We start from the raw sequence: 42,167 nt of genomic DNA, 5'->3' as shown, positions 1-42,167 counted from the left end.
CCCCCCCCCCCCCCCCCCCCCCCCCCCCCCCCCCCCCCCCCCCCCCCCCCCCGGGGACGCCGGCGCTCAGCCGCTGAAGGCGTCGACGATGTCCATGACGGCCGGTCCGAGCAGCACGATGAACAGGACCGGCAGGATGCACAGCATCAGCGGGAAGATGACCTTCACCGGGATCTGCATGGCCTTCTCCTCGGCCCGCTGCCGGCGCTTGAGCCGCATCTCGGCGGCCTGGGTGCGCAGCACGTCGGCGATGGAGACGCCGTACACGTCGGCCTGCACGACCGCCCGGATGAACCGCCGCAGGTCCTCCACCCCCGTCCGCTCGGCGAGCGCGAGGTAGGCCTCCCGGCGGGGCTGCCCCACGCCGATGTCCTGCAGCGTGCGCACCAGCTCCTCGGCCAGCGGTCCCCGCCCGGTGCGCCCGGCCCGGGCCATGGCCGCCTCGAAGCCGAGGCCGGCCTCCACCGCGATGGTCATCTGGTCGAGGGTGTCGGCCAGCTCCAGCCCGATGGCCTGCTGGCGCTCCTGGCCGCGGCTGTGCAGCAGCAGCTCCGGCACGACGTAGGCGACGACCGTCACGCCGACCGCCATGAGCACCGACAGCGGCCCGGGGCTGCGGACGACCACCAGCAGCCCGAGGACGGCCGCGACGGCGGCCAGCACCAGCTTGGCGGCGACCAGCCGCTGCACCGGCCAGGCGGCGGGTCGCCCCGCCGCGCCGGCCAGCCGGTCGAGCCGGGCCACGGTGCCCGCGGGGGTGAGCAGGGAGACCAGGCGCCCGAGCACCCCCGGACGGGCCCGGGCGGCCCGGGCACCGGCCCCGGCCACGTCGAGCCCGCGGGTCAGGTTGGCCCGGGACCGGGCGGCGGCGTCCTGCGGGCGGGCCACCAGCGCCCACCCGAGCAGCGGGACGCCGACGGCCACCGCGAGCGTCGCGGCGAGGACGGGTGCGGGGACGGTGCCCATCAGAACCGGATCCGCACGGTCTTGCGGAGCCACAGCCCGCCGACGAGCAGCAGGCCCAGCGACACGGCCACCATGACCCAGCCGGACAGGGACTCGGTGAACGTGGCGACGTAGGCGGGGTTGGTCACCGACAGGAAGGCGACGATGCCGCCCGGCAGGGCCATGAGCACCCAGGCCGACAGCCGCCCCTCCGCCGACAGGGCCTTCACCTGACGGCGGATGGCGTTGCGCTCCCGGATGGTGGTGGCCACGGTGTCGAGCACCTCGGCCAGGTTGCCGCCCACCTCCCGCTGGATGGCGATGGCCTGGGCGATCCAGCGGAAGTCGTCGCTGTCGACGCGCTCGCCCACCTCGTCGAGGGCGGCGCCGAGGTCGCGGCCCACCCGGGTCTCGTTCACGATCCGGGCGAACTCCTCGCCGATGGGTGCCGGGGCCTGCTCGGCCACGGCGTCGATCGCGCGCAGCAGGCTGTGACCGGCGCGGAGGCTGCTGGCCATCAGCTGCAGGGCGTCGTCGAGCTGGTCGGCGAAGCGGGCCTGCCGGCGGCCGGTCCGCAGCCGGACCAGCACCCGCGCGCCCACCGGTGCGAGCACGGCGAGCAGCAGCCCGGCGGCGACCCCGCCGAGCAGCCAGCCGGCCGCGCCGAGCACGAGCGCCGCGAGCCCGGTCAGGAGCACGACCTCGGCCAGCGGCAGGCCGATGCCGGCCCGCTCGAGGGCCGCCGCGCCGGCCGCCACGCCCCCGCGCCGGGCGATGACCTGCTCGACGCCGCCGGAGGCCTGCGCGGTCACCTTCGACAGCAGGGTCGGCGGTGGGGCGATCGAGGGGTCCAGCCGGGCCAGCGGGACGCGCCGCGGGCCGGGCGGCACCGCGCCCAGGGTCAGCAGCGCCAGCCCGCCGCCGACCAGCAGCAGCCCGAGGAGCAGCACCCCCGGGGACGCCAGCGCCGGGGAGATCGATGCCGGCGACATCAGCCCCACCCCCGCGCCCTCGCCGGCACGCCGAACACCGACGGGGAGACCCGGATGCCGAGCTCCTCGAAGCGGTCGGTGAAGCGCGGCCGCACCCCGGTCGCGACCGGCGCGCCCAGGAAGCGACCGCCGGCGTCGACGCCGGCGGAGTAGTCGAAGAGGAAGGCGTCCTGCAGCGTGACGGTCTCCCCCTCCATGCCCTGCACCTCGGTCACGTGGGTGACCCGCCGGGTGCCGTCGCGCAGCCGGGTCAGCTGGACGACGACGTCGACGGCGGAGGCGATCTGCTCGCGGATGGCCCGCAGCGGCAGGTCCATGCCGGCCATGAGCACCAGCGTCTCCAGGCGGGCGATCGCGTCGCGCGGTGAGTTGGCGTGCACCGTCGACAGCGAGCCGTCGTGGCCGGTGTTCATCGCCTGCAGCATGTCCAGCGACTCACCGCCGCGGCACTCCCCCACCACGATGCGGTCGGGGCGCATCCGCAGGCTGTTGCGCACCAGGTCGCGGATGGTGACCGCGCCCCGGCCCTCGATGTTGGGCGGGCGGGACTCCAGGCGGACCACGTGCGCCTGCTGCAGCTGCAGCTCGACGGCGTCCTCGATGGTGACGATGCGCTCGCCCTCGGGGATGAACGAGGACAGGACGTTGAGCAGCGTCGTCTTCCCGGTGCCCGTGCCGCCGGAGACGATGATGTTGAGCCGGGCCTCCACGCAGGCGTGCAGCAGCTCGGCCATCTCCGGCGAGAGGGTGCCGAAGCCGATGAGGTCCTCGACGCCGAAGGGGTCCTTGGCGAACTTGCGGATGGTCAGCGTCGAGCCGCTGAAGGCCAGCGGCGGGATGATCGCGTTGACGCGGGACCCGTCGGCGAGGCGGGCGTCCACCATCGGCGAGGACTCGTCGACGCGGCGTCCCACCCGCGACACGATGCGGTCGATCACCCGGCGCAGGTGCTCCTCGGAGGTGAAGCGTGCGCCCGAGCGGACCAGCTTGCCGCCCTGCTCGACGTAGACCGCGTCGGGGCCGTTGCACATGATCTCGGTGACGCTCGGGTCGTCGAGCAGCCGCTGCAGCGGGCCGAAGCCGAGCACGTCGTCGGCCAGCTCGGCGGTCAGCCGGGCACGCTCGTCGGCCGACAGCGGCACCTTCTCCTCGTCGACGACGACGTCGAGCTCGCCGAGGACGATCCCGCGCAGCTGCTCCTCCGACAGCGACGGGTCGTTGAGCCGCGCGCCCATCCGCTCGAACAGCGCCTTGGCGACCCGGTCCTTGAGCCGGGTCAGCGCGTCAGTGGGCGGGGCGGGGACGGCCGCGGGGACGGGGCGGGGAGCAGTGGTCACCGGTGGTGCCGCCGGCACGGGCTTCTGCAGGGTGGTGGACTCGGCCGGGCGGCCCTTGGCGGCGGCCAGGCGGGAGGCGAGGTTCACGACACCGCCCGGTGCTTGGCGCGGTAGCGGCCGGGCTTGACCAGCGGGGTGGCCGAGAAGCGGGACACCAGCGCGCGCAGCTCCCTGGCCGCCGGGTCCTTGCGGCCGCTGGCCAGGATGGGCACGCCCTGGTTGGTGGAGGCCGGGACGGCCGCCGACCGCGGGACGACGACGTCGACCCCGGTGCCGATCGCGGACTCGACGTCGCGCTGCGAGAGCCCGCCCTTCGGGTCGGCCATGTTCATGACCACGTGCCGCCCGGCCGGGATCATGCCGAGCTCGCCGAGCACCTGCACCTCCTTGCGCAGGCCCCGGACGCCGGGGACGTCCATGCTGCTGAGCAGGACGACGTCGGTGGCGCCGTCGATGGCCGCCAGCGTCTGCTCCGACAGCCCCGGGGCGGTGTCGACGACGACGTAGCGGAACTCGCGCGCCAGCGCAGTGAGCAGGCGGGCGACGTCGCCGGCGGTCACCGTGTCCCCGGCGGCCGGGGAGTCGGAGCCGCAGACGGCGAGCAGCCCGCTCGGGTGCTGGGTGAGGAAGGTCTTGAGGACCATCGTGTCCTGGCTGGCCGGGCCGTGGACGGCGTCGGGCAGCGTGTACTCGGGCACCAGGCCGAGCGCGGAGGCGACGTCGCCGAACTGCACGTCGAGGTCGACCAGCACGGTCCCCTGCGGGGCGGTGGCGGCCAGGCCGACGGCGAGGTTGGTGGCCACCGTCGTCTTGCCGACCCCGCCCTTGGGCGAGGCGACGGTGATGACGCGGCCGGTGAACCGGGCGGTCTCCTCCAGGGGGCGCAGCACCCGTCGCCGGTCGGCGGCGGCCGCGCCGGCCCGCTCCACGGCCGCCGCGACGTCGGCCGGCTCGGCCTGCGGGGGCAGCAGGTCGCGGATCCCGGCGCGCATCGCCGCCTGCCACAGCTCCGGCGTCGGCTCGGCGACCAGCACGACGCTGGTCCCGGGGCACTGCACGTCCAGCCGCGCGGCGAGCGTGAGCACCTCCTGCAGCGGCGCCAGCGGGCCGACGAGCAGCACGTCGGGCAGCTCGCCGTCGGCGAGCAGCTCGAACAGCCGGCCCGGGTCGGCGGGCAGCCGGCCCGGCGGCAGCACCTGCAGGTCGCCGTCGACGGCGACCTCGACGCGGGCGCGGAGGTCGTCGGCGGCCCCGGCGAGGACGACGCGGCTCACTCCGCCGCCTCCGCCGCGACGCTGCCCAGGGCGGCCAGCAGGTCGCCGTAGACGTTCCCCTGGGTGACGACGCGGGTGCCGGAGGTGTCGGTGCCCTCGCGCTCCAGGGACAGCCACACGCTCGCGTGCTCCATGCCGAACACGACCTGCTCGGCCTCCCGGGCCGGCAGGGCCACGGTGACCATCACGTTCTCGGTCGGGGCCGCGCTGGTGGCCGAGGCGGTCTCCACGTCCCCGCCGTCGGCGGCGGCGGGCGCGGGGCCGCCCTGGACCTGGGTGACCAGGACGCCGTGCAGGGTGGCGTGCGTGGTCCCGATCTGCTCGTCGTCGGGGTCGGCGTCGATGTTGCCCTGCAGCTCCATGGAGACGTAGACGCCGATCTCGTCGCCGGCGGTCAGCCGGCCGCCGACCGCGCGCTGCGGCTCGAGCACCAGGCTCACCTCCGACAGGCCCTCGGGCACCGGCACGGTGCCGGGCGCCTGCAGGTCGTCGGGCGCGGCGAACCGGGCGGCGAGCAGCTGCTCCCCCGGGGCGAGGTCGGCGGTGGCGACCTGGCCGGCGAGCTCCTCGAGCCCGGTGACCCGCCCGTCGACGGCCGCCTTGACCGGCAGCAGCTCGGTGCGGACCAGGCCGGCCACCTCCTCGGCGGGGGTGCCCTCGGGGATCGGCTGGTCGACCACGAGCACCTGCACGGTGCGCACCCCGGCGAGCGCGCGGGCGTCGGCACCGCGCACGTAGGCCAGCAGCACCACGGTGCCGGCGGCCACGAGGACCAGCGCCGCGACGGCGGCGAGCAGTCGGCGTCTCACGTCGGAGCCCCTATCGGATCAGTCGGAGGATGGCCGCGCCCAGGTCGGGGGCGTCGGTGCTGGTGTCGAAGGCGCCGGAGGCGTCGACGAAGCGGGTGAAGTAGCCGCGGATGCAGCGCTGTTCGCCGTTGCAGGGCTGGCCGACGTCGAACTGGCCGCCGAAGTGGTAGCCGGTGATCCGGAAGGCGGCGTAGCCGTAGACCTCGTACCAGGCGTGGCTGCCGGTGTCTCCGGCCTGGTCGAAGATCGGGAGGAGCACCGTGCGGCCGACCAGGGCCCCGACGTCGCCGACGGAACAGCCCTGGGAGGGGTTGTTGCCGGGCTCGGAGTCGTAGCGCCGGTCGATGCGGGTGGTCGCCTTGCAGGAGCTGCCGCCCGTGTCCAGCCAGCCGAAGCCGCCGGGCACGAACATGCGGGAGGGCCCGGTGCAGCCGGTGTCGGACTTCTTGGGCAGCACGATGGTGCGCTCGGTGGTGCCCGAGGGCGCGCCGCCGCCGGTCTGGGCCTGCCACTCGCACCACGAGAAGATCAGCGGCAGCACGGCCGTCCCGCCGCTGGGCGCGCCCCAGGTGACCGTCGCCGTCGCCGACACCGAGCTGGCGTCGTGGCCGATGAGCGGGGCCAACCAGTGCTCGCGGGGCGCGCTGCCGGTGACCGTGACGCGGGTGGGGGCGCTCTGCAGCACCGGCGGTGCGGCGGTGGGCGCCCCGGCGCCGGCGTCGGCGACGCTGTTGGCGTCGACCAGTTCCTGGGCGGTGGCCTGCATGTTCCCGCAGGCGCCGCGGGCGCAGTCGCGGGCCACGGCGAGGGCGGCGGCGTCGGCGGCCACCTGCAGCCGGGCCCGGTCGGCGTAGAGGGCGCCGACGTCGACGGCGATGGCGGTGAAGCCGAGCAGCGGGACGAGCAGGACCGACAGGAGCACGGCGGCCGCGCCGTGCTCGCCGGCCAGCCGCCGCCGGAGGCGAGGTGAGCTGCTGGAACGGCCCCTCCGCAGGGCCCCGCCGCGAGCCTGCGAGTGGCGGGGGGCAGGTGAGGTGCTGGAACGGCCCCTCCGCAGGGCCCCGCCGCGAGCCTGCGAGTGGCGGGGGGCGGAGGGGTCCTTCATCAGCCGTTGCACCGCATGACCCCCGTCCCGGTCAGGTCGACGCCGCTGCCGAAGAAGCCGGTCAGGAAGGGCATCGGGTAGCGGATGGTCACGCGCACGTTGGCGGTGGTCGTCGGAGTGGTCGGGCACGCGGCGGGCGTGATGACGATCTGGGCGTCGGTGATCCCCGGGTCCAGCGTGGGGGCGGCGTCGCGGACGGCGGTGCGGGCGGCGGCCGGGTTGCTCTGCAGGGCCATGACCCGGGCGCCCTCGCGGGCCGCCGCGGACAGCGTCCCCTGCACCTGGAAGGCGTGGCCGAACTCGATGATCCCGAGGACCAGGACGATCAGCAGCGGCACGACCAGCGCGAACTCCACGGCGCTGGCGCCGCGCTCGGCACGCAGTCGCTCCCTCATCCCGTTCCTCCTCCCTCGACGACACGGCCGGGCGTCGTGGCGACCTGTCGTCGCCACGACGCCCGGAGCCCGGTGCGTGTGCTTCAGCTGGCGGCGTTGGCCTTCGTGAGGCCGTCCACCACCGACTGGAAGAGCTCCTTGAGCTGCGGGCCGACCAGCAGCAGGGTCGCGATGATCGCGACGGCGATCAGGCCGACCAGCAGGCCGTACTCGACGGCGGTGGCGCCCTTCTCCTCCCGCTTCACGCGGTCCTCGACGAAGGAGTAGAGGGTGACGACGGCGGCCAGCGGGTTGGTGAACGGGTTCAGCACGGGGACTCCCTGGGACGGTGCCGTCCGGCCGGGGTCGGTCGACCCGGCGTCGCGGCGCACGCCAGGGGTGTCGGGCGGTGCATTCGCCGGCTTGAGGGTCTTCCACCGGATCGCGCGACACCGGTCCACCGGCCGGGGCAACCGATCGGGGACGGGGTGACGCGGCGTCACCGCCCGCGGGCGCTCAGGACAGCAGGACGGGGGCCGCGGCGACGAGTGCGGCCCCGGCGAGCATCGCGGGACCGAAGGGCAGCTCCCCGCGCAGCCCGATCCGCCGGGTGGCCAGCAGCGCCAGCGCCACGACCGCCTGCAGCACGAACCCGGCCAGCGCCCCGAGGACCACCGCCGGCCACCCGAGCCACCCGAGGTAGAGGCCGAGCAGGGCGGCGAGCTTGACGTCGCCCATGCCCAGGCCCGGCGAGACGAGCGCCATGGTCAGGTAGACGGCGAACAGGGCCGCCGCCGCCAGGACGGCCCGCAGCAGCGCGTCCCACGCGCCGCCGGCCACGGCCGCCAGGCACAGCAGCGCCGCGCCCCCGGCGAGCGCGGGCAGCACCACGCGGTTGGGCAGCAGCCGCTCGCGCAGGTCGACGACGGCGAGCAGGACGCCGGCGGTCGCCAGCCACAGCCACGCCGGCAGCTCCGCCGTCGGCCCGAAGCGCAGCGCGGCCAGCGCGAACAGCGCCGCCGTCGCCGCTTCCAGCACGCCCCGGGGGGCCGCTCCCCCGCGCCCGCCGAGGACGGCGCCCACCGTCGCCGGGCGGGGCCACGGGAAGCGGGCCGCCGCCCGGTCGACCAGGTGGCCGACCCCCGCGCCGGCCAGGGCCACGGCGACGAGCCCGAGGGCGGTCACCGGGCGGTCCGGGAGCGGGGGACGGGCACGGGCAGGACGGTGGCACAGCCGCGGCGGCGACCCGGGCCCACCCCGCGGGGACGCCGCCCCGCGCACCACGGCAGGCCCACCCGTCCCGCCCGCCCCGGGCTGCGACGATCACCGGCGTGGAGGAGCACGTCGCCGGCACCCCTCGTGCGATCCGGCTGCCCGACGGCCGCGACCTCGCCTGGTCGGAGTGGGGCCCGCCGGACGGGCGGCCGGTGCTGTTCGTCCCCGGTGCCGGGATGAGCGGCGTCCTCGGGTTCGGCACCGACCTCCTGGGCGGCCTGGGCCTGCGGCTGCTGGCCCTCGACCGCCCCGGCCTGGGCCGGTCCTCGCCCGACCCGCACAAGAGCCACGCCACCTGGGTCGCGGACGTGCGCCACCTGGTCGGCGCCCTGCATCCGGGCCGGGTGCTCGGGGTCGGCTTCTCCCAGGGTGCCCCGTTCGCGGCGGCACTGGCCGGCGCCGGCCTCGTCGACGCCGTCGCCCTCGTCGCGGGGCAGGACGACCTGCGGGCCCAGCGGCACCTGCTGGTGCCCGAGGTGGCCGGCCTGCTCGACGCCGTCGAGGCCGACCCCGCCGGCGTCGAGCGGGAGGTCGCCGGCGTCGCGGACGCCGACTGGCTGTGGCAGGTGATCGTCTCCACGGCCGCGCCCGTCGACCGGGCGCGCTACGAGGGCACCCGCCTGGGCGCCGCGGTGCGCGCGGCACTGGCCGACGGCTTCGCGCAGGGCCCGGCCGGCTACGCGCGCGACCTGGTCACCGCGCTGGGGCCCTGGCCGGTGCGCCCCGAGGAGGTCGCCGTCCCGGTGCACCTCTGGTACGGCGCGCTCGACACGAGCACCGTCCACTCCCCCGACCTCGGCGCGGCGCTGGCCGCACGCTTCCCGCACAGCCGGCGCACGGTGCTCGACGACGAGGGCGGTGCGCTGCTCTGGACGCGGGCGCGCGAGGTGCTCACCGCGCTCGCGCGGGCCTGACCGGGCACCCCCGACGGGGGAGGCCGCCGTGTGCGTGCCCTCAAGGGCGGGCAGGATCGACCGATCCCCTCCCCGTGACCAGAGACGTCGCGCGCCGACTGCCGGGGACCTCCCGCCGGCCCCTCGCCGTGAGCGCCGGCGCCCTCGCCGTCTTCGCGACGGGCGTCGGCCCGCGGCCGGCCGGGGCCCCGTGGGCCCCGCTGTACGACGTCGTCCTCTACAACCTCGTCTTCGTCGGGGCCGCGGTGGCGTGCCTGCAGGCCGCCCGCCGCCGGCCGCGCGAGGCGACGGCGTGGCGCGCGATCACGATCTCCCTGCTGTGCACCGTCACCGGCAACCTCGTCTACACCCTGGTGATCGCGCGGCTGCCGGAAGAGCCCTACCCGTCCTGGGCCGACGCCTGCTGGCTGGCCGCCTACCCCGCGCTCTACGTCGGGCTCCTCGCCCTGATCCGGGCATCGGTCCCGCGGTTCCACCCGAGCATGTGGCTCGACGGCGTCATCGGCGCGCTGGGTGCCACGGCGGTCGCCGTCAGCGTCCTGCTCGGCCCGTCGCTGGCCCTGACCGACGGCGACCCCGCGGCCGTGGCGGTGAACCTCGCCTACCCGATCGCCGACGTCCTGCTGCTGGCCCTACTGGTCGCGGTGGGCGCCATCCTCGGCCTGCGCGGCGAGCCGGTCCTGCTGCTGCTCGGCGCGGGCATCGCGGCCAACCTCGTCGGCGACATCGTCCACCTCGACCTGGCCGCGGCCGGCGTCTACGTCGAGGGCGGCCCCCTGGACCTGACCTGGCTGGCCGGCGCCCTGTTGCTCGCGCTGGCCGCCGAGCGCACCCGGGCGCCGGCCCGGCCGGTGCTGCGCTCCGCCGGGTCCCGCGTGGGCTGGCGGGTGCTCGCCGTCCCGGCGGCGTGCAACGTCGCGAGCCTGGCCCTGCTGGCCGCCGGCTGGGGCGGCCGCTACCCCGACGCCGCGATGTGGACGGCCGTCGGCTGCATCGTCACCGGCATCGCCCGGACCGCGATGACCTTCCACGAGGTGCGCAGCTTCCACGAGGTGCACGCCCAGGCCCGCACCGACGAGCTCACCGGCCTGCCCAACCGCCGCGCGCTGCTGGAGCACACCGCCGAGGTCCTCGCCACCGCGACCGCAGGGCGGCCGGCCGCCTTCCTGCTGCTCGACCTCGACGGCTTCAAGGAGGTCAACGACAGCCTGGGCCACAACGCCGGCGACGCGCTGCTGCGGCTGATCGCGCCGCGGCTGCACGAGGCCGCCGGTCCCGGTGCGCTGGCCGCGCGGCTGGGCGGCGACGAGTTCGCCGTCCTGCTGCCCGAGGCCACCCTGAGCGACGCGCTGGGGACGGCGCGGCGGGTGCAGGAGTGCCTGGCCGAGCCCTTCCCGCTGGAGTCCATCCGGGTCCACGTGGGCGCGAGCATCGGGGTGGCCACCGCACCCGTGCCCGCCGCCGACGTCACCGACCTGCTGCGCTGCGCCGACGTCGCCATGTACGCCGCCAAGACCTCGCGCGAGGGCGTTCGGGTCTACCTGCCCGAGCCCGGCACCGAGACCGGCGACCGGCTGCACACCATGGAGGAGCTGCGCGACGCGCTGGCCACCGACCAGCTGCTGGTGCACCTGCAGGCCCAGGTCGACGCGGCCGACCACCGCGTCGTCGGCGTCGAGGCGCTGGTCCGGTGGCAGCACCCGACCCGCGGCCTGATCAGGCCCGGCGACCTCCTCCCGGCGGCCGAGCAGGCCGGGCTGCTGCGCCCGCTGGCCGCCGCGGTGCTGGAGCTCGCGCTGACCGCCGCGGCCGGCTGGTGGCACGAGCACCCGGTGCCGGTGTCGGTGAACCTGTCCGCCGCCGACGTCACCGACCTGGACCTGCCCGACAAGGTCGCCGCCGCACTCGCCCGGCACGGCCTGCCGGCCGCCGCGCTGACCGTGGAGCTGGTCGAGGACACCCTCGTGACCGACGCCGAGCGCGGCCGGGAGGTCCTGCAGCAGCTGCGCGACCTCGGGGTGCGCACCTCGATCGACGACTACGGCAGCGGCTACAGCTCGCTCGGGTACCTGCGCCGGCTGCCCGCCGACGAGCTGAAGCTCGACCGGTCCCTCACCCAGGACCTCGGCGCCGACCCGGCGGCCGCGCTGATCGTGCAGCACACCGTGGCCCTCGCCCACGGCCTCGGGTTGACCGTGGTGGCCGAGGGCGTGGAGGACCTTTCGACCGCCGGCGTCCTCGCGGACCTGGAGTGCGACGTCGTCCAGGGGTACGTCTTCGCCCGGCCGGTGGCGGTGGCCGACTTCGTCGCCCTGCTGCGCGCGGGCGCCCCCCTCGGCACGCCGGACTGGACGGCGGCCCTGGCCTGAGTAGCGTCGAGCCGTGGTGGTCCTCCGCGGGCTCGGGCAGGCCCTGGTGCTCGTGCTCGCCGGCGTCGTCCTCGGTCTCGCCGCGGCCGGGGTCTGGGTCGCGGTCGGGGGCGGCGGGTTCGGGTCGCGGCTGGGGATCTCGCTGCTCGTCCTCGCCGGGCTCTCCACGGTGACCGGCGGGACGCTGCTCTCGCGCGCCGACACGGCAGCGGAGCGCGCCTTCCTGGGCCTCGGTCCGGAGCGCGACACCGAGCAGCCACCGGGACCCTCCGCCCTCGGCCCCGTCGGCGTCTTCCTCTTCGTGGCCCTGCCGCTCGCCGCGCTCGGGCTGTTCCTCCTGGGCTGAACCGTCCCACCCCCCGGGCAGACTGCGCCCGTGCCCTTCGACGCGACGCTCGTGCGCTGGCCCGGTGCGGCGAGCTGGGTCTTCGCGCCCGTGCCGGCCGAGCACGCGCCCGACTCCGCCGGCGCCTTCGGCCGGGTGCCGGTGACCGCCACCGTCGACGGGCGGACCTGGTCGACGAGCGTCTGGCGCGACCGGCGCGCCGGCTGGCTGCTGCCCGTCCCGGCCCGTGTCCGCCGCGGCAAGGACGACGGCGACGTCGTGACCGTCGACGTCGAGGTCGACCCCTCCCGGATGTGAGTGTCCGGCGACCAGGCTCCTGACCTGCGGGAACTGTCGTACCTCGTGCGTAGGTTGGGGTCGTGGAGGAGGTCGCTGAGTACGTGTCGCCGGTGGAGCGGGCGCTCGCCGGGTGGCTCGTCGAGCGGCCCGTACAGGTGCCGCGGCTGCCGGTGGCGGTGCTCTCCGATGAGCAGGCCGCCGTCGAGCTGCAGCGGCTGCAGGCCCGCAAGGCGATGGAGGCGGCCTACGAAGCCGAGCTGGTGCTGCGGCTGGCGGAGGCCCGCCCCTCCGATGCCGACCCCGCACCCGGCACGCCAGGTGCGCGGTCGTGGAAGCCCGATGGTGAGTTGCCCGGGGTGTCGGAGTTCTTCACCGCCGAGCTGGCGGTGGTGCTCAACTGCGGGCGGGGTACGGCCAACCACCTGGTCACCCGCGCCTGGACCTACCGCGAACGGCTGCCGGCCACCTGGGCCGCGCTGGCCGCCGGGGAGCTGGACGAGGCCCGCGCGCGGGCGCTGGTCGACGTGCTGCAGCACACCGCCCCGGCTCTTGCCCGCCGCATCGAGGCCGCCGTGTTGCCCGAGGCGGCCGGCCTGACCGTCGGCAAGGTCAAGAAGCGGGCGCTGGAGCTGCTGCTGGAGGCCGACTCCGACGCGGTCGACCAGCAGCGGAAGACCGCCGAACGCCGGTCCGACGTGCGCGTCTACCCGTCGGCGTCTGACGGGATGAGCACCCTCGCCGCCGACCTCCCGGCCGACGTGGCCGCCGCCTGCCACGCGACCGTCGACGCACTGGCGCGGATGCTGAAGGCCGACGGCGACCCGCGCCCGATCGGGCAGCTGCGCACCGCCGTGTTCGCCGACCTGCTGCAGCGCCCCTGGCAGGCCGGGATGGCGGTGACCGCCCATCTGCAGATCATCGCCACGCTGGCGTCGCTGGCCGGGCGGTCGACGCAGGCCGGGGAGGTGAACGGGCTGCCGATCACCGCCGCCCACCTGCGCGAGCTACTGCACCAGTTGGACGCCCTCGGCGTGCAGGCCCCCGACGGTGGCACGGTGACGGTGGCGCTCACGGACGAGGACGGCACGCTGCGGGCCACCGCGACGCTGAACCGGCTGCGGAGGCTGGCGCGGCGAGGTTGCCCTCACCACCCCGACGGCGCCTGCAACTGTCCCGTTCTGGACCGGCCCGACCCGGTCGACCGCTACACGCCCTCCGCCGAGCAGCAGGCCTTCGTGCGCACTCGCGACCGCACCTGCCGGATGCCGACCTGCGGGCAACGGGTCGGCTGGGCCGACGCCGACCACGTCCTCCCCCACGCCCACGGCGGGCCCACCGACTGCGCCAACCTGTGCTGCCTGTGCCGCTCGCATCACCGGGTGAAGACCTTCGCCCGCGACTGGCGCTTCCAGATGGGTCCCGACGGCACGCTGACCGTCACCACCCCGTCCGGCATCACCCGCACCACCCGACCACCGGGCCTGCGACCACCACCGCCACCGAAGGCACCCGACCCGCCACCGGAAGCCGACGAACCGCCTGACCCGGACGACGACCCGCCGCCCTTCTGACCGGCCCCGGGGGGCCGCGTCAGCGGTCGTAGCGGACGACCAGCAGACCGTCGTCGGAGTCGGTCAGCCGCCCACCCGCCGCGGCCATCGCCCCGGCCACCCGGGCCAGCCGCTCGTAGGCCGCGGCGGCGTCGGCCAGCGTGACCGCCCGGTCCGTGGCGTGCCGGAAGGAGAGCGCCTCGACGGTGCGCACCAGCGCACCGTCGGTCACGGCGTGCACCCGCAGCGCGCTCCCCTCCGCCACGACGTCGCGGGCCGGACCGACCCGGGCCGGCACCAGGGCCCACCTCCGCGACCCGGCCTGGGCGGCCGGCACCTGGCGGGCCAGCTCGGTCAGCACGGCCGGCTCGACCGGCGGCCCGGCCACGTGGCGTGGTCCCCCGCCGGCCCAGCCGAGCACCGGCGTCCGCGGCACCGCAGCGAGGTCGAGCACCGCGTCCCCGGGGAGCGGGAGCTCGTCGACGACCCGCACCCGCCAGCCCCGGAGCGACGGGGCCCGCCCGGGCCCGGGGACGACGGCGACGGCACCGCGGGCGCGCTCGCGGCGGGACGGCCGGGTCGCCAGCAGGTGGCCGTCACGCATCGGTCGCACCGGCGTCCAGCCGGCCGCGTGCGCCGCCCGCAGCTCGGCGGCCAGCGCGCCCAGCCGCGCGACGACGTCGGCCAGCGCGACGACGTCGTCGAGCTGCCAGCGGTGCACGGTCTCGTGGCGGGAGCCCGGCCAGGGCGACGGCGGGCGGGTGGTGGGAGCGGTCACGGCGTCCTCGCGCGGGCACCTGCGGGGCCCCGCGGGGTGCCGGTGCTGGATCGCCGGGCCGGCGCGGGGCGCTCCGCGGGTGCGCCGCGGGTCGGGGCCGGCGGGTGTCCCCGGACGGGGGCCGGCGCCGACCGCACCGATCATGGCACGGACGGGTCAGTCGTCCAGTGCGTAGGTGGCCTCGACGACGGCGGACACGGTCACGTCCCGCGGGTCGAGGGTCAACCCCGGCCCGCCGTCCGGGGAGCCGCGCGCCATGACGGCCATCGACTCCGGGGCCGCGGCCGACGACAGGCCGGCGTCGGCCAGTTCGAGGAGCGGCCCCAGGTCACGGCCGGCCGCGTCGGCCAGGTCGGCGGCGGCCTCGCGGGCGGCCTCGACGGCGGCGCGGCGCACCGCCCGGCGCGCGGCGGCGGGGTCGTCGAGCTCCCACGCCACCCCGCCGATCCCCGCACCCGCGGCGGCGACGACCTCGGCCAGGTTCTCCGCGGCGCCGGCGTCGGCACGGACCGAGCCGCCCACGGTCGCCTCCCACCCGGCGGGCTCGTGCCGGCCGGCAGCAGGGTCCCAGGCGGACCGCTCGTGCACCGACACCCGGGACAGCACCACCCGGCGCACGCCGTCGGCGCCCTCGAGCGCCGCGCGCAGCCGCGCGGTCACCTCCGAGGCCTCGGTGAGGGCTCGCTCGCGGCTGTCCGGCGACGTCGCGCTCGCCGACACCGACAGCACCGCGACGTCGGGCGGGTGCTCGGCCGTCGACTCCCCGCGCACGCGGACGACGGCGCGCGGGCCGCTCACCCCCGCGGTCCGGCCCCCACCGGGGCCGCGAGCACCGCCTCGTAGCAGCCGTGCAGCAGGTCCAGCCGTTCCAGCAGCCGCGCCACCCACGCCGCCGACGTGCTCACCGGCGCCGGCTCCAGCATCAGCGACCAGAACAGCCGGTCCACCGCGCCGGTGGCCACCCACCGCCGCTCCTCGGGCGACGGCGGGCTACCGACCGCCGCGGCCAGCCGCCCGGCGACGTCGCGCCGCAGCCGGACGGCGTCGTCGGCGACCAACCCGATGGCGCGCCCGAGCAGCGGGAGCAGGCGCGGCCGGTCGGCGGTGGACAGCACGTCGTTGGCGTGCCGCAGCACCGCGGCGAGCTGCCCGTCGACGCACCGCGGGGCGTCGCCGAACGGCTCACCGGCCAGCAGCGAGGTGTACTCGAGGAAGCAGGCGCCGTGCGCGGGGCTGCGGTGCCGGCCGCGGCTCAGCACCGGCAGCGAGTCCGGGATCCGGTCCATGTCTGCGCCCCCTCCGCCGCGTCCGGCCGCCCGAGCGTAGGTCCCGCGGACGCCATCCGCAGCCGCCGCGGACCCGGCGTTCGGCAAGCGGATCGAGAACGTCCCCGCCAGGAGCTTGTGAGGGCAGCCTTGCCTCACTATGACTACCGGGTGCCGTTCCTCCGTACCCGTACCGCCACCCGTGCCACCGGTCTGCTCGTCCTGCTCGGCAGCACCACCGCCTGCGGCTCCGGCGCCGACGCCGCGACCGACTCCGCCGGCGGCTCGCCCGCCGAGGACCGGGTCGTCCTCGCGCTCGACGACTTCGCCGCGGTCCACGCGCTGACCCTCGGCGTCGAGCCGGACCTCGTGCTCGAGGTGTTCGAGTACGAGTCGACGTCGGCGGTGTTCGACGACCTGGGCGTGGCCACGCAGCCGTACGGGTCCGAGCTCGACCTCGAGGCGGTGGCCGCCGCCGACCCGGACGTCGTCATCGGCGTCTCCATCCCGACGACGGTCTCAGCCCGGGAGCAGCTCGAGGCCGTCGCCCCCACCACGGTCGTCGACTACACCGCCGGCTGGGAGGAGCAGCTGTCCACCGTGGCCGCGGCGCTCGGCCGCGAGGACGAGGCCGCCGGGCTGCGGGAGCGGCTGGCGGAGGAGACCGCCGCCCTCGCCGCGGACCTCGACGCCGCCGGGCTGGCGGGCGCGGTGACCTCCGTCGTCGGCGACAACGGCGGCTTCTTCTCCCCGCCCACCGCCACCGCCGTCGGCTCGCTGCTCACCGAGGCCGGCCTCGCGCGCCCTCCCGCGCAGCAGCAGCCGGGCGACCCGGCCAGCCCGTTCGCCCTCTTCACCGCCGAGACGCTGCCCGACCACGACGGCGACGAGCTGTTCCTGCTCTCCGGCGGCCCCTACCGGACCGAGGGCCTCACCGGCTCGCCGCTGTGGCCCGGCCTGCGGGCCGTCCAGGGTGGGGCGGTGCACGAGGTCAGCGGCGAGGTCTGGCTGTCGGCGTCGGCCTTCTCGGTGGACTGGGTGCTCGGCGACCTGCGCGCCGCGCTGCTCGGCGAGGGCGAGCCGGCCACCAGCGGGGAGGCCGCGGCCCGCTTCGCGGAGTTCACCGGTGCCTGAGCCGGTGACCTCGACCGCGCGGTGGGACGACGGCGTGCTGCACGTGGCCCTGGTCGGCCGGCTGACGGCGGCCGACGTCGAGCTGGTCGCGACCGCGGTGGGCTCGGCGGGCGACCGCTTCGGGGTGGTCCTCGACCGCCGCCGGCTCGGCGCCCCGACCGCCGAGGGCCGGGCGGCGCTGGAGCGCTGGGCCGCGGAGGACCTGCCCGCGCGCGTACCCGCGATCGCCGCCTGGGCCGACGTCTTCGACGAGCGCCGGTACCGCTCGCTCACCCGGGACGGCGAGGCGGCGGGCCACGGGCCGGGGTACCCGCAGCGCACCTTCGCCGACCCCGAGGCCGCCCTCACCTGGGTGCGCGCCGCGCTCTCCGCCGCCCGCAGCGGCTGAGCGCCCTCCCGGCGGCCCGCACGCCGTCAGGGGACGACGTCGGGCACGAACCGCTGGCTGTCCATCGGCGGGCGCACGTAGTGCTCGTCCACGGGCGGGCGCGGCGGCAGCTCCGGTGGTTCGGGGGTGAGGTCCTCGTAGGGCACCTGGCCGAGCAGGTGGGCGATGACGTTGATCCGCGCCCGCTTCTTCACGTCGGCCTCGACCACCCACCACGGCGCCTCGGGGATGTCCGTGGCGGCGAACATCGCGTCCTTCGCCTTCGAGAACTCGACCCAGCGGTTGCGGGCCTCGAGGTCCATCGGGCTGAGCTTCCAGCGCTTGGTCGGGTCGTGCAGCCGCGCCTGGAACCGCTTCTCCTGCTCGGTGTCGCTGACCGAGAACCAGTACTTGAGCACGGTGATCCCGCTGCGGACGAGCATCCGCTCGAACTCGGGACAGGACCGGAGGAACTCCTCGTACTCCTCGTCGGTGCAGAAGCCCATGACCCGCTCGACGCCGGCGCGGTTGTACCAGGACCGGTCGAACAGGACCATCTCGCCGCGGGTGGGCAGGTGCTCGACGTAGCGCTGGAAGTACCACTGCCCGCGCTCGCGCTCGGTCGGCGCCGGCAGCGCCACCACCCGGGTGGCCCGCGGGTTGACCGTCTCGGTGATCCGCTGGATGGCGCCGCCCTTGCCGGCGGCGTCGCGGCCCTCGAACACGACGACGACGCGCAGGCCCTTCGCGCGGACGTACTCCTGCTGCTTGACCAGTTCCACCTGCAGCCGGGCGATCTCCTTCTCGTAGAACGCGCTGTCGACCTTGCGGGTCGCCTGGGGGGCCTCCTCGACCGAGGCCTTGGGCTTGGCCATGCCGCAGCATCGACCCGCCGCCCCGGCGGGGCAACCGCAGCGGGCGGTCAGGTGCCGCAGGAGGCCGTGTACGGGCCGGCCGGCCGCACCGTCAGCCGAGCCCGGAGGCGAACGCCAGGCCGCGCCGCACCCACCGCTCGAGGTCGGCGTCGTCGGCGAAACCGGCGGGCCCGACGAGGACGAACGCCCGCACCCGACGACCGCCGAGCACCATCGGCTCGACGTGCGGCTCGGCCAGCGCGGCCGGGACGGCGTCGGCGCCGACCCGGACCACCAGCGCGGTCGCCGTGACGCCGCAGACCAGGTGACCGCCGACGTTGAACGACAGGCCGCCGACCATCCGCTTCTCCACGGCGCCGGGCAGCAGCCGGCGGACCCGCTCGGCGGTCACGGCGTCGTGGGGCACGGCTGGGGTCCCGACCGCGCGTCGGTCAGGTGCCGCAGAAGGTCACGTACGGGCCGGCCGGGCCGGGCTCGGCGTAGCGCTCCCGCCCGGGGCGCTCCTCGAACGGGCGGCTGACCACCTCGACCAGCCGCTCGAACGGCCCGGTGTCCCCGGCGGTCGCCGCGGCGAGCGCCTCCTCGACGAGGTGGTTGCGCGGGACGTAGACCGGGTTGACCCGGTCCATCGCGTCGGCGTCGGGACCCAGCGCCCGCCACCGCTGCAGCCAGGCGTCGGCGGCGGCGAGGTCGAGCACCAGGCCGCGCGCGGGCTCGGCGTCGCCCCGCGCGGCCGCCGACAGCCGCCGCGCGAAGCCGGTCAGATCGACCTCGTTGGCCCGCAGCAGCGCCAGCAGGTCGTCGACCAGGCCGCGGGCGACGTCGTCGTCGAGACCCGCGGGCAGGCCGAGCTTGGCCCGCCAGCCGGCCAGCAGGGCGGCGTCGTAGGCCGGGCGGAACCGGTGCAGCGCCTCGACGGCGAGCTCGACCGCCGGCTCCTGCTCGTCGGCCAGCAGCGGCAGCAGCGCCTCGGCCAGCCGGGCGAGGTCCCACTCGGCCACCAGCGGCTGGTTGCCGTAGCGGTAGCGCCCGCCCTGGTCGACCGAGCTGTACCAGGTGTCCTCGTCGTAGCGCTCCAGGAACGCGCAGGGCCCGAAGTCGATCGTCTCGCCGGAGATCGTCACGTTGTCGGTGTTCATGACGCCGTGCACGAAGCCCACGAGCATCCACCGCGCCACCAGCGACGCCTGTGCGGCGACGACGGCCTCGAACAGTGCGAGGTACCGGTTGCCGGCGTCGGCCGCGGCGGGGTGGTGCCGGGCGATGGCGTGGTCGGCCAGCCGGCGCAGCAGGCCGTCGTCCCCGGTGGCCCGCGCGTACTGGAAGCTGCCGACCCGCAGGTGGCTGGCGGCGACCCGGGCCAGGACGGCGCCGGGCAGCAGCATCTCCCGCCGGACGGGCCGGCCGGTGGCCACGACGGCGAGCGAGCGGGTGGTCGGGATCCCGAGGGCGTGCATCGCGCGGCTGACCACGTGCTCGCGCAGCATCGGCCCGACCGCGGCCAGCCCGTCGCCGCCCCGGGAGAACGGGGTGCGGCCGGAGCCCTTGAGGTGCAGGTCGCGCAGCCGGCCGGCGGTGTCGACGAGCTCGCCGAGCAGCAGCGCCCGCCCGTCGCCCAGGCGCGGGTTGTAGTAGCCGAACTGGTGGCCGGAGTAGGCCTGCGCCACCGGGCGCGCGCCCTCGGGGACGACGGTGCCGGTGAGCAGGCCGATGCCCTCGGGGCCGCGCAGCGCGGCGGGGTCGAGGCCCAGCTCGGCGGCGAGCTCCTCGTCGAGGGCGAGCAGCCGCGGGGCGGGCGTCTCGGCCGCCTGCCAGGGGACCGCCATCTCCGGCAGCTCGCGGGCGAAGCGGTCGCCGAGGGCGACGGTCAGGGCGGGGGCGACACTCACCCTCGTCAGCGTACGAGCGGGGCGGGGCGGCTGCGTCAGCCGCGGAGCAGCCCCGAGATCCGCTGCTGCGCCTGCCCGGCCAGGGAGCGCACGAGCCGGCCGACGGGGAGCCGGTCGGTGGCCAGCCGGGACTCGACGGCGGCCAGCCGGGTCTCCAGCGCGACGACGTCGGCGACGACATCGGCGTCGCGCCCCGAGGGCACCGGCGGCGCGGGCGGGGCGGCGAGCCGGGCCAGCCCGTCCGACAGCGCCGCCACCAGCCCGGACACCTCGTCCGGGCGCAGCTTGACGGTGCCCACGCAGACGTCGTCGCGCCACAGGCTCAGGTTGAGCAGGCCCTGCTCCGGGTGCGGGGAGACGCGCAGCGCGCGCGTGCGGTCGCGGGCGTCCCACACCCACCGGCCCGGCTTCGGCAGTGCGATCACCGTCATCCCGGGATGATCGACGACCGGGGCCCGGACCGCCAGCAGGTGCGGCGCCGCGTCGGCCGCGCGTCACTGCGCGCCGGCCACCTCCGGCCGCGACCCCGTCGCGTGCGCCAGCGCCCAGTCCAGCACCTCGTCGGCGATGCGCTCCCACCCCTCCTGCGCGGGCAGCAGGTGGGCGTAGCCCGGGTACTCGCGGATCTCGGTCACGGCGGTGCCGTGGTAGTGCGCGGCGTTCGAGCGCTGGATCGACGGCGGCATGATGTGGTCCTCCCCGCCGGAGACGAACAGCAGCGGCGGCCGGGCCGGGTTACCGTAGTCGACGTGCGCGTCCTGCGGGCCGGGCATCAGGTTGGCCAGCACCGAGTTCCACAGGATCCGGCCCGAGGCGGGGACGTGGTACCGCCGGTACAGCGCGCGCGACTCCTCCTCGCTGAAGGTGTTGGTGAACGCGTAGTGCCACTGCTCCTCGGTCAGCCCGACGGCGCGGTGCCGGTTGGCCGGGTTCTTGAACACCGTCCAGGTCGAGCGCAGCTGCGACAGCGGCAGCAGCTTGACCCCCTCGGTCGGCGCCGAGTTGAGCGCCACCCCCACGGCGCCCAGGCCGCGGTCGAGCACCAGCTGGGTGATGGTGCCGCCGGCGGAGTGGCCGATGAGCACCGGCGGCCGGTCCAGCCCGCGGACGACGTCGGAGACGGAGTCGACGATGGCCGGCAGCGTGACCTCGGCGATCGGCGTCGGGTCGGCGTTGAGCGCCTCGACCTCGACCTCGAAGCCGGGGTAGGTCGGGGTGAGCACGCGGAAGCCGCGCTGCTCGTAGTGCGCCTTCCAGTTCTCCCAGCTGCGCGGGGTCACCCAGAAGCCGTGGATCAGGACGATGGTGTCCGGTGCGGTCGGAGTGGTCACGTCGCTCCCTCGGTGGTGGCCGGTCAGCCGGAGCCTGGCAGCGGGCCGGTCCGCCGGGGCGGCCCTGCGTGCACGACTGCGGCTCCTGCCTGCACACCGGCGGGTTCCGGTGGCGGCCCGGCTCTGCCAGGCTCGGCGGCGTCCGCGGGGGACGTCAGCCGGTCGAGGCCCAGGACGGCGCGATGCTGCTCAGCGACACTGCCCGGCTCGCCGGCGCCGACGCCGACGGGACCTTCCCCTACGGGACGGCGGTGCTGCTGGCCACCGACGCGGCGCAGTCCCGCGCGGGCCGGTCCCGGCGGCCGGGGGCGCGGGACGGGGCGCCGCTGGTCGCGCTGGCCTTCCCGCACCGCGGCGGCGCCTCCAGGGCGCTGCTGGTCCCCCTCGACCGGCTCGGCCTGCCCGCCGACGTCGTGCGCCGCGCGGCGCCCCGGCTGCGGGCCAGCCCGCTGCACGGGCTGGTGCGGGCGCACCTGCAGCGGATCGCCGACGACGCCGCCGGGCTGTCGGCCGACCCGGGCGCGGCGGCTCTGGGCGCGGCCACCGTCGAGCTCGTCCGCGCGCTGCTCGTGTCCGCGGCCGGCGGGAGCGGGTCCGGCCCCCCCGTGCGGCCGGACACGCTCGTGGTCCGGGTGCGGGCGCACGTCGCCCGGCACCTGACCGACCCGGGCCTCACCCCGGCCGCCGTCGCGCGGGCGCACGGCGTCTCGGTCCGCCAGCTCTACAAGGCCTTCGCCGCGGCCGGCGCGAGCCTCGAGCAGGAGGTGATCGCCCAGCGGCTGGAGGCCGCGCGGGCCCGGCTGGCCTCCCCCGCCGGGCGGCAGCGGTCCATCGCCGCCACCGCCCGCGCCTGCGGGTTCGCCGACCCCAGCCACTTCGCCCGGCGGTTCCGCGCCGCCTACGGGACGAGCCCGCGCGAATGGCGGCGCGCGGCCGCGCCCCGCTGACGGCTCCCGTCACGGCACCGGGCGCGCCTCCAGCGACCGGTACAGCGCCGTCTCGAACTCCAGGTAGCCGCCGAAGGACGTCGCGTCCCCGAACGGGAGCACCTGGGTGGCCCAGAAGCCGCCGTACCCGTTGTCCCGGTCGATCCAGTAGAAGAGGTTGCCCAGTCCCGCCCAGCCGAGCCCGCCGGCGGGCCGGCCGGTGGGGGCCGGCTCGTCGTTGACCATGAACGGCAGCGACCACGACTTGGACACCCCGGGGAAGAACTCCGCGTCGTTGGACAGCGACGGGATGACACCCGGGAGCGCGGTCACCTTGAGGTCGCCGCAGTGGTTCTGCACCGCCATCCGCACCGTCTCCGGCTGCAGGACGACGCCGTGCTCGCCGCGGCCGTCGTTGAGCCACATGCGCATGAACCGCGTGTAGTCGCCGACCGTGCCGTAGAGGCCGTGGCCGCCCATGTGCACCTCCGGCGACGAGGGCAGCTCGAACTCGATCGGGGTGAGCGACCCGTCCTCGCCTCGGGTGTGCATGCCGGCCAGCCGGGTCCGCAGCGCGTCGGTCAGCTCGAAGGTCGTGTCGTGCATGCCCAGGGGCGCGAAGACGCGGGAGGCGAAGACGTCCCCGAGGCGCTCCCCGGTGATGCCCTCCACCACCTGCCCCACCCAGTCGATGTTGCTGCCGTACTCCCACCGCTCCCCCGGGTCGGCCAGCAGCGGGGTGGCCAGCGCCGCCTTGGAGGCGGTGATGACGCTGGGCTGGCCGTGCTCCTCGGCCATGCGCCGGTAGTGCTCGTTGAAGAAGTCGTAGCCGAACCCGGCGGTGTGGGTCAGCAGCATCCGGGTGGTCACCTCGCGCCGGGGGTCGCGCAGCCGCGGCGAGCCGTCGGCGTCGAACCCGTCGAGGACCTTCACCTCGCCGAGGGCCGGGGCGTACGTGCGCGCCGGGGCGTCGAGGTCGAGCCGGCCGTCCTCGACCAGTTGCAGCGCGGCGGTCGCGGTGACGGCCTTGGTCGTGGAGAAGAGCGCGAAGACCGTGTCGGGGGTCATCGCCACGCCGGACCCGAGGCTGCGCTCGCCGGCCACCCCCTCGTAGACGTCGCCGTCGCGGTCGGTGACGAAGGCCACCACCCCGGCGACGGGCGCCTCGGCGTGCACGGTGCGGTCGAGGACCCCGTCGGCGTCGGCGGCGAAGCGCGGGTCGAGCCGCTGGTCCCCGGTGGTGGTGTGGGTCATGACTGTCCTCCCTCTGGGACGGGACACCGGCGCCGGTGACGCCGGCGGTCGTGCGGGGTCAGCGGTCGCGCCGGTAGCCGAAGAAGCCGCGCTGCTTGATCAGCTCGCAGACCTCCGGCGGGACCATCGACTCCCAGCTCCGGTCGTCGGTGGGGATACGCTTGAGCACGTCCCGGCTCAGGATCGGCAGGTGCTCGGGCTTGTAGCGGTCCAGGTGGACGAAGCTCCCCCGCCGCGCCAGGTAGTCGTAGAGCGGCTGCAGCTGCTCCCCCACCGAGACGGTGTCGACGGTGGTCACCTCGCCGTCGCGCAGCATCGGGTGCACGAACAGCCGCAGGTCGTTCTTGAACAGCCGGCCGAAGCTCTCGAGGATGCCGCCGGGCAGGTCGGCGTGGCTGGACTCGTCGAAGAGGTCCAGCAGGCTCGGGACGCCCATGACCATGCCGATCCGCCCGTCGGTGCGCCAGGCCAGGTAGGCGGCGAGCCGGTGGTAGGCCACGTAGTCGGAGATGAGCACGGTCATCCCGCAGGCGGCCAGCAGATCGGCGCGGGCGAGGAAGTCCCGGCGGTCGACGACGTCCCCGCCGGCGCGCAGGTTGGCCATCGTCAGCTCGGTGAGCACCAGGACGTCGCGGCCGGCGACGGCGGGGTCGCACTCGAACTCGGCCCGCGCGGCCTCGAGCATGTCGATGTTGACCACCGTCGGCGGGCGGAAGCTGCCCCGCTCGACCAGGATCGCCTTCTTGCGCAGCACCTCGCTGGGCTGCAGGACCCGCCGGTCGGGGCCGAACATCGCCGCCCCGCTCAGGCCCAGCTGGACCAGCGTGAGCGCCATGACCCGGTTGTCGACCGTGCGGAACTCGATGCCGCTCATCTCGACCATGTCGATCTCGATGCGGCCGGTGCCGAGCTGGTCGAGCAGGCTCGCGAGCAGCTTCTCGGGCTCGTGGTGCTGGAAGAAGGCCGCGTGCAGCAGGTTCACGCCCACCACGCCCAGCGCCTCCTGCTGCTGCGGCGCCTCGTCGTCGAGCATCCGCACGTGGACGACGACCTGGCTGGGCTCGTCGCGCGGGTGGGACTGGAACTTCACGCCCATCCAGCCGTGGCACTCGTTGCCGCCGCGGTAGCTGCGGGCCACCACCGTGTCGGCGAAGGCGAAGAAGGCGGTGTCGTCGCCGCGCTGGTCACCCAGCCGGTCGATGTTGAGCTGGTACTCGTGGTCCAGCATCGCCTGCAGCCGGCCCTTGGAGACGTAGCGGTCGCTCTTGCCGTAGACGGCGTCGCTGACCGCCATGTCGTAGGCCGACATCGTCTTGGCCACGGTGCCGGCCGCGCCGCCGGCCCGGAAGAACCACCGGGCGACCTCCTGGCCGGCACCGATCTCGGCGATGGTGCCGTACCAGCGGGGGTCGAGGTTGATCCGCAGGGCCTTCTGCAGGGTGTCCACGCCGGCGTCCATCGCGGGCTCCGTCCTCGCCAGGGTGGCGGCGAGCGTAGTCGCTGGTCCACGGCGCGGCACCCGCGCGCGGACGGCCCGCGCCCGGTCCCTCGTTTTGCGCACCGCCCGGGAGTGTGGGGAACCTGGGCGGCCACCTGCGTCACCCGCGCGCCCGGGACCCGGCGACGACGAGGAGCCCCATGAGCACTCCGGCCAGGCAGTCCACGAGTCGGTCGGTCTGGCGGCGCATGCCGGTGGACCGCATGGAGGAGATCGAGGCGGAGGGCGGCGGCGGGGCGCTCGCGAAGAGCCTGGGCCTGTGGCAGCTGACCGCGATCGGCGTCGGCGGCATCATCGGCGTCGGGATCTTCTCCCTCGCCGGGCTGGTGGCCCACGGCGACGCCGACAACCCCGGCGTCGGCCCGGCGGTGCTCGTCGCCTTCCTGATCGCCGGACTGGCGTCCGCGGCGGCCGCGCTGTCGTACGCGGAGTTCGCCGGCATGATCCCGCGGGCCGGATCGGCCTACACCTACGGGTACGTGGCCCTCGGCGAGCTCATCGGGTGGTTCATCGGCTGGGACCTGCTGCTGGAGTACATCGCCATCGTCGCGGTCGTGGCGATCGGCATCTCCGGCTACCTGGAGGCGCTGCTCGACGGCCTCGGGCTCAGCCTGCCGACGGCGGTGACCGCGTCGGCCGAGGAGGGCGGCGTCGTCAACGTCCCCGCCGTCCTGATCTGCCTGCTCGTCACGTTCATCCTCAGCCGCGGCACGCGGGCCTTCGGCCGGTTCGAGCTCATCGCCGTCGGGATCAAGATCCTGCTGATCCTGTTCATCATCGGGCTGGGCGTGTTCTACATCGACGTCGGCAACTACGACCCGTTCATGCCCTCGGGCTTCGGCCCGGTGCTCACCGGCGCGGCCACCGTGTTCTTCGCGGTGTTCGGCTACGACGCGATGAGCACCGCCGCCGAGGAGGCCGAGGACGGCAAGAAGCACATGCCCAAGGCGATCATCCTGTCCCTGGTGATCGCGATGCTGCTCTACGTGGCCGCCACCCTGGTGCTCACCGGCATGCAGGACTACCGGGACATCGATCCCACCGCCGGGTTCGCCTCGGCGTTCGAGGGCGTGGGCCTGCCGGTGATCGCCAGCATCATCTCCGTGTTCGCCGTGCTGTCGATCATGACCGTGATGCTCACGTTCCTGCTCGGTGTCACCCGCGTCTGGTTCTCCATGAGCCGCGACGGGCTGCTGCCGCGGTGGTTCGCGCGGGTCGACCGCAGCGGCACCCCGCAGCGGGTGACCTGGATCGCCGGGATCGCGGCGGCCGTGCTCGCCGGCGTCTTCCCCATCCGTGCCGTGGCGGACCTGACCAACATCGGCATCCTGTCCGCGTTCGTCGTCGTGTGCGTGGCCGTGATCGTCTTCCGCTACACCCGGCCCGACGCCCCCCGCACGTTCCGGCTGCCGCTCATGCCGCTGGTGCCGGCGTTCGGGGTGGTGGCCTCGGTGTTCCTCATCGCCCAGCTGCACTGGGAGACGTGGCTGCGCTTCGGGGTCTGGCTGCTGATCGGCCTGGTCATCTACGTCGGCTACGGCCGCCGGCACTCGCTGCTGGACCCCGACAGCCCGCACCACCGGCGGCAGGCCGACGTCTGAGGCGGCCCGGGCCGCCCCTCCCCACGCGGGGACCGCTTGTCCGCCCCCGCGGACGTGCCCATCATCGGACCGCGGGGTCGCGCCCCGTACCCGGTGCTGAGGGGAGGACCGATGCGCGCTCGTCGAACGGCACGGCTGGGACTGGTGGTCGGCGTGGCCTCGGTCGCCGTGCTCGGGACCGCACCACCCGCCTCCGCCGAGCCGGCGGAGGTCCTCCGGCCGGAGTGCGGCTGGGCGCCGGACCCGGAGAGCGGGGAGACGGAGAGCATCCCGGGTACGGGCATCACCCAACCGATCACCGCTGACACCTGCGTGGTGGTGCTCACCCCGTCCGGCCAGGTGCGCTACGTGATCCAGGGCCAGGCCCCGGCCGGGTACTCCGCCGAGCGGACCCTCGTGCTCCGCGGTGCATCGAGCACCCTCGTCGTGACGCCGTCGGGCCGGATCACCGAGCGCGGCACCCTCGGCTGACGTCACCACGACGCGGGTCCGCGTCCGGAGTGCGGCCTCCGGGAGTCGGACCCGGGCCGGGCGCCGACCTCAGCGGCGCAGCGCCTGGCTCTCCCGGTAGGACAGGTCGCGCACGGCGCGGAAGAGCGCGACCGGCTGCAGGTCGTCGGCGCCCAGGGTCGGGACGAACCGGAGCTCCTCGGACGCCGGGGCGGGCACCGCCGGGCCGAGCCGCAGGTGTCCCCACCGGGTCCAGCCGCCGGCCAGCGTGGCGGCGAGCAGCTCCCACCCCTGCCCGCTGCCGTCGTCGCGCGCCCCGAGCAGGACCAGCCGGCCGCTCCCGGTGCGGTAGGGCAGCACGGAGGAGAAGGTGCGCCCCAGGGGCTGGGGCAGGAAGAGGTGCCGCAGCACCGGCGGGCCGCCGGCGGTGTTGACCAGCACGTCGAGCGGGCCGCCGCCCCTCCCCTGCCCGTCGAAGCGGACGGCGAGGCCGATGACGTCGGGCAGCGGCTCGGGCAGCCCGGCCCCGCGGGAGAGGCGGACGACGACGTCGTGGCGGGCCGCCTCGTCGAGCAGCCGCGCGCCCCAGGTGCCGCCGCCGTCGGTCTCGACGGTGCCGGTGGAGGCCTGCCCCCGGGGGTGGAAGACCCGTGCGCCGCGCACTGCGGTCCCCAGCGCGAGAGCGGAGGCGGTGACGGCACGGGGCAGGGCGAGCAGGTCCATGCCCCGCGGCTACCCGGCGGGGCCGGGGGTGACCCCCTCGGGTCCCTCCTGTGGCGCGTCGAACAGCGCGAGGAGCATGGGCACCAGCCAGTCGAGGCGGTCCAGCACGCCGCTGCCCGGGGGCATGAAGTGGGTGGTCCCCGGCAGGATCGCCAGCCGCGCCCGCGGGAGGCCGGACAGGTCGCCCATCGCGCCCCCGCCGAGGAGGCGGAAGAGCTCGACGACGTGCTCGAGGCGGATCGCGTCGGCGTCCCCGGCGACGAGGAGGGTCGGCGCGGTGATGCGCCCGACGTCCTCGGCCGGCCAGTCGAAGGGAGTCTCGTCCAGGGTCTTGAGCTTCTCGACCAGGACCGGGAAGTGCCCGGGGTCGGGGGCGACGGCTCGGTAGGTGGCCTCCATCGGCGACCCGGCGAACACCTCCGGGGTGATGCCCGGGATCATCGCGAGCAGTTCCGGCTGCATGCCGGCGCTCGCGTGCGACGCCGAGACGACGGCGAGCGTGCGGACGACCTCCGGGTGGCGGATCGCCACCTGCAGGGCGGCCGCCCCGCCCATGCTGAAACCCATGACGTCGGCGCGCTCGATGCCCAGGTGCGCCAGCAGGCCCGCGGCGTCGTCGGCGAGCCCCTCGTAGGTGATCGGCCGGTCGACGTCGGCGGTGCGGCCGTGCGCCTGCAGGTCCGGCACGACGACGCGACGGGTGGCCGCCAGCGCCGACACCAGCGGCCCGAGATCGCCGGTGGTCATGTACGCGCCGTGCAGCAGCAGGACCGGACTGGTGTCGGGGTCCGGGTCGGCGTCCTGGTCGGGGCCGTGGACCTCGTGGTAGATCCGCAGCCCGTTGACCGGCGCGTACCCGGTCCTCGGTCCGCGGGCGTGCGCGGTCCCGGTCACGTCGCTCCCCTCGGTCCCGGGCGGGGCCGGGGCGTCCGCGGCGACGCGGACGCCCCGACCTCGCAGCCGTCAGCGGTTGGGGCTGTACTTCTGGATGAACTGGGCGTACCGGGTGGCCCCGGTCCCCCCGGCCACGTCGTTCATCCGCAGCACGGTGAGGCCGAGGTAGCCCCACCCGTCGAAGGCCTCGTTGATGTTGTCCCAGCCGCCGTCCCAGGTGACCCCGCCGCTGAGCGCGTTCTCGCCCTTGAGCTCGACGCCGACGCGGAACGCGTAGTCACCGATCCACTGGACCAGGGTCTGGGCCAGCGAGTACTGCGGCGGGTAGTCCTGGTCGTCCATCTCCAGCGCGGTGAAGTGCATGACCACCTCGCGCGGGCCGCCGTCGAAGCGGTTGGCCAGCTCGATGATCCGCGCGTAGCCGTGGCCGGTCGCCCACGAGTTCTCGTCGACGCTGGTCTGGATCAGCCCGGTGGTCACCTCGGTCGCCCGCGGGTGCAGCGGGTTGGTCATCGTCCAGTGGATGCCCGGGACCTTGTAGCCGATGTCCGCCTGCGGGAACTCGTTCCCCAGCGTGCGGATGACCGTGGTCAGCACCCGCTCGCCGTGGTCGACGAGCGAGCCGTTGTACCAGTCGACGAAGTCGCGGCCGTACTGCGTGTCGGAGTAGGCCTTGCTGGTGAAGAACGTCTCGGCGTCGGCCGGCGGGGCGATCTGGTCCACCGACCGCAGGTCCGTGCCCCAGGCGCGGTTGACCGCCCGCAGCGACCCGTACTGCTTGACCATCGACTTCTGGAAGTCGCGGATCGCCAGCGGGGAGTACGACTGCAGCGCGCCGCGGGTCGGGTAGCCGGTGCCGACGTCGTGGCTGTTGTAGGAGGGGTAGCGCAGCTCACCGGACGGGCCGAGGGAGACGTTGATCTCCACGACCTCGTCGGCGTAGACGTCGCCGTAGCGCTGCTGGAACGCCCGGGTGAAGTCCCGGTACTCGTTCATGACGACCTGGTCGGCCCAGCCCTGCACGGTCTCGGGGCTGTAGTTGCCCTGCTCGCTCCTGTGCTGCAGGCCGTTGGGGCCGAGCTTGATGCCCTGGTAGCTGCGGCCCTCGTACTTCGGCCACAGCCACGACGGCAGCAGGCTGGTGTAGTCGTCGCCGACGTTCCCGCCGCACTGGTGGAAGGACAGGATCGGCGCGAGGTCGAGACCCTTCGACGTGATGACGTCGAAGACCCGGTCGTAGTAGGTCCAGTCGAACTGGTTGTCGCCGGCGGCCTCGACGTCGCCCCACCAGACGTCGACGCTGACGGCGTCCACGCCGTAGGCGGCGACGGCCTCCAGGTCGGACTCGAAGTCCGCCCAGTCGGTCACCTTCAGCGGCGCCATGACGTTGGCGGTGAACTCCGGGTTGTCCAGGGCGACGGGCCCCGGCGGCACGGGACCGTCCGCGGGCGCGGCCTGGGCGGTCCCGGCGCCGGCGACGACCAGTCCGAGGGCGGCGAGCATCACTGTGGTTCGTCTCACGGCCCGGCATGCTGCCAGCCGGTCACGGTCCGGTCACAGGGGGGTTTCCGGTCGTTGTCGTCCCCCCGGCGTGTCCCGCCACGACGCGCCCGGCGCCCCGCTCAGCCGCCGGTGAGGACGACGAGCTGCTGGGTCGCGCGGGTCACCGCGACGTAGCGGTCGACCGCCCCCTCGACGCCGTCGCCGAAGCGGTCGGGGTCGACGAGGACGACCAGGTCGAACTCCAGCCCCTTGGCCAGCACCGGCGTCAGCGACCGGACCCGCGGCGTCGGCGCGAACGTCGGGTCCCCGATGACGCAGGCGGTCCCCTCGCCGTGCGCGGCGAGCCAGGCGTCGAGGAGCGGCCGCAGCCGTGCGACCGGGCCGTGGACGACGGGGACGCCGGTGCTGCGGACGGAGGTGGGCACGTTGGCGTCGGGCAGCGCGGCCCGGATGACCGGCTCGGCCTCGGCCATGACCTCCACCGGCGTCCGGTAGTTGACGGTCAGCGAGGCGGTGCGGACCCGGTCGAGGCCGACCCGCCGCAGCCGCTCCTCCCACGACTCGGGGAAGCCGTGCCGGGCCTGGGCGCGGTCGCCGACGACGGTGAAGCTGCCGGACGGGCAGCGGAGCAGCAGCATCTGCCACTCGGCATCGGTCAGCTCCTGCGCCTCGTCGACGACGACGTGCGCGAACGGTCCGGCCAGCAGGTCCGGGTCGGCGGAGGGCGCCGCGGCGTCGTCGACCAGGGCTCCCCGCAGGTCCTGGCCGCGGAGCATGGACATCACCTTCATGTCCGAGTCGTCCGTGGCGATCAGGTCGGCCATCACGTCGGCCATGCGCAGCCGGTCGGCGGCGACCGCGGCCTCCTGTCGCCGGCGGCGCCGGGAGGTCTCCGGGTCGCCGAGGCGCTGCCGGGCGGCGTCGAGCAGCGGCAGGTCGGCGAGCGTCCAGGCGTGCGGGTCCGCGCGCTGCAGGACCGCGACCTCGCCGGCGGTGAGCCACGGCGCGCACCGGCGGAGGTAGGCGGGCACCGACCACAGGTCCCCGACCAGGTCGGTCGCCTCCAGCAGCGGCCAGGCCCGGCCGAAGGCGCGCACCAGCTCCCGGTTCGCGGCCAGGGCCCGCCGGTACGCGGCGTCCGGGTCCTCCGGAGCCAGCCCGTAGGCGTCGAACTCCTCCTCGGCTCCGTCGTCGTCCTCGCCGTCGTCCTCGCCGAGCTCCTCCCTGACCTTGTCCACCAGGATGCGCAGCAGGGCGTCCCAGACCTGGTCGCGGGCCTCGTTGTGCGGCGCCCCGGGGTCGCGGGCGTCGAACGCCTCGACCCAGTCGTCCGCGTCCAGCGCGACGGTGGCCCAGGGCGTCACCACCTCCGTGCCGTCCGTCGGTGGTTGTTCGTACAGCCGGACCGCCGGCTCGATGGCCCGCACCATGCGGGCGTCGGCCTTGAGGCGGGCCACCACCGGGTCGGTCTCGGGGCCCGCGCTGGCGCCCTGGGGGACCAGGCCCGGCACGGTGCAGGTCTGCACGCCCTCCTCCCCCAGGCTCGGCAGGACGTCCGAGACGTAGGCGAGGTACGGCTCGCTCGGTCCCACGAAGAGCACGCGGCCGCGGTGGGCACCGAGGTGCGGATCGGAGTAGAGCAGGTAGGCGGTGCGGTGCAGGGCGACCACGGTCTTGCCCGTCCCCGGACCGCCGTCGACGACGAGGGCGCCGGCCGACCCGGCGCGGATGATCGCGTCCTGGTCGGCCTGGATGGTGCCGAGCACGTCGCGCATGTGGGCCGAGCGGGTGCTGCCCAGGCTGGCGATGAACGCCGACTGGTCGTCGAGCGCGGCGTGCCCCTCCAGCCCGTCCGGGGTGAACACCTCGTCCCAGTAGTCGGTGATCCTGCCGCGGGTCCAGCGGTAGCGGCGGCGGCTGGCCAGCCCCATCGGGTCGGCGTGGGTGGCGCCGAAGAAGGGCTCGGCGGCCGGGGAGCGCCAGTCGACCAGCAGGCGGCGGCCGGCGCCGTCGGTGAGGCCGAGCCGTCCGACGTACACCGGCTCGGAGCCGTCGGTCCGGACGATGCGGCCGAGGCAGAGGTCGAGGCCGAAGCGGCGCAGGGTGCGCAGCCGGGCGGTCAGCCGGTGGACCTCCAGGTCCCGGTCGAGGGCGGCCTGGCCGTGCCCGCCGGGTGCCCGGCGCTCGGCGTCGAGCCGGGCGGACAGGTCGGCGACGGTGCGCTCGAGGCTCTCGGCGACGTCGGCGAAGAAGGCCTCGTCGTCGGCGATCAGCGCCGGGTCGGCTTTGGCGGAGAGGTGGTCGGGCAGGTCGAAAGCGGTGGTGGTCAGGCGACGCACGTGGGGACTCCCGTCCGGACTCGACCCCGTCACGCCGCTCCGCACGCGGACGTTCTCGCAGGTCAGGGCCTCGGCCGGCGAGTGTGCGCCCCGACCCGGGTCTTGCCGCAAGCCCCCGGGTGCGCTATAGCTTGGAGGTGAGGGGAGGCGGTGTCCCCGCCTCCGGAGCCACCGGCGCGCCGTCCGCGGCCGGAGTCCGCCGGCGGGCCCGGTGCCGCGAGACGCGGGCCCGGTTCGCGCACAGGCCGCTCACGCAGTACGTCCGGTTGCCGTTCTTCGTGGCGTCCACGAACAGCCAGCCGCAGGCCCGGCCGGGACTGCCCGGGCAGGCGCGCAACCGCGCCGCCCCCTCCCCGGTGAGCAGCTCGACGGCGGACCGCGCGACCGGGCCGAGCACGGCCTCCAGCGGCGGGCCCAGGTGCTCGTGGTCGAGGACGAGCCGCCCGGGCACCGCCCCGGCGCGCAGTCGCGGCCGGCTCGCGGAGAGACGGTCGTCGACCGCCGCCAGGTCCGCCTCGTCCGGGTCGGCGGACCGCGCCACCGCCTCCAGGACGCGGTAGAGACACTCCCGGAAGGCCACGGCGGCCCGGAAGGCGGCGTCGGCCTGCCGGGGGTCGCGGGCGGCCAGGTCGGCCGACCGCCCGAGCACCGCCTCCCCGACCACGTGCTCGCGCGCCGCCCACGCGAGCAGGTCGGCGTGGTCGCGGAGGCTGTCGTCGGCCGCGCTCCACCGCAGGTCGACGGTGTTCACGAACCGGAGGGCGACCTCACCGGCCTGCATGGTCCCGACGCTAGCAGGGTAATGCCCGATCCGTCTTTCGAGCGTTACGCGACGGAGGGGCACCACGATGACGTCCAGGACGACGGCCCGGCTGCTCCTGCGGCCGCTGACCCCCGACGACCTGCCGGACCTGCACCGCGGCGTCTGGAGCGACCCCGCGGTCACCTGGGACGGGGTGGCGCGGACGCCGGACCAGTCGCGGGACCGGCTGCGCGAGGCGGTCGAGCACTGGCAGCGGCACGGCTTCGGGATGTGGGCGGCGGTCCGCCGCGACACCGGGGAGGTGTGCGGGTTCGGCGGGCTGCAGCGGCTCGAGGGCGGCGAGGAGGTCGAGGTCGGCTACTACCTGTCCCGCCGCTGCTGGGGGCTCGGGTTCGGCACGGAGATCGCCCGGGAGGCGCTCCGGCACGGCTTCGAGGACCTGCACCTCGACCGGGTCGTCGCCGTCGTCCGCCCGGGGAACGACGCGTCCCGCCGGGTGCTGGCCAAGGCCGGGATGCGCCCCGACCACGGGGCCCGGCACTACGGGGCCGAGGTCGAGGTCTGGGTGGCGCGGCCTCAGCCGTGCAGCGTGGGCCGGTAGACGAGCTCCAGGGTGCGGCCGTCGAGCGTGCGGCTCTCCAGCAGCTCGAGGTCGAAGTCGGCCGCGCCGGCGAAGACCGGGTCCGTCCCGGTGCGGCCGGAGATCACCGGGAAGACGGTCACCTGCACGCGGTCGACCAGCCCGGCGGCCATCAGCGAACGGTTCATCGACAGGCTGCCGTGCGAGCGCAGCGGCACGTCCGACTCCTCCTTGAGCCGGGCGACGACGTCGACGGCGTCCCCGCTCACCAGGGTCGCGTCCGGCCAGTCGAGCGGACCCTCGAGCGTCGAGGAGACCACCGTCGTCGGCAGGGTCCGCATCCGGGTGTTCAGCGGGTCCTTCGCCGCGGACTCCTCGGTGAGCGGGTCCAGCAGCGCCACGAACTCCCGGTAGGTGTTGCCTCCGAGGACCAGCCGCTGCTCCTGCCGGTACTGCGCGAGGCGGTGGTCGAGGAACTCGGGGCCCTGCTTGCCCCAGAAGCCGCCCCAGTCGCCGCCCTCGCCGTAGGAGCCGAAGCCGTCGAGGGTGCAGAGGACGTCGAAGGTGTAGACGGCGGTCACGGCTGTCTCCTCGGGCGCCGGCGGTCGGTGTCGGGGTGCAGACCGGCGACCCCGGCCCGACTCATCGCGCACAGCCCGCTGCGCGCACTGTCAGCCGACGGCCGCGAGGCTGGCGAACACGATGACGTTGTCCCGGTAGTCGCCCGTGTCCTCGTCGAACGTCCCGCCGCAGGTGATCAGGCGCAGGCCGGCGTGGTCGATGTCGCCGTAGACCTCCTCGGTCGGGAAGTCGTCCTTGGGGTGCTCCTCGACGCGGTCGACCCGGAAGGTGGCGACGCTGCCGTCGGCTCGGTCGACGACGACGGTGTCCCCGCGGCGCAGCTCCCGCAGCCCGGAGAAGGCCCCCGGCTCGCCGTCCCAGTCGACGTGACCGGCGAGGACCGCGGGCCCGAGCTGGCCGGGCGTGGGACTGCCGTCGTACCAACCGACCGGATAGGCACCCGGCGGGACCTCCATGGAGCCGTCCCGCTCCAGGCCGAGTTCCATGATCCGGGACGTCACCCCCAGGGCCGGGATCTGGACCCGCCGGGGAGTGCTGGCCGGCAGCTGTCCTGCGCTGGCCGCAGGACTGATCGCCTCGGCAGCAGGCGCGGAGGAGGTCGCGGTCGCGGTCGGGGCGTCCACGGCGAGGGGGACGTCGAGTCGGACGGGGTCGCTCGCGTCCTGGGGCAGGACGACGATCGCAGCGACACCCGCGGCCGCGAGCACCGCGGAGGTGCCCGCCCAGGCCCGGGCCGCGCGGGGCCGGGCGGTCCGGACCGTGCGGCCACGGGGCCGTCCGTAGCGGGTGACCCTAGGCGGCCGGGCGAGGAGAGCCTGCAGCTCGGCGTCGGAGGTCGACGTCCCCGCGACCGGTGGCGGAGGCGGTGGCGGAGGCGGAGGCGGGTACGCCGCGACGATGCGCACCGCGCCACCCGCCCCGGCCACCGTGTGGCCGGGGCGGGTGTCGGGTGCGCGGTGCCGCACGTCGCGGAGGTCAGACGGTCGCGCGGGAGCTGCGCCGGGCAGCGAAGGCAGCCCCACCGGCCGCGGTCAGGGCGACGCCGCCCAGGACGTAGGGCAGGGCGCTGGCCTCGTCGGACGCGCTGCCGTCGCCGGCGGCAACGGCGCCCGCCGGGCGGGTCGCGACCTGAGCGCCACCGGTCGCGCCACCGGTCGCGGCGCCCGTCGTCGCGCCCGTCGTGGCACCGGTCGTGGCACCGGTCGTGGTGCTCGTCCCCCTCGACGGGAGGCTCTCGCAGGCGCGGCCATCGTTGTCGTCCCCGTCGAGGCCATTGGGGTCACTCGGGTCCTGGTCGTAGACGGCCTGGGCGTCCTCCTGGTACTGGAAGTCCTCCAGGCAGTTCAGGTCGGCGGCCTGGGCCGTGCCGGCGAAGCCGAAGGACAGGGCCGCGGTGAACAGGACACCAGCGGCGGCGGTGGTGGTACGACGCATGATCGAGACTCCAAGAGCTGTGGGGCGAGGTGGCTGCCACCCTCACACGGCGAAACCGTTCCGATACGGCGTGTTCTGGAAGCACGTGTGCCAGTGATTGGCTCGAGGTCCGGCGACTCTCGCCAGGCGCGGACACGCCAGTCCCAGGCGTCCCAGGAGCAGCACCACATCGCTTCGTGCCCTCGGGTGGCCGGAGCCCGGGCCGACTCGAGGTGGGCGTGCTCAGCGCCTGGTCTCGTACCTCGTCAGGAGCACGCCGTCGGGGAACGTCCGGGTCTCCACGAGGCTCAGGTCCACCCAGTTGTCCAGGGCCGTGAAGAACGGTCTGCCGCCGCCCACCAGGACCGGGTGGGTGACGAGCACGTACTCGTCCACCAGCCCGGCCCGCATGGCCGCCGCGGCGAGGGTGGCGCCGCCTATGTCCATCGGGCCGCCGTCCTCGGCCTTGAGCCGGGTGATCTCCGTGACCGCGTCGCCGGTGACCAGGCGGGCGTTCCCGTCGACCGCGCTGATCGTCGACGAGAACACCACCTTCGGCATGTCCCGCCAGCGGTGGGCGAACTGGACCTGCGCCGGTGTGACACCCGGCTGCTGGTCGGCGGTCGGCCAGTGGGAGCTCATCGCCTCCCACAGTCGGCGTCCGTACAGCGCCGTGCCCGTCGCCCCCACCCGGTCGGACCAGAACTGGAACAGCTCGTCGCTCGGCACGCTCCAGCCGAGGTCGTCGCCGGGCGCGGCGGTGTAGCCGTCCAGGCTCACGTTCATGCCGAAGGTCAGTCGCCGCACGCTGCCAGCCTCCCGTGAGTCGGCCTCCCGCGGTACGGACCGGCACGGCGCGGACGACTCATCGGTCGGGCTGCACCGAGACCCGACTCGCCCACGCGCACGCCGCCGCCTTGGTGCGCAGGGTCAGCGGCGGGCGACGGACGAGTCGGCCTGCACGCCGGGGACTGATCTGGGCCTTTCGGATGACGACGGAGGAGGTTGGACACCGCCACTGAGCAGGCCTCATGGAGCTGGAACAGGTCAGCAGGGATCGGCGGAACTCGGGCGTTCCGACAACTGATCGAGGACAGCTCACCCAGGATCCAGTTGGTGACAAATCTCGTTCCGCCACACCGATCGCCTAGGATCCTGGTCTGTGACCACGCTGCCGCTGTCCGAGGTCAAGGCGCGCCTGTCCGAGATCGCCGAAGAGGTGGCGGCGACGCACGAGCGCGTCCAGATCACGAAGAACGGACGTGCCTACGTGGTGCTGCTGGCCGCCGAGGATCTCGAGTCCATCGAGGCGACACTGGAGCTGCTCAGCGACCCGGAGGCCCGGTCGCGCATCGCTCGCGCCGAGGAAGAGATCGAGCGAGGTGACGTCCTTGACGAAGCGCAGGTTCGCGCACTGCTCGCCGCCCGGCGGTCCGGATCGACCGAGTGAGCTTCCGGGTCGTCGTGACCCGGACAGCAGCACGGCAGCTCGCCGAACGCCTACCGGAGTCAGCGGCGACAGCCTGCGTCGAGTTCCTCTTCGGTCCGCTGGCGGACGACCCGCACCGCGTCGGTGCACCGCTGCGTGCACCGTTCGCCGGCCAGCGGCGCGCGCGACGGGGCGAGTACCGCGTCCGCTACCGCGTCGATGAGAACGCCCACGTCGTCTACGTGCTCGACATCGACCACCGTCGGGACGCCTACCGTGGCTGAGCCGGACAGCTGAGCCCCCGCCTGCGCGAGAGCGCAGATCAGGGGCGGGCGACGGACGAGTCGGCCTGTACGCCGGGGACGGATCCCGGGATGTCGATCATCGACGACTGATGGTGAAAACGTGGTCTGAGCTGCGCAGACACCATGTGGCCCGGATGGGCGCAATGGGCCGTTTGCGGACGTTCTGCGGACTCTGTGCGGACTCTGTGCGGACTGGCGCGCCGATGATTGACAGGTCATGCCGACTGACGGTGACTGATCCGGCCCGTCGGGAGCACAGACGGAGCTAGCCACCGATGTGCGTCCGGACGGCCCACCCGTCACCCGGCTCAGGTCGATGCAGGGACAGGACGACCCTGGCTCAGCCCTGCTCGTCGATGTCGACGCCGTGGCGGATGGCCAGCTCAGCCAGGGCGTCGGGATAACCCTGGCCGACGGCGCGCCAGCGCCAGGTGCCGTGGCGCTGGTAGAGGGTGCCGAGGATGAGGCTGCGCTCGTCGGTGGCGGCGTCGAGCGTGGCGCGGGCGGCGGAAGCGCCGTGCTCGTCGCGCAGGATCAGCTCGACGGGGCCGACGTCGCCGAAGGTGGCAATGCCGTCGATCGCAGCGGCGAGGAGGACTCGCCGCTGGGTCGGCGGCAGCCGGTCCGGCCGCAGCGTGCAGATCGCCTCGCCGGCGATCCCGGTGGCGAGAGCGACGGCGCCAGTCGGGTGCTCGGGAGCGTTGTAGAAGACGAAGTCCTCATCCACGGCGACCTGCTCGTCGGGGTCGACGACGAAGGCGACGACGTCGATGTCGAACCGGTCGGCTGCGTGACGGCCCGGGGTCGCCCAGCGCACCTCCGCCAGCCAGTCCGAGTCGGCCGGGAGATCCATGACCTCCCCGCGCACGAGGATCCGCGGTGCCGGCGCCGTGACCCTGGCCGGTGGGGTGGCCGGCGGCTCGGGTACCGGCAGCACCACGACGCGCTCATCCGGCTGCTGCGGCCACGAGCAGGGGGTGAGGGTGGCGGCGTCGAGCGGCCGGGCGCCGAGCACCTGCGCCCGGCCGGTCCGCGGGTCCGGCTCGAGGCCGGGGACGAGCACGACATCGGTGACCGAACTGGTGAGGTTGACCGCGACGCTGGCCCCAGCGGCGAGGACCCGTTCCCGGACCGCGGCCGCCGTGTCGTGCGCGCCGCCCAGCACCAGCACACGACGACCGCTCAGCGGTCCGCCCGGCTCGGGCGTGCGCGGCGCCGGCGCTGCGGCGCGGGCGTTGACGGTCACGGTCTCCCTGGCCTCAGCGATCTCGCCGGCCTTGGGCTGCCCGGGGGCGACCGCGGTCAGCATGGTCAGGAGTTCCGGCTCGGTGATGATCGGTGTGCCGTGCTGGCGGGCCCGGGCGGCCTTGCCGGTCTGCTCATCGGCGCGGTTGCACACCAGGACGTGGGTGCGGCCGCTGACGGTGTTCATGACGTCGAGCCCGGCTTCGGTGCAGCGGCGGGTCAGGATCTCCCGCGGGGTGCTCGTCGATCCGGTGATGACCACCTTCATGCCCTGCACCAGCGGGGTGCCGGCGGCCCAGCGGCCAGGGGTCCGCCACGGGCACGGGGTGCGGGGCGCCTTGGCCGGGAACGGTGCGGGCGCGGTGTCGGTGCAGGCCGCCAGCGGCAGGTCGAGGTCCAGCTGCGCGGCCCAAACCAGGGAGTGCCGCAGGATCTCCACCAGGACCCGGACGTCGTCCTCGGCGTCGTGGGCCCGGATCGCCTGTACGCCCCAGTAGTCGGCGACCGAGCCGAGCTTGAAGTCGGTGACGGGCAGGTCCAGCCGGCGGGTGAGCGCCAGGGTGCACAGCCGCTCCTCCACCGGCAGTCGCCGACCGGCGCGCCGGGATTCCGCGGCGAGGAAGCGGTGGTCGAAGGAGGCGTTGTGTGCCACCACGATGCGCCCCTCGACCAAGCGGGACACGTCGTCGGCCACGTCGGGGAACTGCGGTGCTCCTCGCAGCTTCGCCCGAGTTAGCCCGTGGATGTGGGTGGGGCCGGGGTCGCAGCCCGGGTCCAGTAGCGTCGCCCAGCTCGACTCGACCGCCCCGTCGGCGGCCATCTGAGTGACCGCGACCTGCAGCACCCGGTCAGCGGTAGCGCTCAGGCCTGAGGTCTCCACGTCCACGACGGCGTAGCCGTACGGATAGCGGTGTGCGACCTCGGCCGGCAGGACCGCTGAGGACAGGACCCCCGTCATGGCCCGCAAGGTAGTTCCGGTCAGTGATCGTTTCGTTGACCCCTGAGGCGTGTCGGACCCCCACGAAGAAGTACGTGCACCTTCCAGTCCCGCCACCGCCGGGACGCATCGGCCGGCCCAGGCACCTATCCGAGCCAATTCGCGTCGAGTGAGCCCACATTCGCCTGGCTCGGCCACCGCCAACGGCCTCCCCTACCCCGGCGCCCGACACTGGAGCATCGCCATGATCAAGAGGGACACAGACCCGTGAATAGGTGAGTTGCAGGCGCGCGTCAGCGCCCCGGGCGGAGCCCGGGGTGTTCTTGCCCTGCAGGTCAAGCGGCCGGATCGAGGACCACGGTGTGCCCGAGTTTCTCCAGTTGGGCGACCAGTCGGCGGGTGTGTGCCTCGGTGGTGCGCCGGGCGAGCCAGTCGGGACCGAGGTCTTGGTAGGGCTCGTCACGCAGCAGCATGTAGTAGGCCGGGACCAGGATCGAGTGGGCGACGGCGACCTGCGCCCGACCCATGCCGCGCCGGGCGGTGAGCCGGGCGTGCTGGGCCGAGAGGTAATTGGTGCCCTTCATCCGGCCGACCGAGCCGGCGGCCTCGACCAGCATGTGGCTGAGCCACTTGTTGCCATGCCGCAGCCCCGCCGGGGTGCGCTTGCCGGCTGACTCGTGGATCGCCGGCGCGACTCCGGCCCAGACGGCCAGGTGCGCCGCGGAGGGAAAGCGGGACATGTCCGCGCCGGTGTCGGCGACGATCACCTGAGCGACCTTCTCCCCGACTCCGGGAATGGTCTGCAGCAATTCCAGCTGGTGTGCCCACGGGGCAAAGGCGTCGGCGAGCACCGCGTCGAGTTCGGCCAGCGCGGCCTCCACCGCCTCCAGCCGGCTCAGGATGGAGCGCGCCAGCCGCGCATGGCCGGCGTCGAAGTGTCCGGTCAGCGCCTCGGTCAGCGCCGGGATCTTGACCCGCATCCGGCCCCGGGCCAGCTCCGCCAGCGCCCGCGGATCCCGCTCGCCGTCGATGAGGGCGGCCAGCATCGCCCGCGCGGAGACCGTGGTCAGGCTGGAGGCCACCACCGATAGCTTGATGCTGGCGTCTTCCAGCAGCAGCTCCAGGCGCATCGCCTCCCGGGTGCGGTCGCCCATCAGCTGCTCGCGATAGCGGGTCAGCATCCGTAACCGGCGAATGTCTGCCGGCGGCACGAACGAGGGGCGCAGCAGCCCGTGCTCGAGCAGCTGGGCGATCCACTCGGCGTCTTTGACGTCGGTCTTGCGCCCGGGGACGGCCTTCATGTGCGCGGCGTTGAGCAGCCAGACCTCCATCACCTCCTCCAGGCAGTAGAACGGCGCCTTCCAGTAGGTCGAGGTCGACTCCATCGCCGCGATCGTCACGCCCTCGGCTCTGAGCCAGTCGCGCATGACCACCAGCGACCGGGTGGTGGTCTTGAACGTCCGCGTCTGACTCATCCGGCGCCCGCGCGGCCCGGGTGCGCGCACGCAGACGCACAGCGACTCCTTGCCGATGTCGAGCCCGGCGACCCGCTCGAACAAGACCTCCACCCCGATCACCTCCCGACGACGGCGGATGGACACCGCCCGGAGGGACCTCTGCCAGGACACAGACCCACGTGCTCGTAGCAACAATCAAGGGCACCCGAGGACCCCGCGCCATACACCTCAACGGGCTCGCCCGCGCCAGTGTGTAACGACGTCGCCGGACGGCCCTCGCATTCTCATCCCCAAGCGCGGCGATTCAAGATCGCCATGGGTTACACCTCTTGCATTCAGGTCTGGCAACTCGTTGGACGGGTTTCGCATCGCCGACGGGGCGCTGCAGCGATTTGACTTGACAGCCAGTCGACTCGAGGCCTTCGCGGAGTCTGGATCTTGCAACACGACGTCAGGCTGGAGGCAGCGTGACGTCCTATAGCGGCCCACTGGGGACACCAGCGCCAGTGTTCCGACTTCGGCTGCGGAGTCTTCCTGCACCTTCGGAAAGCCAGGCTTGGCCACCGCGACTGTTGGGCGTCATGGGTGACCATCCGGAGTGGCCGTTCGCCTGCCGATGACTCACCCGTGCGAAAGACCCTCATCATGATCATCGCGGCGGTGGCGCTCACCGCCGGCTGCGGAGGCGGGGACGCCGCTGAGGCAACCGCTCAGGCCACCCAGTCCAGCACGAGCGCTGCAGCGTCCGACTCCGCGCCCGTCGCCGCACCCTCGACTACCGCGCAGGCCATGGACGCGGAGACCGCACTGGCCGAATTGAAGGATGCGGGGCTGCCCATCACTGACAGCGCGGTGATCACCGAGACCAACGACGCGAACAACCTCATTGGGCGGCCGGGGCAGTACGTGTCCAAGGTGGCGTTCGCCGACAGTCGCCTAGGGAGTGTCTGGCGGATCTTGCCGCCGTGGGTGTAGAGCGGTCGGATGCAGGACCGGCATGACCTGACTGATGAGCAGTGGGCGGTGCTCGAGCCGCTGCTGCCCGATCGCACTCCGCGAC

At 74.9% G+C, this 42,167-nt stretch carries 44 protein-coding genes; 14 read left to right on the top strand and 30 right to left on the bottom strand.

The features are described 5' to 3' along the window. Positions 1-66: 66 nt before the first annotated feature. The 9 genes from ACI8AD_RS21285 to ACI8AD_RS21245 form a co-directional block, all read right to left on the bottom strand. On the bottom strand, positions 67-966 hold the full coding sequence (locus ACI8AD_RS21285; RefSeq protein WP_456872528.1) for a type II secretion system F family protein: 900 nt from the start codon (positions 964-966) through the stop codon (positions 67-69). Continuing rightward, entirely contained in the window at positions 966-1,937 is a 972-nt protein-coding gene (locus ACI8AD_RS21280) for a type II secretion system F family protein (RefSeq protein ID WP_456872527.1), read from the bottom strand. Before ACI8AD_RS21280 ends, ACI8AD_RS21285 begins: the two co-directional genes overlap by 1 nt. Beyond that, positions 1,937-3,361: a CpaF family protein gene (locus ACI8AD_RS21275; protein WP_456872526.1), complete on the bottom strand. Its 1,425-nt coding sequence runs from the start codon at positions 3,359-3,361 to the stop codon at positions 1,937-1,939. The genes ACI8AD_RS21280 and ACI8AD_RS21275 overlap by 1 nt, the downstream gene beginning before the upstream one ends. After that, positions 3,358-4,548, bottom strand: coding sequence for an AAA family ATPase (locus ACI8AD_RS21270; RefSeq protein WP_456872525.1), 1,191 nt, complete (start codon positions 4,546-4,548; stop codon positions 3,358-3,360). Before ACI8AD_RS21270 ends, ACI8AD_RS21275 begins: the two co-directional genes overlap by 4 nt. After that, a complete protein-coding gene (gene cpaB / locus ACI8AD_RS21265) occupies positions 4,545-5,357 on the bottom strand; it encodes a Flp pilus assembly protein CpaB (RefSeq protein ID WP_456872524.1) in 813 nt (270 codons plus the stop codon). The genes ACI8AD_RS21270 and cpaB overlap by 4 nt, the downstream gene beginning before the upstream one ends. A 10-nt stretch (positions 5,358-5,367) precedes the next feature. Further along, the gene (locus ACI8AD_RS21260; protein ID WP_456872523.1) at positions 5,368-6,279 is read right to left on the bottom strand and encodes a pilus assembly protein TadG-related protein; all 912 of its coding nucleotides are present in this window, start codon (positions 6,277-6,279) and stop codon (positions 5,368-5,370) included. 182 nt (positions 6,280-6,461) lie between these two features. After that, positions 6,462-6,857: a TadE/TadG family type IV pilus assembly protein gene (locus ACI8AD_RS21255; protein WP_456872522.1), complete on the bottom strand. Its 396-nt coding sequence runs from the start codon at positions 6,855-6,857 to the stop codon at positions 6,462-6,464. 83 nt (positions 6,858-6,940) lie between these two features. Further along, on the bottom strand, positions 6,941-7,168 hold the full coding sequence (locus ACI8AD_RS21250; RefSeq protein WP_456872521.1) for a Flp family type IVb pilin: 228 nt from the start codon (positions 7,166-7,168) through the stop codon (positions 6,941-6,943). Positions 7,169-7,352: 184 nt separating this feature from the next. Beyond that, complete coding sequence (locus ACI8AD_RS21245; protein ID WP_456872520.1) at positions 7,353-8,021, bottom strand: prepilin peptidase; 669 nt, start codon at positions 8,019-8,021, stop codon at positions 7,353-7,355. A gap of 146 nt (positions 8,022-8,167) precedes the next feature. Here ACI8AD_RS21245 and ACI8AD_RS21240 point away from each other — a divergent pair, with 146 nt between their 5' ends. From ACI8AD_RS21240 to ACI8AD_RS21220, 5 genes are all read left to right on the top strand, one after another. Further along, the gene (locus tag ACI8AD_RS21240) at positions 8,168-9,025 is read left to right on the top strand and encodes an alpha/beta fold hydrolase (RefSeq protein WP_456872519.1); all 858 of its coding nucleotides are present in this window, start codon (positions 8,168-8,170) and stop codon (positions 9,023-9,025) included. Positions 9,026-9,099: 74 nt separating this feature from the next. Continuing rightward, positions 9,100-11,394: a putative bifunctional diguanylate cyclase/phosphodiesterase gene (locus ACI8AD_RS21235; protein ID WP_456872518.1), complete on the top strand. Its 2,295-nt coding sequence runs from the start codon at positions 9,100-9,102 to the stop codon at positions 11,392-11,394. Between the two features lie 13 nt (positions 11,395-11,407). Next, positions 11,408-11,740, top strand: a complete 333-nt coding sequence (locus tag ACI8AD_RS21230; protein ID WP_456872517.1) for a hypothetical protein — start codon at positions 11,408-11,410, stop codon at positions 11,738-11,740. Positions 11,741-11,770: 30 nt separating this feature from the next. Continuing rightward, entirely contained in the window at positions 11,771-12,037 is a 267-nt protein-coding gene (locus tag ACI8AD_RS21225; protein WP_456872516.1) for a DUF1905 domain-containing protein, read from the top strand. Between the two features lie 62 nt (positions 12,038-12,099). Continuing rightward, a complete protein-coding gene (locus ACI8AD_RS21220) occupies positions 12,100-13,590 on the top strand; it encodes a DUF222 domain-containing protein (protein ID WP_456872515.1) in 1,491 nt (496 codons plus the stop codon). A 19-nt stretch (positions 13,591-13,609) separates the two neighbouring features. Here the strand turns inward: ACI8AD_RS21220 and ACI8AD_RS21215 are convergent, their stop codons facing one another. From ACI8AD_RS21215 to ACI8AD_RS21205, 3 genes are all read right to left on the bottom strand, one after another. After that, a complete protein-coding gene (locus tag ACI8AD_RS21215; RefSeq protein WP_456872514.1) occupies positions 13,610-14,347 on the bottom strand; it encodes a hypothetical protein in 738 nt (245 codons plus the stop codon). A 156-nt stretch (positions 14,348-14,503) separates the two neighbouring features. Continuing rightward, on the bottom strand, positions 14,504-15,145 hold the full coding sequence (locus ACI8AD_RS21210; protein ID WP_456872513.1) for an SIMPL domain-containing protein: 642 nt from the start codon (positions 15,143-15,145) through the stop codon (positions 14,504-14,506). Next, complete coding sequence (locus tag ACI8AD_RS21205) at positions 15,142-15,633, bottom strand: hypothetical protein (protein WP_456872512.1); 492 nt, start codon at positions 15,631-15,633, stop codon at positions 15,142-15,144. Before ACI8AD_RS21205 ends, ACI8AD_RS21210 begins: the two co-directional genes overlap by 4 nt. A 150-nt stretch (positions 15,634-15,783) precedes the next feature. Here ACI8AD_RS21205 and ACI8AD_RS21200 point away from each other — a divergent pair, with 150 nt between their 5' ends. Beyond that, positions 15,784-16,746: an ABC transporter substrate-binding protein gene (locus ACI8AD_RS21200; RefSeq protein WP_456872511.1), complete on the top strand. Its 963-nt coding sequence runs from the start codon at positions 15,784-15,786 to the stop codon at positions 16,744-16,746. Beyond that, the gene (locus tag ACI8AD_RS21195) at positions 16,739-17,134 is read left to right on the top strand and encodes a hypothetical protein (RefSeq protein WP_456872510.1); all 396 of its coding nucleotides are present in this window, start codon (positions 16,739-16,741) and stop codon (positions 17,132-17,134) included. Before ACI8AD_RS21200 ends, ACI8AD_RS21195 begins: the two co-directional genes overlap by 8 nt. A 26-nt stretch (positions 17,135-17,160) precedes the next feature. Here the strand turns inward: ACI8AD_RS21195 and ppk2 are convergent, their stop codons facing one another. From ppk2 to ACI8AD_RS21170, 5 genes are all read right to left on the bottom strand, one after another. Continuing rightward, positions 17,161-17,988, bottom strand: coding sequence for a polyphosphate kinase 2 (ppk2, locus tag ACI8AD_RS21190; protein WP_456872509.1), 828 nt, complete (start codon positions 17,986-17,988; stop codon positions 17,161-17,163). A gap of 91 nt (positions 17,989-18,079) precedes the next feature. Next, positions 18,080-18,394: a TfoX/Sxy family protein gene (locus ACI8AD_RS21185; protein WP_456872508.1), complete on the bottom strand. Its 315-nt coding sequence runs from the start codon at positions 18,392-18,394 to the stop codon at positions 18,080-18,082. A 25-nt stretch (positions 18,395-18,419) separates the two neighbouring features. After that, positions 18,420-19,877, bottom strand: coding sequence for a protein adenylyltransferase SelO (locus ACI8AD_RS21180; RefSeq protein ID WP_456872507.1), 1,458 nt, complete (start codon positions 19,875-19,877; stop codon positions 18,420-18,422). A gap of 35 nt (positions 19,878-19,912) precedes the next feature. Continuing rightward, positions 19,913-20,308, bottom strand: coding sequence for a hypothetical protein (locus ACI8AD_RS21175; RefSeq protein WP_456872506.1), 396 nt, complete (start codon positions 20,306-20,308; stop codon positions 19,913-19,915). Positions 20,309-20,371: 63 nt separating this feature from the next. Next, complete coding sequence (locus ACI8AD_RS21170; RefSeq protein ID WP_456872505.1) at positions 20,372-21,208, bottom strand: alpha/beta hydrolase; 837 nt, start codon at positions 21,206-21,208, stop codon at positions 20,372-20,374. 182 nt (positions 21,209-21,390) lie between these two features. Here ACI8AD_RS21170 and ACI8AD_RS21165 point away from each other — a divergent pair, with 182 nt between their 5' ends. After that, positions 21,391-22,155 carry a helix-turn-helix domain-containing protein gene (locus ACI8AD_RS21165; RefSeq protein ID WP_456872504.1) on the top strand — a complete coding sequence of 255 codons (765 nt, stop codon included), beginning with the start codon at positions 21,391-21,393 and terminating at the stop codon, positions 22,153-22,155. Between the two features lie 9 nt (positions 22,156-22,164). Here the strand turns inward: ACI8AD_RS21165 and ACI8AD_RS21160 are convergent, their stop codons facing one another. Both ACI8AD_RS21160 and ACI8AD_RS21155 read right to left on the bottom strand, forming a co-directional pair. Continuing rightward, positions 22,165-23,388, bottom strand: a complete 1,224-nt coding sequence (locus ACI8AD_RS21160; RefSeq protein ID WP_456872503.1) for a serine hydrolase domain-containing protein — start codon at positions 23,386-23,388, stop codon at positions 22,165-22,167. Positions 23,389-23,446: 58 nt separating this feature from the next. Continuing rightward, positions 23,447-24,847, bottom strand: coding sequence for a TonB-dependent receptor (locus tag ACI8AD_RS21155; protein ID WP_456872502.1), 1,401 nt, complete (start codon positions 24,845-24,847; stop codon positions 23,447-23,449). A 242-nt stretch (positions 24,848-25,089) separates the two neighbouring features. Here ACI8AD_RS21155 and ACI8AD_RS21150 point away from each other — a divergent pair, with 242 nt between their 5' ends. After that, positions 25,090-26,487: an amino acid permease gene (locus ACI8AD_RS21150; protein WP_456872501.1), complete on the top strand. Its 1,398-nt coding sequence runs from the start codon at positions 25,090-25,092 to the stop codon at positions 26,485-26,487. A 111-nt stretch (positions 26,488-26,598) separates the two neighbouring features. Continuing rightward, a complete protein-coding gene (locus ACI8AD_RS21145; protein ID WP_456872500.1) occupies positions 26,599-26,958 on the top strand; it encodes a hypothetical protein in 360 nt (119 codons plus the stop codon). Positions 26,959-27,027: 69 nt separating this feature from the next. Here the strand turns inward: ACI8AD_RS21145 and ACI8AD_RS21140 are convergent, their stop codons facing one another. The 5 genes from ACI8AD_RS21140 to ACI8AD_RS21120 form a co-directional block, all read right to left on the bottom strand. Beyond that, on the bottom strand, positions 27,028-27,660 hold the full coding sequence (locus ACI8AD_RS21140; protein WP_456872499.1) for a hypothetical protein: 633 nt from the start codon (positions 27,658-27,660) through the stop codon (positions 27,028-27,030). A 9-nt stretch (positions 27,661-27,669) separates the two neighbouring features. Beyond that, positions 27,670-28,554 (bottom strand): alpha/beta fold hydrolase, encoded by an 885-nt coding sequence (locus ACI8AD_RS21135; RefSeq protein WP_456872498.1) that lies wholly within the window; start codon positions 28,552-28,554, stop codon positions 27,670-27,672. A gap of 69 nt (positions 28,555-28,623) precedes the next feature. Beyond that, complete coding sequence (locus ACI8AD_RS21130; protein WP_456872497.1) at positions 28,624-30,075, bottom strand: family 14 glycosylhydrolase; 1,452 nt, start codon at positions 30,073-30,075, stop codon at positions 28,624-28,626. A gap of 101 nt (positions 30,076-30,176) precedes the next feature. Then, on the bottom strand, positions 30,177-32,396 hold the full coding sequence (gene helR / locus ACI8AD_RS21125; protein ID WP_456872496.1) for an RNA polymerase recycling motor ATPase HelR: 2,220 nt from the start codon (positions 32,394-32,396) through the stop codon (positions 30,177-30,179). A 124-nt stretch (positions 32,397-32,520) separates the two neighbouring features. Then, entirely contained in the window at positions 32,521-33,177 is a 657-nt protein-coding gene (locus tag ACI8AD_RS21120) for a CGNR zinc finger domain-containing protein (RefSeq protein ID WP_456872495.1), read from the bottom strand. A gap of 67 nt (positions 33,178-33,244) precedes the next feature. On the opposite strand from ACI8AD_RS21120, the gene ACI8AD_RS21115 reads away from it, so the two are divergent. Further along, positions 33,245-33,760 carry a GNAT family N-acetyltransferase gene (locus tag ACI8AD_RS21115; RefSeq protein ID WP_456872494.1) on the top strand — a complete coding sequence of 172 codons (516 nt, stop codon included), beginning with the start codon at positions 33,245-33,247 and terminating at the stop codon, positions 33,758-33,760. Here ACI8AD_RS21115 and ACI8AD_RS21110 read toward each other — a convergent pair. The 4 genes from ACI8AD_RS21110 to ACI8AD_RS21095 form a co-directional block, all read right to left on the bottom strand. Next, positions 33,736-34,320 carry a dihydrofolate reductase family protein gene (locus ACI8AD_RS21110; protein ID WP_456872493.1) on the bottom strand — a complete coding sequence of 195 codons (585 nt, stop codon included), beginning with the start codon at positions 34,318-34,320 and terminating at the stop codon, positions 33,736-33,738. The genes ACI8AD_RS21115 and ACI8AD_RS21110 overlap by 25 nt on opposite strands. 90 nt (positions 34,321-34,410) lie before the next feature. After that, positions 34,411-34,944 carry a class F sortase gene (locus tag ACI8AD_RS21105; protein WP_456872492.1) on the bottom strand — a complete coding sequence of 178 codons (534 nt, stop codon included), beginning with the start codon at positions 34,942-34,944 and terminating at the stop codon, positions 34,411-34,413. A gap of 352 nt (positions 34,945-35,296) precedes the next feature. Continuing rightward, positions 35,297-35,755: a hypothetical protein gene (locus ACI8AD_RS21100; protein WP_456872491.1), complete on the bottom strand. Its 459-nt coding sequence runs from the start codon at positions 35,753-35,755 to the stop codon at positions 35,297-35,299. A 222-nt stretch (positions 35,756-35,977) separates the two neighbouring features. Further along, complete coding sequence (locus tag ACI8AD_RS21095) at positions 35,978-36,541, bottom strand: dihydrofolate reductase family protein (RefSeq protein WP_456872490.1); 564 nt, start codon at positions 36,539-36,541, stop codon at positions 35,978-35,980. Positions 36,542-36,896: 355 nt separating this feature from the next. On the opposite strand from ACI8AD_RS21095, the gene ACI8AD_RS21090 reads away from it, so the two are divergent. Both ACI8AD_RS21090 and ACI8AD_RS21085 read left to right on the top strand, forming a co-directional pair. After that, positions 36,897-37,184: a type II toxin-antitoxin system Phd/YefM family antitoxin gene (locus ACI8AD_RS21090; RefSeq protein ID WP_456872489.1), complete on the top strand. Its 288-nt coding sequence runs from the start codon at positions 36,897-36,899 to the stop codon at positions 37,182-37,184. Continuing rightward, on the top strand, positions 37,181-37,447 hold the full coding sequence (locus tag ACI8AD_RS21085; protein WP_456872488.1) for a type II toxin-antitoxin system RelE family toxin: 267 nt from the start codon (positions 37,181-37,183) through the stop codon (positions 37,445-37,447). Before ACI8AD_RS21090 ends, ACI8AD_RS21085 begins: the two co-directional genes overlap by 4 nt. Positions 37,448-37,808: 361 nt before the next feature. Here ACI8AD_RS21085 and ACI8AD_RS21080 read toward each other — a convergent pair whose 3' ends face one another. Both ACI8AD_RS21080 and ACI8AD_RS21075 read right to left on the bottom strand, forming a co-directional pair. Continuing rightward, entirely contained in the window at positions 37,809-39,671 is a 1,863-nt protein-coding gene (locus ACI8AD_RS21080) for a TerD family protein (RefSeq protein WP_456872487.1), read from the bottom strand. Positions 39,672-39,985: 314 nt separating this feature from the next. Next, positions 39,986-41,218 carry an IS110 family RNA-guided transposase gene (locus ACI8AD_RS21075; RefSeq protein ID WP_456872486.1) on the bottom strand — a complete coding sequence of 411 codons (1,233 nt, stop codon included), beginning with the start codon at positions 41,216-41,218 and terminating at the stop codon, positions 39,986-39,988. A gap of 516 nt (positions 41,219-41,734) precedes the next feature. Between ACI8AD_RS21075 and ACI8AD_RS21070 the strand changes: the two genes are divergently transcribed. Beyond that, positions 41,735-42,082: a hypothetical protein gene (locus tag ACI8AD_RS21070; protein WP_456872485.1), complete on the top strand. Its 348-nt coding sequence runs from the start codon at positions 41,735-41,737 to the stop codon at positions 42,080-42,082. Positions 42,083-42,167: the final 85 nt, after the last annotated feature.

This window comes from Geodermatophilus sp. SYSU D00766 (assembly GCF_054049915.1).
This window is presented reverse-complemented; position numbering and strand designations above follow the sequence as displayed.

What these genes read in the sequence shown, in the direction of transcription:
- ACI8AD_RS21285 (WP_456872528.1), bottom strand. Translation starts at nt 966, where the DNA reads ATGGGCACCGTCCCCGCACCCGTCCTCGCCGCGACGCTCGCGGTGGCC.
- ACI8AD_RS21280 (WP_456872527.1), bottom strand. Translation starts at nt 1,937, where the DNA reads ATGTCGCCGGCATCGATCTCCCCGGCGCTGGCGTCCCCGGGGGTGCTG.
- ACI8AD_RS21255 (WP_456872522.1), bottom strand. Translation starts at nt 6,857, where the DNA reads ATGAGGGAGCGACTGCGTGCCGAGCGCGGCGCCAGCGCCGTGGAGTTC.
- ACI8AD_RS21205 (WP_456872512.1), bottom strand. Translation starts at nt 15,633, where the DNA reads ATGGACCGGATCCCGGACTCGCTGCCGGTGCTGAGCCGCGGCCGGCAC.
- ppk2 (WP_456872509.1), bottom strand. Translation starts at nt 17,988, where the DNA reads ATGGCCAAGCCCAAGGCCTCGGTCGAGGAGGCCCCCCAGGCGACCCGC.
- ACI8AD_RS21175 (WP_456872506.1), bottom strand. Translation starts at nt 20,308, where the DNA reads ATGACGGTGATCGCACTGCCGAAGCCGGGCCGGTGGGTGTGGGACGCC.
- ACI8AD_RS21165 (WP_456872504.1), top strand. Translation starts at nt 21,391, where the DNA reads ATGCTGCTCAGCGACACTGCCCGGCTCGCCGGCGCCGACGCCGACGGG.
- ACI8AD_RS21160 (WP_456872503.1), bottom strand. Translation starts at nt 23,388, where the DNA reads ATGACCCACACCACCACCGGGGACCAGCGGCTCGACCCGCGCTTCGCC.
- ACI8AD_RS21155 (WP_456872502.1), bottom strand. Translation starts at nt 24,847, where the DNA reads ATGGACGCCGGCGTGGACACCCTGCAGAAGGCCCTGCGGATCAACCTC.
- ACI8AD_RS21150 (WP_456872501.1), top strand. Translation starts at nt 25,090, where the DNA reads ATGGAGGAGATCGAGGCGGAGGGCGGCGGCGGGGCGCTCGCGAAGAGC.
- ACI8AD_RS21145 (WP_456872500.1), top strand. Translation starts at nt 26,599, where the DNA reads ATGCGCGCTCGTCGAACGGCACGGCTGGGACTGGTGGTCGGCGTGGCC.
- ACI8AD_RS21140 (WP_456872499.1), bottom strand. Translation starts at nt 27,660, where the DNA reads ATGGACCTGCTCGCCCTGCCCCGTGCCGTCACCGCCTCCGCTCTCGCG.
- ACI8AD_RS21120 (WP_456872495.1), bottom strand. Translation starts at nt 33,177, where the DNA reads ATGCAGGCCGGTGAGGTCGCCCTCCGGTTCGTGAACACCGTCGACCTG.
- ACI8AD_RS21115 (WP_456872494.1), top strand. Translation starts at nt 33,245, where the DNA reads ATGACGTCCAGGACGACGGCCCGGCTGCTCCTGCGGCCGCTGACCCCC.
- ACI8AD_RS21100 (WP_456872491.1), bottom strand. Translation starts at nt 35,755, where the DNA reads ATGCGTCGTACCACCACCGCCGCCGCTGGTGTCCTGTTCACCGCGGCC.
- ACI8AD_RS21080 (WP_456872487.1), bottom strand. Translation starts at nt 39,671, where the DNA reads ATGACGGGGGTCCTGTCCTCAGCGGTCCTGCCGGCCGAGGTCGCACAC.